Here is a 42,799-nt window from a genome sequence, read left to right on the forward strand (position 1 = left end):
CCCGAATTCGCCGCGCTGCTCCCCGACTTGGGGGACCACGAGCGGACGACGTTCCCCCGGCTGGCGCGGGAGCGGCGGCTGGCGGGCTTCACGCTGCCGCAGGGGGCCTACTGGCGGGCGATCGACACGGCGAAGGACTTGACCGAGGCGGCAAGGGAGTTGGCGGCGCAGGGCGCCGTCTGAGCCGTTTCCGTACTGCTACGTCTCCCCGTGCCCCGGCACGCGGAAGGGCCCGGCGCGCCGTACGCGCGCCGGGCCCTCCGGTCGGTGGGTCGGGGTCGCTCAGCCCAGGAGGCCGCCGACGAGGCCGGGCTTCTTGGTCTGGGTGTCGGAGCCGCTGCGGCTCCCCGAGGTGGTGGCCGGCGGCTGCTGCGGGCTGGACTGCTTCGGGGTGCTGCTGCGCGGGGTCTGACTGCCGGAGGTCTTGGTGGCGCTGGGCGCTCCGGAGCCGGTCGAGGAGCTGTCGCGGCTCGGGGCGCTGCTGCCGGTGCGGCCGGACCTGGCGGCGGGCTCGGAGGGAGTGGCCGAGGGCGAGGCCTGCTTCGAGGGCTGCCTGCCGGGGGCGGACTGCTTGGCGGGGGCCTGCGGGAGGGGGCTGCCGGGGAGGTAGTTGCTGGGGGCCTCACCGGGGCCGGGGACGGTGACGACGGTGGAGGAGCGGACGGCGCCGCCGAGGAGAGAGCCGATGAGCAGGGTCAGTCCGCAGACGACGGTGGCCATGACGGCACCGCGCCGCAGGACCCGGCGGCGGAGCCGCCAGATCTCGGAGCGGGGGCCGAGGGTGCGCCACGCCTCGCCGGTGAGGCGTGCGTCGAGGGAGTAGACGGGAGCGCCGGCGATGATCAGGGGGCTCCAGGCGGCGAGGTAGATGATGTCGGGGGCGTCGTAGGCGGGGACGGTCTTCCAGCTGACCGTCATGAGGAGTGCGGCGGAGAGCAGGGCGCCGATGCAGGCGGCGAAGCGCTGCCAGAGGCCGAAGACGGTCAGCACGCCGACGATCACCTGGAGGAAGGCGACGCTGAGTCCGGCTCCGACGGGGTGGGCGAGCGCGAAGTCGCGCAGGGGTTCGGCGAGGGCCCAGGGGTGCAGGGTCTGCAGCCAGGTGACCATGGATCCGCGTTCGCCGCCGTCGAAGTAGACGGGGTCGCAGAGTTTGCCCATGCCGGCGTAGATGGAGATGAAGCCGAGGAAGACGCGCAGGGGGAGCAGGACGACGCCGAGGTTCATGCGGCGGCCGGGGTAGTACGAGGCCTGGCCGCGGGCGTCGGTGGCGGAGCGCCGGCTGTCGGGACCGGCGTCGGGTCCCGGGTAGTCGCCGTCGTGGGCGTCGTGGCCCCCGTACGGCGGGTGGGGCCGGCGCGGCAGGTCGCGTACCGCGGCGAGCGGACGGGTCTCGTCCGGGTCGCCGTAGGTGCGCTGGCCGATGACGGTGGGGGTGGCGAGGGTGTCCTCGACCAGGTCGTGTGCCAGGTCGACCCGGGGGATGGTCTGGGTGGCGGCTCCGCCGTCGTAGTCGTCGTGGCCGCGGCCGGCTTCGCGCACCGCCTGGAGGAGCCCGCCCATGGCCGCGGCGTCGCCGGGCGCGGACTTGCCGCTCCAGACGACGGGGGCGCGGCGGCGGGTGACTCCGGCGGTCGCGACGGCGGCGGCACCGAGGAGGGGCGCGCGGCCGGGGGCATTCGCGGGCTTGGAACGCGCGCTCGGGCTCGGTGCGAGCCGCACGCGGAAGCTGGCGTGGTTGACGATGACCTGTGCGGGGTCGCACGGCACCTTGACCATGCTCAGCGCGGGCTGGTCGTCGAACCCTGACGTTCTGGTGTCCACACTCATCTAACCGAGTGATGGGTGTTTAGGACACTGCCTTGACACGAGGGATCTGTCCGAGACCCGTCAAGATCAAGTCGCCCCGCCCGTGAGGGGCGGGGCGACACGCTCACGGGTCATGTCCCGTGGGCCAGGTGGATCAAGCGCCGGCGGCCGTCCGGGTCAGATGCGGCCGCGCTGGGCGCGCTTGCGGGCGGCCTCGTAGAGGACGACGCCGGCGGCGACACCGGCGTTGAGGGACTCGGCGCCGCCGGGCATCGGGATGCGGACGAGGTAGTCGCAGTTCTCGCCGACGAGGCGGCCGAGGCCCTTGCCCTCGGAGCCGACGACGATGACGACCGGACCGGAGAGGGCGTCGAGCTCCTGCACCTCGTGGGTGCCCTCGGCGGCCAGACCGACGATGGCGATGCCGGCCTTCTTGTACTCCTGGAGGGCCCGGGTCAGGTTGGTGACGCGGGAGACCGGGGTGCGGGCGGCGGTGCCGGCGGAGGTCTTCCAGGCTCCGGCGGTCATACCGGCGGCGCGGCGCTCGGGGATGACCACGCCGTGGCCGCCGAAGGCGGAGACGGAGCGGACGATCGCACCGAGGTTGCGCGGGTCGGTCACCCCGTCGAGGGCGACGATCAGCGGGTCCTCGCCGTTGTCGTGGGCGGCGTCCGTGAGGTCCTCGGGGTGCGCGTACTCGTACGGCGGGACCTGGAGGACCAGGCCCTGGTGGTTGAGCCCGTTGGTCATCCGGTCGAGCTCGGGACGGGGGGCTTCCATCAGGTTGATGTTGCCGCGCTCGCCGGCGAGCTTGAGGGCGTCGCGGACGCGCTCGTCGTTGTCGATGAACTGCTGGACGTAGAGGGTGGTGGCGGGGACGCCGTCCCGCAGTGCCTCGAAGACCGGGTTGCGGCCGACGACCATCTCGCTGGTGCCCTTGGGACCGCCGCGGCGGGGGGCGGGGCGGCGCTTGGCGGCTTGGCGGGCCATGGCGTTGGCGATGCGGTTCGCCTTGTGCTTCTTGCGGTCCTCGGCCTTGGGCGTGGGGCCCTTGCCCTCCAGGCCCTTGCGCCGCTGGCCACCGCTGCCGATCGTCGCGCCCTTCTTGTTGGACGTGCGGCGGTTCCTGCGCTGGCTGTTACCGGCCATGACCTCTACCTGTTTCGTTCGTGCTGCGATATGTACGTATGAAGAGTGTGCCGCCCGGACGGCCGGGCGGCCACCAAGCCGGTGCGCCCGGCGTCAGACCGGGGCGCCCGGCATCAGCGCGGGCCGAGCGTCCAGCGCGGACCGGCCGGGCCGTCCTCGATGACCAGACCGGACTGCTGGAGCTGGTCGCGGATGGCGTCGGCGGTCGCCCAGTCCTTGCGGGCGCGGGCGGACTCGCGCTGCTCCAGGACGAGGCGTACGAGGGTGTCGACGGCCCCGTGCAGGTCTTCGCCGCGGTCGGACTCGCCCGCCCAGTGGGGGTCGAGCGGGTCCAGGCCGAGGACGCCCAGCATGGCGCGCACCTCGGACAGGCGGGCGATGGCCGCGTCCTTGTCGTCGGCGGCGAGCGCGCTGTTGCCCTGGCGGACCGTGGTGTGGACGATCGCGAGCGCCTGCGGGACGCCCAGGTCGTCGTCCATCGCCTCGGCGAAGGCCGGCGGCACCTCGGCGGCGGCCTCGACGGCCCCGCCGGCCTTCTCGGTGACGCGCTGGTAGAAGCCCTCGATGCGGGCGAACGCCGACTCCGCCTCGCGCAGCGCCTCCTCGCTGTACTCGATCATCGACCGGTAGTGCGGGGTGCCGAGGTAGTAGCGCAGGACGATCGGACGCCACTGCTTGACCATCTCGGAGACGAGGACGGAGTTGCCGAGGGACTTCGACATCTTCTCGCCGGACATGGTGACCCAGGCGTTGTGCACCCAGTACCGGGCGAACTCGTCGCCGAAGGCCTTGGCCTGGGCGATCTCGTTCTCGTGGTGCGGGAAGATCAGGTCCAGGCCGCCGCCGTGGATGTCGAAGGCCTCCCCCAGGTACTTGTGCGCCATGGCGGAGCACTCCAGGTGCCAGCCCGGACGGCCGCGGCCCCAGGGGGTCTCCCAGGACGGCTCGCCGGGCTTGGCGGACTTCCACATCGCGAAGTCGCGGGGGTCGCGCTTGCCGGTCTCGCCCGCGCCGGAGGGCTGCTGGAGGTTGTCGAGCTCCTGGTTGGAGAGCGCGAGGTAGCCCGGGAAGGACCGCACGTCGAAGTAGACGTTGCCCTCCGACTCGTACGCGTGGCCGCGCTCGATGAGGCCGCGCATCATCTCGATCATCTCGGGGACGTGGCCCGTGGCGCGCGGCTCGTACGTCGGCCGCAGGCAGCCGAGGGCGTCGTAGCCGGTGTTGAAGGCCAGCTCGTTGTCGTAGCCGATGGACCACCAGGGGCGGCCCTGCTCGGCCGACTTCGCGATGATCTTGTCGTCGATGTCGGTGACGTTGCGGATGAACGTGACGTCGTAGCCGCGGTACGCGAACCAGCGGCGCATGACGTCGAAGTTCAGGTAGGACCGGATGTGCCCGATGTGCGGTGCCGCCTGCACGGTGGCACCGCAGAGGTAGATCGAGACGCAGCCCGGGACGAGCGGGGTGAAGTCGCGGATCTGCCGGGCGCTGGTGTCGTACAGGCGAATAGTCACGGCATCCAGGGTAGTGCGCCTGCGGCAGTGCCCCGCGACCGTTTGAGGGCGCCCGGACGGTTTGTTGCCGAAGAGGTGACGTCGCCGACGGCCCGCGGGGCGGCCGTACGTCGGCCGTACGTCGTACTCAGCCCCGGTCCGTCCGGTAGACGAGGGCGGTGGCGATGGCGGCCAGCCCTTCGGCGCGGCCGGTGAGGCCGAGTCCGTCGGTGGTGGTGCCGGAGACGGAGACGGGGGCGCCCGCCGCCGCCGCGAGCGCCTTCTGCGCTTCTTCGCGCCGCTTGCCGATCTTCGGGCGTACGCCGATCACCTGGATCGCGATGTTGCCGATCTCGAAGCCCTCGGCCCGGACGATCCGGGCGGCCTCCGCCAGGAGGGTGACCCCGGCGGCGCCGGACCACTCGGGGCGGGAGGTGCCGAAGTGCGCCCCGAGGTCGCCGGCACCGGCGGCGGAGAAGAGGGCGTCGCAGGCGGCGTGGGCGGCGACGTCGCCGTCGGAGTGGCCGGCGAGGCCGTCCTCGCCCTCCCACAGCAGCCCGGCGCACCACAGCTCACGGCCGGCCTCGAAGGCGTGCACGTCGGTGCCGATGCCGACGAGGGGGATCAGGGGCAGGTCAGTAGACATCGGTGGCCCTCCTGCGGGCGAGTACGGCCTCGGCGAGGACCATGTCGAGCGGGCGGGTGACCTTGAAGGCCTCTTCGTGGCCGGGGACGGTCACGACGGTGACCCCGGTGCGCTCCACCATGCCGGCGTCGTCGGTGGCGCCCTCGCCGCTGACGGCGATGGCCTCGTGCGCGCGCAGCAGCGTGGCGAGGTCGAAGCCCTGCGGGGTCTGCACGGCGCGCAGCCGGGCCCGCTCGGGCGTGGCGACGACCGGCTCGGGCTCGCCGGGCCCCCGGGGGTCGACCTCCTTGACGGTGTCGGCCAGGGGCAGCGCGGGGACCACGGCGGGGGCTCCGGCGCGGACGGCCTCGACGACGGAGTCCACGGTGTCGACGGGGACCAGGGGGCGGGCCGCGTCGTGGATCAGTACGGAGGTGATGTCGGCCGGGAGGGCGGCCAGGCCGGCCCGCACGGACTCCTGGCGGGTGTCGCCGCCGGGCACGACCAGGACCTCGGTGCGGTCGGGCAGGGCGTGCTCGTCCAGGAGGTGGCGCACCTCGGCGGCCCCGTCGGGCGGGGCGACGACCACGACCAGGGCGACCGCGCGGGAGCGGGCCATGGCGCGGACGGCGTGGATCAGCATCGGGGTCCCGCCGAGGACCCGCAGGGCCTTGGGGGCGCCCGGGCCGAGGCGTACCCCGCGGCCTGCGGCCGGGATCACCGCGGCGGTGCGGTGGGGGCGGGATTCGTCAGACATCAGTAGCTCCGAGCCAGGTTTGTGACTTCGGCCGACATGGGTATGGCCTTGGGCGTGCCCCCGGCGCTGGTCCGCGGGAGTGCCGGGTGCGACGCCCTCGCCCCTTCCGTGACGACCGGTCGAGCCGGCTGCCCGGACCCGGCACGCCGGTGCAGGACCGTGCGGGTGTGCACACGCAGGGTACGGCGGAGTGACCCACGGGTGTGGGTGGATGCGCGGGGGTGCACCGCCGCGCGTGGTGGCGCTGATTCGTGGACGGCGCCGGTGAACAGTGTTGGGGTGCAGACATGCCGCAGCGCCCGGCAACAGCCCTCTCGCGAAGAGAGGGCGGGTCATCGGGCACCGCGGCACACTGTGGCCGGTTCGAGCGTCAGGACGCAAGAACCTCGTCGAGGAGGGCCTCGGCCTTGTCCTCGTTGGTGTTCTCGGCGAGCGCGAGCTCGCTCACCAAAATCTGCCGCGCCTTGGCGAGCATGCGCTTCTCACCAGCGGAGAGACCGCGCTCACGCTCACGACGCCACAGGTCGCGCACTACTTCGGCGACCTTGATGACATCGCCAGAGGCGAGCTTCTCCAGATTCGCCTTGTAACGACGGGACCAGTTCGTGGGCTCTTCTGCGTACGGTGCGCGGAGCACCTCGAAGACCCGGTCCAGCCCGTCCTGGCCGACTACGTCGCGAACGCCGACGAACTCTGCATTGTCCGCAGGCACACGAACCGTCAGGTCGCCCTGGGCGACCTTGAGCACCAAGTAGGTCTTGTCCACGCCTTTGATCTGGCGAGTTTCGATGGCCTCGATCAGCGCGGCCCCGTGATGGGGATAGACCACGGTGTCGCCAACCTTGAACGTCATGTGACAGGTACCCCTTCCGTGGCTATCCAGGGTAACACGAGAACTGACTGTTATGAATGGCGTTTTCGCAGGTCAGGGCACATCTCGGGGCTTGACAACAGCGACACGAACGTGCTGCGAAAGGCTTCCGGAAGGGGGTATTCGCAGGTCGGAGGCGCTGTGCGGACCGGGCGAAACGACCACGTTACACCTGGCGGACGCGGCCACGAGTGTGACGTACGTCCCGTTTTGCCGGATTCTTGGACCGGAAACCGAAGTACTCCGTTCGACTGGCGGCCACTCGTACGCAGTGGGTTCCGGCCCAATCTGGAATTGATCACGGAGCCGCGTTCGAGGGAATCCCGGAATTGATCACACGGGCACCCGCGGCCGGATAGCGGAATGCAAGATCGCGGGACGGGTACGGCGCGGTGCGCGCGCTGCGGAGGGTCGGGTGCGGGGGCGGGGCGGCGGCTCGGTAACCTAAGCGCGCTGACACACCCTTAGGGCGGCTTTACCTCGGCCGCTCCGAGACTCCACCCGTCCCGTCCGTACGTCCAAGGAGTTGCCGCCGCCGTGAGCCGCAGCCTTCGACGCGGCGCTCTCGCCGCTACCGCCGTCGTGTTCTCCCTTGCCTCGCTCGCCGCGTGCGGCGCGGGCAACGACGCGCAGTCTCTCCAGATCAAGCCGGACAACGCCGCCGTCACCAAGGGCGACATCAAGATCCAGAACGCCCTGGTGATCACCAAGGGCGAGAAGGACAAGAAGGGTCCGGCCGCCGTCTCGGCGACCCTCTTCAACTCCGGCACCAAGGCCCAGACCCTGGACGGCATCACCCTCAAGGGTGGCAAGTCCAAGGTGGTCCTGAAGGCGGCCGAGGGCTCCGGCAAGATCACCGTGCCCGCCGGCGGCTCCGTGGTGCTGGGCGGCAAGGGCAACGCCTCCGCCGTCATCGAGGGCGGCCGCGAGGCCGTCCAGAACGGCAACGTGCAGGACGTCGTCTTCCAGCTGAGCACCGCGGGCGACGTGGAACTGGGCGCGTTCGTCGTCCCGGCCACCGGCATGTACGCCGGCTACGGCCCGACCGAGGCCCCCGCCGCCGCGCCCGGCCCCGTCCCGTCGGGCAGCGCCTCGGGCTCGGCCTCCCCGGGCGTGTCGGGCTCCCCCGCCGCGTCGGGCTCCCCGGCCGCCGGTTCCACGCCGTCGGGCGCCGCGGGCTCCGCGTCCGCCTCGCCGTCGCGCAGCGCCGGCCACTGAGCGCCTGAGCGGGCGCCGCACCCGTACATGGGGAAGGGCCCCGGCCGCGATGCGGCCGGGGCCCTTCCCCATGTACTCCCCGGGTGTACGTCCCGGTGTCACGGGCCTCCCGGCCCGTCGGGCGGCCTACGGCTCGAACTTGTAGCCCAGGCCGCGGACCGTGACCAGGTAGCGCGGCGCCCCCGGGTCCGGCTCGATCTTGGCGCGGAGCCGCTTGACGTGGACGTCCAGGGTCTTGGTGTCGCCGACGTAGTCCGCACCCCAGACCCGGTCGATCAGCTGCATGCGCGTCAGGACGCGTCCCGCGTTGCGCAGGAGCATCTCCAGCAGGTCGAACTCCTTCAGCGGCAGGTCGACCTTGGCCCCGGCGACGGTGACCACGTGCCGGTCCACGTCCATCCGCACGGGACCCGCCTCCAGGGCCGCCGGCGTCACCTCCTCCGGCTCGCCCCGGCGGCGCAGGACCGCGCGGATGCGGGCGACCAGCTCCCGGGAGGAGAAGGGCTTGGTGACGTAGTCGTCGGCTCCTATCTCCAGACCCACGACCTTGTCGATCTCGCTGTCCTTGGCGGTCACCATGATCACGGGGACGTTGGAACGACCGCGCAGCTGCCGGCACACCTCGGTCCCCGGCAGGCCGGGCAGCATCAGGTCGAGGAGGACGAGGTCGGCGCCGTTGCGCTCGAACTCGTCGAGCCCGTCGGGCCCCGTCGCGGCGATGGCGACCTCGAAACCCTCCTTGCGCAGCATGTAGGACAGGGCGTCGCTGAAGGATTCCTCATCCTCGACGACGAGCACTCGGGTCACGGAAGGACCTCCGGGGCAGGGATGACTGGTTCTGGGTCAAGCTGGGGTCTGGCGGGCTCGGGGGCGGCCGCCGGGGCCGGCGCGGCCGCCTCGGGGAGCCGCAGGGTGAACGTGGAGCCCTGGCCCTCGGAGCTCCATACCGACACCTCCCCGCCGTGCGAGGCCGCCACGTGCTTCACGATCGCGAGGCCCAGCCCGGTGCCTCCCGTGGCGCGGGAGCGGGCCGGGTCGACGCGGTAGAAGCGCTCGAAGATGCGCTCGCGGTCCTTCTCCGGGATGCCTATGCCCTGGTCGGTCACGGCTATCTCGATCAAGTCTCCGCCCGGCGCGGTCACCCGGCGCGCCGCGATGCCGACGCGGGTGCGGGCGGGGCTGTAGTTGACGGCGTTCTCCACCAGGTTCCCGAGGGCGGCGGCCAGCTGGCCGCGGTTCCCCCAGACGCGCAGGTCTGCGGTGCCGCCGGCGGCCATGGTGATCTGCTTGGAGGTGGCCGTGTGGCGGCACCGGTCGATGGCCTCCGCCACCAGCGTGTCCACCCGTACGGGCTCGGCGTCCTCCAGCGGGTCGTCGTTCTGCACCCGGGAGAGGTCGATGAGCTCCTGGACGAGGTTGATCAGGCGGGTGGCCTCGATCTGCATGCGGCCCGCGAAGCGGCTGACCGCCTCGGGGTCGTCGGCGGCGTCCATGACCGCCTCGGAGAGCAGGGAGATCGCGCCGACCGGGGTCTTCAGCTCGTGCGAGACGTTCGCGACGAAGTCGCGGCGCACCGCTTCGATGCGGCGGGCCTCGGTGAGGTCCTCGACCAGCAGCAGCACCAGGCGGGAGCCCAGCGGGGCGACCCGGGCCGAGACCGCGAGGGCCTCGCCGCGGCCGGTGCCGCGCCGGGGCAGGTCGAGCTCGATCTGGCGTATCTCGCCGTCCCGGCGGGTGTCGCGGGCCATGTGGAGCATGGGCTCCACGGCCAGCTTGCCGCCGCGGACCAGGCCGAGCGCGTACGCGGCCGAGCTGGCCTTGACCACCGCGTCGCCCTCGTCGAGGACGACCGCGGAAGAGCGGAGCACGGAGAGCACCGTGTCCACTCCGGGCGGGAGCACCGCGTTGATGTCGGGGCGCATGGAGCTCCGGGTGGGGCGGGCCTGGTCGCGCTCGCTCCAGCGGAACGCCAGCATGGCGATCACACCGGTGCAGAGACCGGCGATCGCCGCAGCTGCGGCGACCGCCGCGTTCACGTCCATGGATCCAGGTTAAGCAGGCCCGGGGACACTTCCACAGCCGTCCGGGTGGCACCTCGAACAGTCGTCGCCCAGAGTTCACCCTGACGACGGGGCTGATTCACTTGCGGTGCCGGAGTCGGACGCGTTCGCGTCCGAACGTGTCAACGTGGGGCCGAACGGTCCTCACGAGAGTGGCGAGCAGGCAAGCAGGCAAGAGAGGGACACCATGCGCGACGCGTACCACGAGGAACTGGACTCGATCGGAGAAAGCCTGGTCGAGATGGCCCGGCTCGTCGGTTCCGCGATCGGGCGGGCCACGACCTCCATGCTGGACGCCGACCTGAAGCTCGCGGAGAGCGTGATCGCCGCCGACCAGAAGGTGGACGACCTCCAGCACGACCTGGAGGCGCGCGCCATCGCGCTGCTGGCCCGGCAGCAGCCGGTCGCGACCGACCTGCGGATCGTCGTCACCTCGCTGCGGATGAGCGCCGACCTGGAGCGCTCCGGCGACCTGGCGCAGCACGTGGCGAAGCTGGCACGGCTGCGGTTCCCGGAGACGGCGGTACCCCGCGACCTGCACGCGACGATCCTGGAGATGGGCCAGCTGGCGCAGCGCCTGATGGCGAAGGCGGCCGAGGTCATCATCACGAAGGACGTGGACCTCGCGCTCCAGCTGGAGCAGGACGACGACGAGATGGACCAGCTCCACCGCACGCTCTTCCAGCACCTGATGGACGACCGCTGGAAGCACGGCATCGAGACGGCCGTCGACGTGACCCTGCTGGGCCGCTACTACGAGCGGTTCGCGGACCACGCCGTGTCGGTGGCGAAGCGCGTGGTGTACCTGGTGACGGGCGAGCACGCGGACGAGCTCCAGCACCCGACGCCGGCCGAGGGCGCCTGAGCCCTCCGCGCGGCACGCCCCAATGCGCCGTTGACGCGCCCGTACGGCTGGGCATGAATGAGGCGAAGGCACCACGACTTCCCGTACGCCGCCTGCGAGGAGGCACCATGCCCGAAAGCCCTGTCCCCATCACCCCGGAACAGGAGCAGCCGCCCCGTCCGGAGCCGCTGCGCCTCCCGCTGCTCGCGGCCTGCGGCTGCGGCTCGGGCTGCGGCTGCGGCTGCCAGTCCGGCGCCCCGTGCCAGTGCGGCGGCTGACCCGGCCACCCAGCCATGAGGGCCCCGTCCGACCCGGACGGGGCCCTCACCGTTGTGCGCGTGGGTACTACTTCTTGCCCTGGTTCTTGACGGCCTCGATGGCGGCCGCCGCGGCCGCCGGGTCGAGGTAGGTGCCGCCCGGGTTGAGGGGCTTGAAGTCGGCGTCGAGCTCGTAGGAGAGCGGGATGCCGGTGGGGATGTTCAGGCCCGCGATGTCGGCGTCGGAGATGCCGTCCAAGTGCTTGACCAGGGCGCGGAGGCTGTTGCCGTGGGCGGCGACCAGGACGGTGTGGCCGTCGAGGAGGTCCGGGACGATCGAGTCGTACCAGTACGGCAGCATGCGGACGACGACGTCCTTGAGGCACTCGGTGCGCGGGCGGAGCTCCGGCGGGATCGAGGCGTAGCGCGGGTCGTCGGACTGGGAGAACTCCGTGCCGTCCTCGAGGGCCGGCGGCGGGGTGTCGTAGGAGCGGCGCCACAGCATGAACTGCTCCTCGCCGAACTCGGCGAGCGTCTGGGCCTTGTCCTTGCCCTGGAGGGCGCCGTAGTGGCGCTCGTTCAGGCGCCAGGAGCGGTGGACGGGGATCCAGTGGCGGTCGGCGGCCTCCAGGGCCAGCTGCGCGGTGCGGATCGCGCGCTTCTGGAGGGAGGTGTGCACGACATCGGGGAGCAGGCCGGCGTCCTTGAGCAGCTCACCGCCGCGGACCGCCTCCTTCTCGCCCTTTTCGTTGAGGTTGACGTCCACCCAGCCGGTGAACAGGTTCTTCGCGTTCCATTCGCTCTCGCCGTGGCGGAGGAGGATCAGCTTGTACGGTGCGTCGGCCATGCGTACGAGCCTAGTGGACGCCGCGGGACGCCCGCGCGCGGTCCCGGGGGCTCCGGAGGCGGCCTCCGATTGACTGGCGGCGTCAATTCAGTGGACTCCGGCGGACCCCGTTCGTAATGTGCCAGGGGTTCAAGTGGTACTTACATCATCGGGGGAATCCATATGTCAGCTGCCCGTTGGGGACGGGCCGCCAGGGAGAGCGTCTCGGGCCTGCCGCCCGCGTTCTGGTGGCTGTGGGCCAGCACGCTGGTGAACCGGCTCGGGGCCTTCGTCGCGACGTTCATGACTTTGTACCTGACCCTGGACCGGGGCTACTCGGCCTCCTTCGCGGGGCTCGTGGTCGCCCTGCACGGGCTGGGCGGGGTGATCTCCTCGCTGGTGGCGGGCGTCATGACCGACCGGCTGGGGCGGAGGCCCACGATGCTGGTGGCGAACGTGTCGACGGGGCTGTCGGTGGCGCTGCTCGGGTTCATGGAGCATCCGGCGGCGATCGCGGCGGTGGCGGGGCTGGTCGGGATGGCCTCGAACGCCTCGCGGCCGGCGGTCTCCGCGATGATGGCGGACATCGTCCCGGAGCGGGACCGGGTACGCGCCTTCGCGCTGAACTACTGGGCGATCAACCTGGGCTTCGGGATCAGCTCGGTGGTGGCGGGCGTGGTGGCGGAGTACAGCTACCTGGCCGGGTTCCTCGGCGAGGCGGCACTGACGCTGCTGTGCGCGGTGCTGGTGTTCGTGAAGCTGCCGGAGTCGCGCCCGGTCAAGGACGCGGGCATCGGCGCGGCGGCGGACGCGGGGCCGGAGATCGGGCTGGGGACGGTGCTGCGGGACGGCCGGTTCATGGCGGTGGTCGGGCTGTCGTTCGTGATCTCGCTGATCTTCACCCAGGGTTCGGTGGGCCTGCCGGTGGCAATGGGCCGGGCGGGCTTCTCGCCCGGGGACTACGGGCTGGTCGTCGCGGCGAACGGGCTGCTGATCGTGCTCCTCCAGATCCCGGTGACGCGGTGGATCGAGCACCGCGACCCGCGCCGGCTGCTGGTGGTCTCGGCGCTGCTGGCGGGGTACGGGTTCGCGATGACGGCCTTCGCGGGCCCGCTGTGGGCGTACGCGCTGACGGTGTGCGTGTGGACGCTGGCGGAGATCGTGAACTCGCCGACGCAGATGGAGCTGGTGGTGCGGCTGTCTCCGAAGCACGGGCGGGGCCGCTACCAGGGGATGTACACCATGTCGTGGGCGGTGGCGGCGCTGGTGGCTCCGCTGATGGCCGGTTTCGTGATCGACCGGTACGGGGCGGGGTGGCTCTGGGCGGCCACGGGCGTACTGGGGACGGTGGCCGCGGCCGGGTACTGGCTGCTGATGCGGGGGCTTTCCAAGGGGGACGGGGGCTCCGTCGGGCTCGCGGCTGCGGGCGGGGGCGCCGCCGGGGCCGCGGGCGCGGCCTCTGCCGCCGCCGCGCCGACGGCACCTGCGGTGGCTCAGCCCGCCGGCCCGCTGGTGGCCGCCTCCGAGGCGTAGCCGCCGGAAGGCGGGGGTGCCCGAAGGCGGGGGCGCCCGAAGGCGGGGCGCCCGAAGGCGGGGGCGCCGGAACGGAACGCCGGGGAACGGGGCCGGGCCGGTGGTGCAGGACTGGTCCCTACCCGCACTTTCGGCGTTTGCCGGGCTACGCCCGGACCCCCCGGCGGGTTCTGGCACCGCCGCGCCGGTGGCACCGGCCGTGGCGAAGCCCGCCGGCACGGTGCCGTCTCCGAGGGCCGGGCCGCCGGGACGGGGGCCGCCGCCCGCGGTGACGAAGCCCGCGGGCAGGACGTAGCCGGCGGGAGGCGGGGGCGCCGGGCCGCTGGTGGCGGGCTCGGGCCGTGCGCGCGGCCGGGTCCTGCCCGCCCTTCGGGCGTCCCGCTTGCGGTCGGGCTCCTCCCGGTACCCGCAGGGAGGCGGCCCCGGGGCTCGATCGCCCGCCCGGCGGGTTCGGCGAGTCGGCCCGGGCCGGGGTGCGCTCCCGCCCCGTCGGCGGTCCAGGCGCGGGGGCGCAATGCCGTGTCGTAGCCGCGTCGGCGTCTGAGGCGGGAACGGTGGAAGGACGGGTAGGGGACGGCCCCGCGCAGCGGCACATGACCCACCGGCCCGCGCCATGGGCACCGGGCCCGCGGCCGGAGGCCCGGGCCGCCGCACCGCACCGCACGCGCGGGGAGGCGTCAGGACGGGGACGGCTGGGTCAGGTGTTTGAAGGCGTCCAGGTTGCGGGTCGACTCGCCGCGCGAGACGCGCCATTCGTACTCGCGCCGGATCGCGCTCGCGAAGCCCAGCTCCAGCAGGGTGTTGAAGGCGCCGTCCGCCGCCTCCAGGACGGTGCCCAGGAGGCGGTCGAGGTCGTCCGGGGTGATGACCGTCAGCGGGAGCCGGGCCGTGAGGTAGACGTCGCCGAGCGGGTCGACCGCGTACGCCATCCCGTACAGCTTGAGGTTGCGCTCCAGCAGCCAGCGGTGGACCCCGGCCTCGTTCTCGTCGGGGTGGCGGATGACGAAGGCGTTGACCGACAGGGAGTGCCGGCCGATCCGCAGGGAGCAGGTGGTGCTCAGCTTGCGGGTGCCGGGCAGCTGGACGACGTACGAGCCCGGCTCGGGGCTCTCCCAGCTCAGCCCGGCGCCGGCCAGCGTGGACTCGATGATCGCGGCGGTGTCAGCCATGGTGGGAGCGTACGCGACGGCGGTGATCGTGCATGGCCGCGGTGTACACGTCGGCGGTGCCGCCGGCGGCGGTGTCCCAGCCGAAGAACTGCGCGTGCCGCGCCGCCTCGGCGCCCATGCGGTCGGCGAGCCCGGGGTCGTCGACGAAGCGCCGCAGCTCGCGGGCGTAGTCCACCGGGTCGTGTCCCGGTACGAGGATCCCCGTCACCCCGTCGTTGACGGCGACGGGCAGTCCGCCGACCTCGGCGGCGAGGACCGGCGTACCGGCGGCCTGCGCTTCGATGGCGACGAGGCCGAAGGACTCGTTGTAGGACGGCATGACCAGCACGGACGCGGCGCGGAACCAGTCGGCGAGCCGGTCCTGGGCCACGGGCGGATGGAAGTGGACGAGGTCGGCGATGCCGAGCTTCGCGGCGAGCTTCTGCAGCCCCTCGGGCTTGGCGAGGCCGCTGCCGCTCGGGCCGCCGACGACGGGGACGAAGAGGCGCCCGCGCAGTGACGGGTCGCGGTCGACCAGCTCGGCGACGGCCCGCAGCAGGACGTCGGGGGCCTTCAGGGGCTGGATGCGGCCCGCGAACAGCGGGATCACGGCGTCCTGCGGCAGGCCGAGGCGGGCACGGGCGGCGGCGCGGCCGTCGCCGGGGGTGAAACGGTCGAGGTTGACGCCGGGGTGGACGACGGCGACCTTGCCCGGGTCGGCGTCGTAGTGCCGTACGAGCTCCTCGGCCTCTTCGGCGGTGTTCGCGATGAGCCGGTCGGCGGCGGCGACGATCTGCGTCTCGCCGATGACGCGGGCCGCGGGCTCGGGGGTGTCGCCCTCGGCGAGGGCGGCGTTCTTGACCTTGGCCATGGTGTGCATGGCGTGCACCAGCGGTACGCCCCAGCGTTCGGCGGCGAGCCAGCCGACGTGGCCGGACAGCCAGTAGTGGGAGTGCACCAGGTCGTAGTAGCCGGGCCGGTGGCCGGCCCAGGCCTGCATGACGCCGTGGGTGAAGGCGCACAGCTGCGCGGGCAGCTCCTCCTTGGCGAGGCCTTCGTAGGGGCCCGCGTCCACGTGCCGTACGAGGACCCCGGGCGCGAGCTCGACCACGGGCGGCAGGCCGCCGGTGGTGGCGCGGGTGAACACCTCGACCTCTATGTTGATCGCGGCGAGGCGCTTGGCGAGCTCGACGATGTAGACGTTCATCCCGCCGGCGTCGCCCGTGCCGGGCTGGTGCAGCGGTGAGGTGTGCACGCTGAGCATGGCCACGCGGCGGGGCTTGCGGTGGTGGCCGACGGCGGGCAGGCGCAGGCGCGGGGCGTCGGGACGGCCGCCGCGGGCGGCGGCGATGCGGCCGCTGATGCTGCCGCCGAGACGGGACACGTACTGGCTCAAGGGAGCAGTTCCTCTCGCTCGGACGGCGGCGGACGGTCCTCTGCGCCCCGCTCTGGCGGGCGGGTCGACAGCGCCGGTGGGGCGGCATGGCTGCGGGAGCGCGGTCGGCGCCCTGCAAGGAGTGCAACCCGGACGGCGGTCCGCCGCATTCCGGGAGCCCGGAAGTTCCTGTCCGTTTGCCGGATTTTTATCTTGGCCGTGCCCTCCGCATACGCTCGGCGCATGGTCTCCCGCAGCACTCCGCCGCCCCCGAAGCGCCCCGAGGGCACCGTGACGCGCGGGACGACGAACCCGAACCGGCTGCGCCGCATGGACCGCTGGATCGCCGCCGCGCACGGGGCCGCGCTGCGGCGGGCGGACGCGCCGGTGGCGGTGGACCTGGGGTACGGGGCCGCGCCGTGGACGGCGGTGGAGCTGCTGGCGCGGCTGCGGGAGGCGGCTCCCGGGGTGCGGGTGGTCGGCATCGAGATCGAACCGGCGCGGGTGGCGGGGGCGAAGCCGTACGAACGGGAGGGGCTGAGCTTCCGGCACGGGGGCTTCGAGGTGCCGCTGGAGGGCGGGGAGCGTCCGGCGCTGATCCGCGCGGCGAACGTACTGCGCCAGTACGACGAAGAGCGGGTCGCGGAGGTGTGGCAGCGGCTCTGCGGCCGGCTGGCCCCGGGCGGGCTGCTGGTGGAGGGGACCTGTGACGAGATCGGCCGGCGGCACGTGTGGGTGGCTCTGGGGCCGGAGGGGCCGCGCACGGTGACCTTCGCGACGCGGCTGGGCTCGCTGGAGCGGCCGTCGGACCTGGCGGAACGGCTGCCGAAGGCGCTGATCCACCGGAACGTGCCGGGTGAGCCGGTGTACGCGTTCCTGCGCGACTTCGACCGGGCGTGGGCGGCGGCCGCGCCGTACGCCTCCTACGGGGCACGGCAGCGGTGGATCCGGACGGCGCGGGCGCTGGCCGCCGACTGGCCGCTGGCGGACGATCCGGGGCGCTGGCGGCAGGGGGAACTGACGGTGCGCTGGGAGGCGTTGCGCCCGGCGGGGTGAACCTGGCGCGGTGGGGAACCGGCGTCGGAGGCGGTCCGTTGAGTCGGCTGGGACGGTCGGGGGGTGGCCGGTCATGATCGGAGTGGCATCCGGAGGGTGTTGGAATTCACCGAGTCGTGGCACCATCCCGGAGACAGTGCCAAGTTACTGATGGATAGTCAGATCTGATGTCCGGTCCGGTCCGGCCTGATTCGTACCGTTCTCCGGCCGTCGGCAGTCGGAGTCGGCGGGCGGCAGTCCGCCTTCGGCCGTCGGCCACGGCCGCCGGCCGTCCGGTGACATCGGTCTGACCCGGGGCGCCTGGGGGAGCCATGGGGACCGTGAAGCGAGCGTCGTCGCGTCGGCAGGGAGTGTCCGCTCTCACGCTGCTGTGCGCCATGGCGATACTGGCGGCCCCGGGCCTCGCCACCACCGCGTACGCGGCTCCGGGCGCGCCCTCGGCCCCGTCGGCCCCCGCCGCGCCGGCGGCCCCGGCACCCGAGCCGGGCGCCAAGTCCCTGGAGCAGGTCCGCAAGGAGATCGAGGACCTGTACCGCCAGGCCGGCAGCGCGACCGACGCGTACAACCTCGCGGAGAGCGAGACCAAGGCGCAGTCCGAGCGGATCGTCCAGATCGCCAACCTGGTGGTGGCGGGCCAGGACCGGATCTCCTCCCTGAAGGACCGCGCCGGCGCCGCCGCCCGCGCCCAGTACCGCTCGGGCGGACTGCCGCCGGGCGCGCGGCTGGCGTTGAGCGACACCCCGGCCGACTTCCTCGACGGCACGGGCCGGTTGCGGCAGGGCGAGAAGGCCACGACGGACCTGCTGTCCGAACTGAACCGCACCCAGACCGACTTGGAGCGGTACGCCAAGGAGGCGGGTGCGCTCTGGCAGAAGATGGAGGACAACAGGGCCAAGAAGGAAGCCGCCAAGAAGCAGATCGAGGAGAAGATCAAGACGGCGGAGGCCCTGGAGAACAGGCTGGAGGCCGAGGAGAAGGCCCGGCTGATCCAGCTGGAACAGGAAGCGCAGTACAAGGCGCAGACGGCATGGCTGTCCTCGGGCGCGATGAAGGACGTCAACGGCGCCGCGACGGACGCGGGCAAGCGGGCCGTGCAGTGGGCCACCGCGCAGATGGGCAAGCCGTACGTCTGGGGCGCGACGGGGCCGGACTCCTTCGACTGCTCCGGCCTGACCTCGCAGGCCTGGCTGGCGGCGGGGCGGGGGATCCCGCGCACCTCGCAGGAGCAGCTGCGACTGCTGCCGAAGGTCGCGCTGAAGGACATGCGCCCCGGGGACCTGATCATCTACTTCGACGACGCGAGCCACGTCGGCATGTACGTCGGCGACGGCGCGATGGTCCACGCCCCGCGCCCGGGGCGCACGGTGACGATGGCGGGCGCGGGCTCGATGCCGATCAAGGCCGTGGTCCGCCCCGACGCGTAGGCCCTGGCCGGGCGGTGAACGCCCCCGGGGGCGTGCGCCGAGTCGGGCGCGAGCGCTGATGCGGTACGACACCTCCCCTGAGCCCGGGGCTCGGCCCTGACCTCCCCCCAGGTGCGGGGGGCGACGCGGGAACGGGCCGACGGCGGGCGAACCCTGGCACACACGCCGGCGCGGCCCCGGCCGAGTCTCGCGTCCGAGGCACGGGCGCCGTGGAATCTCCCGCCGGGCCCGGCGGGCCCCTCCCACGCGCGAGCGGGCGCCGGCCCTGACGGTGGACGAGCGCAGTCGCGGGCCGTGGGCCGGGGCCCGGCCGCCCGGGACGAACGCCGACGCGTACGCGGGCCCCGATGCGGGGACGGGGGCCGGCACGGGGACGGGCGCCGACGCGGGGACGAGCGCCGACACGGGGCGGCGCCGGCACGGGGACGGGCGCCGACGCGGGAGGGGCACAGTCGCCGGCGCGGGCCGATGGCGGGCGGGCCCCGCACACGCCGACGCGGCCCCGGCAGGGCTCGCGGCGGGGAACTCCTCCGGGACTCGGCCCGGACCGGCCCCTGCCACGCGCGCGGACCGTCGGGGGCGGGCCCGGCCGCCCACGCGCGGGGACCGTCCGACGCCGGGCCGGGCCTCGGGCGGGGCCATGCGTACAGCGGTGGCTGCGGAACGTGAGGGGCGGGGTTCCGGGGGGTGGGACGGGGGGCGGCGGGTTCGTGACGTTGGTCATCCCCGCCGCGCGGTTTTCCCCCGCGATAGGGGCATATGACGGCGGCCCTCCCCCCGCTCCCATTCCGCTCGCCCGTACCCGCCCGCTAGGGTCAGCCGCATGAGCGCACCCTCGGGGGGAGGCAAGGAACCGGAGACCATGCCCGTACCCGTACCGCGGCAGAGGGACATCCCCGCCACGGACAGCGGCCCCGCCGCCCAGTCGTCACTGACGCTGCTGGTGGTGGAGGACGACCCCGCAGGCGGTCTCACCGTCCCCGAGATCCTCGACGCCGACGGCCACCGGATCCGGATCCGCAGCGCCCGCAACCTCACCGAGGCCGCGCGGCTGCTCACCCCCGACGTGCACTGCGTACTGCTCGACCTGGCCCTGCCCGGCCCCGGCGAGGACGGCCTCGGCGCCCTGCGCGAGGTGCTCCGTATCGCCCCCGGCCACGCCGTCCTCGTCCTCACCGGCGAGGCCGACGCCGACCGCGCCGCAGAGGCCGTGCGCGTCGGCGCGCAGGACTTCCTCTACCGCGACGAGCTCGACGGACGGCTGCTGAGCCGCGCCATCCGCTACGCCGTGGAGAGAAAGCGGGCCGACATCGCCCAGTACAAGCTCGCAGAATCGAAACTGCGCGCCCAGGAGAACGCCCGCCTCGAACGCGGCCTGCTCCCCACGCCCCTCCTGGAGGGCTCCGACCTCCGCTTCGCCTCCCGCTACCGCCCCGGCCGCAGCCGGGCCCTGCTGGGCGGCGACTTCTACGACACCGTCCGCACCCCCGACGGCACCGTCCACGCCATGATCGGCGACGTCTGCGGCCACGGCCCCGACGAGGCGGCCCTCGGCGTCGAGCTGCGCATCGCCTGGCGCGCGCTGACCCTGGCCGGGCTGTGCGGGGACGACCTGCTCGCCACGCTCCAGGAGGTCCTGGAGGTGGAGCGGCCCTGCGAGGAGATCTTCGCGACGCTGTGCACGGTGGACATCTCCCCGGACGGCCGGCGGGCGGGCCTGTGCCTGGCCGGGCATCCGGCGCCGCTGATATCGAGGCCGGGCGCGCCCGCGCGGCTGCTCCCGTACGAGAACAGCGGCCCGGCGCTCGGTCTGCTCCCCCGGGCCCGCTGGCCGCGCCGCCAGGTCGACCTGGGCGGCAGCTGGAGCCTGATGCTCTACACCGACGGCCTCATCGAGGGCCGCGTCGGCGACGGCCGCGAGCGCCTCGGGCAGGACGGCATGGTCGACATGATCAACCGGCACATCGAGCGCGGGCTGAGCGGCGAGGCGCTGCTGGAGGCGTCCGTCACCGAGGCCCGCCGCCTCAACGGCGGCGAGCTCACCGACGACGTCGCCGTGGTCCTGCTCTCCCGCGCGGCGACCTAGTACTGCTACGTACTGCGACGTACTACGACCGGTGCGACGCGCCGGTACGGGGTCAGCGGCCGCCGTTGTACGGCCCGTACGGGCCGTCGCTGCTGCTGCCTCCGCGGCGCGGGCCGCCGCCCGAGACCTGCTTCAGGGCGGGGCGCACGTCGACGAGGAACACGATGCTCGCCACCAGGCCCGCGATCTGCAGGAACAGCATCCCGAGGAAGAAGTCCACCAGGACGGTCACCCCGAGGATGACCAGCCAGAAGGTCTTCGTCTGCTTGTCGGCGGCCCGGTACGCGTCCTCGCGCGCCAGCAGCGCCATCACGAAGGCCACGACGGCCAGCGCCAGCATGGCGTAGCCGAGCAACGGGAGCACCCCGTTATCGAACCCCTGCATCAGCATGTCGCGACCGCCTTCTCACATCCGGCACCAGTGACTCCACGCTACCGCCGGAGCCGTCTTCCCGAACGGCAACGAACCGGGCACCCGCCGGGTGCCCGGCCCGCGTACCGCTCGTTCAGGCCTCTTCGCCGGTCCCGGCGGCGGCCTTCTTGGCCGTGCCGCGGCGCGCGGCGGGCTTCTTCGCCGCGGGCTTCTCCTCCGCGTCGGCCTCCGCGGCGGCTTCCGCCGGGGCCTCCGCCGGGGCGGGTTCGCGCACGGGCTCCGGCTCCACGGCCCCGGCGATGTCCACGATCTCGTCGGCGACCTCGCCGCGCCAGGCCCGTACGGTCTGCTCGCCGTGCTCGGCGACCTTGTCGTAGGTCTCCTTCGCCCGGACGGCGTACTCGGCGGCCACGCCGACGCCGCGCAGGGCGAGGTCCTGGGCGGTCTCGCCGAGCTTCTTCGGGTCGATCGAGCCGAACACCTCGGTGACCTTGGCGGTGACGGCCTCCTGCACGGCCTTCGGGTCGGTGTTCTTCACGGCCTCGATGCGCGCCGGGGCCTCGGTGCGCAGCTGCTCGATGAGCGCGGGAACCTTCTTGGCCTGCTGGACGGCGAGGTCGGCCGTGCCGGCGGCGAAGTAGAGGGGGGTGGGGTCGGTGAGGGTCTTCTTCAGGTCATCGGCGATGGCCATGTGCGGGTCCTCCCGGATCACAGTCAATTCGTAGGGGGCATCGCGGCGTCGTCGCCGGCGCTCTCGCCGGGAGCCTCTTCGGCCTCCAGCGCGTTCTCCTTGCGGAACGCGTCGTAGATCTGGAGCAGCACCTGCTTCTGCCGCTCGTTGATCGACGGGTCGGAGAGGATGACGGCGCGCGTCTCCACCTCGTCCCGGTCCCGCTCGTCGAGCATCCCGGCCTGCACGTACAGCGTCTCGGCGGAGATCCTCAGCGCCTTGGCCAGTTGCTGGAGGATGTCCGCGCTCGGCTTGCGCAGCCCGCGCTCGATCTGGCTCAGATACGGATTCGACACCCCCGCCGCGTCGGCGAGCTGCCGCAGCGAGAGCTGGGCCTGCCGCCGCTGCTCGCGGAGGTATTCGCCGAGGTTTCCGACGTTGAGCGATGCCATGTTCCGATCCTGCCGCACTCTGCTAACTATTGCAAGCGCTTGCTAGCAATAGCTCCCACTCCTACCCCCGGGTTGCCCGGCCGGTGCTAGCTTGCGGGCGTGGACCTCTTCTCACCGTCGTGGGCCGCGCTGCGCGCCGCCGTCGCCGGGCTCTCCGACGAGGACTTCTCGCGGCCCTCCGGCTGCCGGGGGTGGCTCGTGCGGGATCTCGTGTGCCACCTCGTCATCGACGCCCAGGACGTCCTGATCACCCTCGCCACCCCCGCCGACGCCGAGCCCACCCGGGACGCGGCGGGCTACTGGGAGGTCGGCGCGGTCCCGGACGGGGAGGACCCGCTGGACGCGCTGACCGTGCGGCTGGCCGCCGCGTACGGGGAACCGTGGCTGCTCGCGTTCCACCTGGACGACGTCGGTTCCGCCGCCGGCCGCGCCGCCGCCCTCGCCGACCCCTCCGCACGGGTCTCCACCCGCGACCAGGTGCTCACCGCCGGGGACTACCTGTCCGCGTACGTCCTGGAGTGGACGCTGCACCACCTCGACCTGGTCGCGCACCTCCCGCACGCGCCGCGCCCGCCCGCCGAGGGCCTCGCCGGGTCGCGGGCGCTGCTGGAGCGGATCGCCGGGGCGCCCTTCCCGGCATCGTTCTCCGACGAGAACGCCCTGCTCGTCGGCACCGGCCGGCGCTCCCCCACCGCCGCCGAGGCGGCCGCCCTGGGGGAGCTGGGCGCGGGGCTACCGCTCGTCCTCGGCTGAGCACCCGCCAGGTACCCACTTTTTTGTGGGTACTTGGCCGAGCGCGACCGCCGCGCGAAGCTGGTGGGGCGGCCGGGAAGGAAGGGGTTCAGGAAGCCGCACGGGCAGCGGCGAGCCTCTCCAGGCGCCGATGCCCCCAGTCGGACAGGGTCGCCACCGCCTCGGCGAGTTCCCGGCCGAAGCCGGTCAGGGAGTACTCGGTCTTCAACGGCAGTACGTCGTGCACCTCGCGGTGCACGATCCCGTCGGTCTCCATCTCGCGCAGCGCCTGGGTCAGCACCTTCTCGCTGAGCCCCGGCAGCCGGCGCCGCAGTTCACCCGGACGCTGGGGGCCCTCCTCCAGCAGCCAGAGCAGGGCCGTCTTCCACTTGCCGTCGATCACGGCGATCGCGGCGGTCACTCCACAGACGTCCGGATCCTGGGCGCGGCTGCGCGTCATTCCCCTGCCCTCCCCTGCTCCGCGTGCTCTGTCCCGCGCTGTCCCGCACGTCTTCAGCACGCCCTTTTTCACGCGTACCACTCATGTTTTCACGGGAGTTCAACCATGTCTTCGTCCACCCACCAGCCCACCGTCACCGTACTGGGCCTCGGCCCGATGGGCCGGGCCCTCGCGGGCGCCTTCCTGGATGCCGGTCTGCGCACCACCGTCTGGAACCGCACCCCCGGCCGTGACCGGGACCTCGCCGCGCGGGGTGCGACCACCGCCCGGTCCGCCGCGGAAGCGGTCGCGGCGAGCGACCTCACCGTGGTCTGCGTGGTCAACTACGAGGCCGCCGACGCCGTCCTGCGGCCCGACGACGTCACCGCCGCGCTCAAGGGGCGCACCGTCGTCAACCTCACCGCCGACACCCCGGACCGCGCCCGCGAGACCGGCGCCTGGGCGGCCGCGCACGGCATCCGCTACCTCGACGGCGCCATCATGACCCCGGCCACCACCATCGGCTCCCCGGACGCGGTGTTCATCCACAGCGGCCCCGAGGACCTCTACCGCGAGCACCGGCCCGTGCTGGAGGCCCTCGGCGGGACCCACACCCACCTCGGGGAGGACATCGGCCGGGCGGCGGCGTACGACATCGCCCTGCTCGACATCTTCTGGACGGCTATGGCCGGCTACGCCCACGCCCTGGCGGTGGCGAAGGCCGAGGGCGTGAGCGCCGGGGAACTGGCCCCGTTCGCCCAGGGCATCGGCGCGATCCTGCCGCCGCTCTTCGCGGAGTTCGCCGCGGACGTGGACAGCGGCGGCTACTCCGGCGAGCTCAACCCGCTGACCTCGGCGGCCTCGTCCATGGCCCACATCATCCACACCTCCGAGGCGCACGGCATCGACGCGGGCCTGATGCGCGCCACCGAGGGCCTGGCCCGCCGGGCCATCGGCCACGGCCACGGCGGCGACGGGTTCATCCGCGTCGCCGAGCTCCTCGGCCGGACGGCCGTACCGGCCCGTGCCGGGGACACCACCGGAAAATAGTTCCGGCGGGCTGTCACATTCGTGCGCGGCGGCGGGTCAGAGGGATGCAGAAGCAGACAGGACCGCCCCGAAGGAGCTCCCGATGTCCACCACCGCCACCGTCGTCACCCTGGTCGCCGCCCTCATGGCCGGCCACTCCGGCGCCTCGCTCCTCGCCCGCGCCAAGTACACCGTCGAGCCCCTCGTCCAGTACGGAGTCCCGCGCGGCTGGTGGAACTGGCTCGGCGCCGCCAAGGTCGTCGGTGCCGTCGGCCTCCTCGCCGGGTTCGCCGTCCCGGCTGTCGGGATCGCCGCCGGCATCGGCTTGGTGCTCTACTTCGCCGGCGCCGTCATCACCACCCTGCGCGCCCGCGACTACGCCCACGTCGTCTTCCCGGTGGTCTACACCGCTCCGATGGCCGCCGCCCTCGCCCTGGCCGTATGAGACCGGGGCGGGGGGCGGCGGCCCCGTCTCAGCCCTCCAGGGCCATCAGGTCCAGCCGCTCCAGCCGCTCCGGGTCGGACAGTACGTCGATCGCGACGATCCGGCCGCCGACCACGGTGAAGGCCATCACCGACAGGGCCCGGTCCTCGCGCACGACCACGACACCCGCGGCGCCGTTGATCAGCGCGGGGCGTACGAACGGGCTGAGCACGCCGTACGCAACCGCTTGGCCCGCCACCGTCCGCGCCCCCCTGAGCACGACGCTGAGCGCCCCGCCCGCACCCGCGTCGGAGCGCAGCACCACGTCCGGATCGAGCACCGCGACCAGCGCCTCGAACTCCCCGTCGCGGGCGGCGGCGAAGAACGCGTCCACCGCCTCCCGCTGCCGTGCGAGGTCCGCGTCGGGCGCCGGAGCCTGCCCCCGCACCTTGCGGCGCGCGCGACCGGCGAGCTGCCTCGTCGCCGCGGCGGACTTCTCGATCAGCGGGGCGATCTCGTCGAACGGCACCGCGAACATGTCGTGCAGGACGAACGCCAGACGCTCCGCGGGGGCCAGCGACTCCATCACCACCATCAGCGCCAGCCCGACCGAGTCGGCCAGCAGCACCTCCTGCTCGGGGTCGATCCGCCGCTCGGGACTGACGAGGGGGTCCGGAACCCGGGCCTCCAGCCGCTCCACGGGGTCCTCGCGCCGCTGCTCGCGCGAGCGCAGCAGGTTGAGACAGATGCGGGAGACCACCGTCGTCAGCCAGCCGCCGAGGTTCTCGATCTCGCTCGCGTCGGTGCGGTCCAGCCGCAGCCAGGCTTCCTGGACGGCGTCGTCGGCCTCGCCGAGCGAGCCGAGCATCCGGTAGGAGACCGCCCGCAGATGGCCGCGGTGCTCCTCGAACCGCTCCGCCAGCGCCGATCCACCGCGCCCGTCCGCATCCCCGTCCACGTTCACGTTCACGTCCCCGTCCACGTCCCCGTCCCCGTCCATGTCAGCCCCCTTCCTCAGACAGCCGGCGCCGGCGCGCGGCCGATGACGACCGTCGCGTACAGCTCCTCCGAGGTGACCGCCCGCACCTCCAGGCCGCCCCCGGTCAGCGCGGACGCCGTCAGCGGGGCCTGCCGGACGCTCGTCTCGATCAGGAGGTGTCCGCCCGGCGCCAGCCACCGCGCGGCCTCCGCCGCGACCCGGCGGTGGACGTCCAGACCGTCCGAACCCCCGTCGAGGGAGACGAGCGGCTCGTGGTCGCGGGCCTCGGGCGGCATCAGCCCGATCTCCCCCGTCGGCACGTACGGGGCGTTGACCACCAGCACGTCCACCCGCCCCCGCAGCTCCGCCGGGAGCGCCCCGTACAGGTCGCCCTCCCACACCGAGCCCCCGTACGGGGCCACGTTGCGCCGCGCGTACGCCAGCGCCGCCGGATCGATGTCGGCCACGTGCAGCTCGACACCGCCCGGGACCTGGGCCGCCACCGCCGCGCCGAGGGCACCGACCCCGCAGCACAGGTCCAGCACGACCGCGCCGGGCCGGGCCAGCTCCACCGCCTCCTGCACCAGGAACTCCGTACGCCTGCGCGGTACGAAGGCGCCCGCGCCCACTTCCACGCGCAGCCCGCAGAACTCCGCCCAGCCGACGACGTGCTCCAGGGGTTCGCCGTCCACCCGGCGGGCCACCATGCCCGCCAGGTGGACGTCGTCGGTGGCGGCGGCGGCCAGCAGGCCGGCCTCCTCCTCCGCGAAGACGCAGCCCGCGGCGCGCAGCCGTTCCACGATCGATGTCACGTAGCTCATTCCTCTTGTTCTGCACGGCACCGGCATCCGGGGCCGGTGGTGACGATAGGTCTCAGAAGACGTCCGGGCACCACGGCCGGCGGGCGGTCCGGAAGACCGCGTCGGCGAGCGCGACCGCGCCCGGCCGCTGCTCCACGACCCGGCCCAGCGCGGCCAGCCGCACCGCCGAGGCGTCGCCCAGGTAGAGGGAGCCCAGCGCGGACACGTCGAGCCGCAGGCCGGCCGGCTCCCCGGTACGGGTGCACGTGCCGGCGCCCGCGTCCAGCCGGTAGCGGCCGCCCGCCGGACCGGTGGGGTCCTCGACGTCCAGGACGAGCACCCCGGGCACGGCGTACGTCCGCGCGCCCAGCGCCCGTACGACGTCCAGCACCCGCACCCACAGGAAGTCGGCGGCCGACACCGGCCGGGCCGCACGCGCGTCGGGCAGCAGCTCCGGCAGCAGGTCGTCGGGGGCGCGGTTGCCGCTGCGGACCTTCAGCACCCAGTCGATGGAGCACAGGAAGTGCCACAGCGCCCGCTCGGCCTGCGGGGTGAGCGCGAGGAAGTCCCGCACGTGGACGGTGTTCAGCGGGGTCTTGGCATCGGTCCAGTGGTCGTCGGCCTGGTAGGCGGCGAGCCCCGCCACCTCCCCGTCCGCGTCCCGGTACACCGCGAACATCTTCTCCCGGTACGGACGGTGGGACATCTGCTCCAGGCCGGTCGTCAGGCTCCACCAGCGCTCGTCGCGGTCGACGAGGCCGTGGCGGAAGGCCCGCAGCCGCTCGTGCAGGGCGGGGCCCACGCGGCGCACCTCGGCGGCGTCGACCAGGTCGATCCGGCCGCCGTCGACCGGCGCCGGACGGCCGCGGTCCAGGCCGGTGCGCGCCACGTCGACCTCCCATTCGGCATGGACGGTCGCGGCGCCGTACCCGTAGCGCCCGTAGATCGGGTACTCGGCGGCGATCAGGGTGGACAGTACGTCGCCCCGCGCCTGGGAGGCGGCCAGTTCGGCCTCCATCATGCGGGTCAGCAGGCCCTGGCGGCGGTGGGTGGGGAGCACGGCCACGTTCGAGACCGCGCTGCACCCGACGGCGGCACCGCCGGGCACGGTCAGTTGCTGGGCGAAGGAGCGGAAGGTGGCGACGCACCGCCCGGTCTCCTTGTCGAAGGCCCCTTGTACGCGCGTCAGGTCGCTGTTCGCGGCGCGCTGGGCCACATCGGATTCCGTGGGGGTGCCCGGCGCCAGGAAGCCCGTGTTCAGCGTGGTGAGCCAGGCGGGGAGTTCGGAGGCGGCGATCGGCCGCACATCAGCGCTCATGACCGGCCACGCTAACCGCCGGGTACCGGCCGGGTCGCCCGAATTTCGCCGCACCCCCAGCCGCGCCCCGCGCCGCGGCCCGAGCCGTGCCCCGCGCCGTGCCGCTCCGGGCCCGCGCTCCCCCGGCTACGCCAGCAGGTCGTCCACCTGCGCCTCGCCCTCGCGGTAGCGGCGGGTGATCTCCGCGCTGGAGTCGTCCGCCATCCGCTGGAGCTGCTGCCGGCGCCGCGAGACCTGCTGCTCGTAGCGGACCAGCCGGCCCATCGCGTCGTGCAGCTCGCCGTCGGTGCGCGCCTCCAGGTCGGAGAGCTCCACGTCGGACAGCATCTCCGCCGCCAGCAGCCGGTACTCCTCGCTCTGCGGGGTGCCGAGGGTGACGTGCCGGGCGGAGGCGCTGCGGCTGGAAGGGGCGTCGGCGAGGATCTCCGAGAGCCGGTCCACCACCGGCGCCTCGGGGTCCGTACGGCGGGCGAGCTCGGCGCGCAGGATGTCGATGCGGCCCTGCAGGAGTCTGCGTACGTAGCTCAGGTCGGCCTCGTCTCGCTGCGCGTCGCGCCGCAGCGCGCGCAGCTCGGGCAGCCCGAGGGCGGTGGCGGGGGTGGTCGGCCCCAGCGGCTCGCCGGTGCGCTGCGCGGGAGGCCACCCCGCGGGGCCCGCGGCGGGCGCCGGAGCGTGTGACACGGATGACGCGAGTGGCGCGAGTGACGCGGGTGACTCGGGTGCAGGTGCGGAGGTACCAGAAGTGTTCATGACGTTCGTATCCGTCCCCTCGACCGGTGCTGGTGGCACCGCCTGCGTGCATGGTGCCACTCTCCGTGGTGCGGACGCAGTCCCCGTCCACCCGATCGGCCCCGGACGGGTGCACAGCTGGTACACAGGTGGTATGCGAGCTGTGGTGCAGAGGGTGGACGGCGCGAGCGTCGTCGTGGCCGGCGAGACGGTCGGCGAGATCGTCGGCGAGGGCGTGTGCGTACTGGTGGGGGTGACCCACGACGACACTCCGGAGAAGGCGGAGCTGCTGGCGCGCAAGCTCTGGTCCGTACGGATCCTGGAGGGGGAGAAGTCCTGCAGCGACGTGGACGCGCCGCTGCTGGTGATCTCCCAGTTCACGCTGTACGGGGACGCGCGCAAGGGCCGTCGCCCCACGTGGAACGCGGCCGCGCCCGGACCGGTGGCGGAGCCGCTGGTCGACGAGGTCGTGGCGCGGCTGCGGGCGCTGGGCGCGACGGTGGCGACGGGCCGGTTCGGCGCGGACATGCGGGTCTCGCTGACGAACCACGGCCCGTTCACCCTCGTCATCGACATCTGAGCGGCACCTGACCGGCAGGCCCCGGACCCCTTACGGGGCTACGACGACCTCCTGCGCGGCAGCCGTGTTCCCGGCCAGCAGCGGGGCGTCGACCGGAACGTTCCGCTTGACCAGCGCGAGCGCGATCGGGCCGAGCTCGTGGTGGCGCACGGCGGTGGTGACGAAGCCGAGCTGGCGCCCGTCCTCCCCGTCCGAGGCGAGCCGTACGGGCGTCCCGTGCGCCGGGAGCAGCACCTCGGAGCCGTCCAGGTGCAGGAAGACCAGGCGGCGCGGGGGCTTGCCCAGGTTGTGGACGCGGGCGACGGTCTCCTGGCCCCGGTAGCAGCCCTTCTGCAGGTGCACGGCGGTGCCGATCCAGCCCAGCTCGTGCGGGATGGTGCGGTGGTCGGTCTCCAGGCCGACGCGCGGCCGGTGGGCCTCGACGCGCAGGGCCTCGTAGGCGAGGAGCCCGGCGGCGGGGCCGTGGGCGGCGGCGAAGGCCTCCAGCTCGGCGCGGGGCAGGAAGACGTCACGGCCGTGCGCGGTCTCGCGTACGACGTGCTCCTTGGCGACCTCGGCGATCGAGCCGGCCGGGAGGTGGACCACGGCGAAGTCGTCGGTGCGGTCGGCGACCTCGACGCGGTAGAAGAACTTCATCGACTCCAGGTAGCCGAGGAGCGCCTCCCGGGTGCCGGGCTCCACGTGCGCCCAGACCGTCTCGCCGTCGTCGACGAGGTAGAGGGCGTGCTCGATGTGCCCGTGGGCGGAGAGGATCAGTGCCTCGGTGGCCCGTCCGGCGGGCAGGTCGCTCATGTGCTGGGTGAGCAGCAGGTGCAGCCAGCTCAGCCGGTCCGCTCCGGTGACGGTGACGACCCCGCGGTGGGAGAGGTCGACGAAGCCGCGGCCGTCTGCGAGGGAGCGCTGTTCGCCGTAGAGCTCTCCGTAGTGGGCGGCGACGCCCTCGTCGATGCCTTCGGCCGCTACGGCGCCGGGGAGATGGAGCAAGGGGCTGCTGGTCATGCCACCAGCCTACGACCCGCTACGCGGTGCCCGTCTGGCGCCCGGCCGCCGCGCACTTCTTGCACAGCCCGAAGATCGCGAAGTGCTTCATGTCGGTCTCGAACCCGAAGGTGGTGCGCAGCTTCGCGGTGAACTCGTCGGCGATGTCCACGTCGGCCTCGATGACGCCGGTGCATTCGCGGCAGACGAGGTGGATGTGGTGGTGCCGGTCGGCGAGGTGGTAGGTGGGGGCCCCGTGGCCGAGGTGGGCGTGGGAGACCAGTCCGAGCTCCTCCAGGAGCTCCAGGGTCCGGTAGACGGTGGAGATGTTCACCCCGGAGGCGGTCTTGCGGACCTCCACGAGGATCTCGTCGGGGCTGGCGTGCTCCAGGGCGTCGACCGCCTCGAGCACGAGCTGGCGCTGCGGCGTCAGCCGGTAGCCGCGCTGCCGCAGGTCACTCTTCCAGTCGGTGGTCACCACCCGGCCAGTGTAAGCGCGGAAAGGGGACCGCGGTCAGCCCGCGGTCCCCTTTCCCCCTGCCCGTGCCGGGTGCGTCGCTCAGCGGAAGAAGGCGATGCCGTCCTCGGGGAGCTCCGGGAGGTTGCGCGCCATGTCGGCGATCTCCTCCGGGGTGACGACCTTCTTGAGCTGGGCCGACATGTAGGGGCGCAGCTCGACGTCGGGGGTGGCCTTCTCGCCGACCCACATGAGGTCGCTCTTCACGTAGCCGTAGAGGCGCTTGCCGCCGCTGTACGGGCCGGACGCGGCCGTACGCGCCACCGCGTCGGTGACCAGGTCGATCTGGGGCTTCTGGTCGGCGAGCTCGCCGTACCAGACCTCGACGACACCCTGGTCGCGCACCATGACGATCTCGACCTTGCGGTCCTTGTCGATGCGCCAGTAGCCCGACTCGGACTCCAGCGGGCGCACCTTGTTGCCCTCGCCGTCGAGCACCCAGGTGTGGGAGGTGTACTCCAGGAAGTCCCGGCCGTCGTGGCTGAAGACGACTTCCTGGCCGAAGTTGCACTTCTCCTCACCGGGGAAGTCGAAGACGCCCGCGCCTTCCCAGTTGCCGAGGAGGAAGGCGAGGGGGACGAGGCCCGGGTTCAGGTCGGACGGGATCTGGATCATGTTTGGCTGCTCAGGCGATCTGTGGGAGGGGTTCCGGTGCGGTCGGCTGCGCGGACGCTCAGCGCTGACCCTGGTACAGCTTCTTGACGGCCAGGACGGTGAAGGCGAGTACGCCGACGCAGACCAGGACCAGCAGGGAGGTGAAGACTGCCTCAAGCACGGGGTGCTCCTCGGAGGTTTCGGTGCGGGTGGACGGGCCGGTCCCCAAGCCTACTGGCCCGGGGACCGGCGCACGCTGTGAGGTGGGCCGTACCGCTCAGTGGAGGAGCTGGTCCTGGAGCATCACCGTCTGGTGGAAGGGGACGGCGGCCACCTTGCCCTTGCGGGTCTGGAGGACGACGGCCTGGACGTCGCCGCCCTTGACGCAGCCGGCCTTCAGGTCCTCGTCGCCGACCGGCGCGGCTTCGGCGAAGAGGGAGACGTCCGCGAGGTCGGGCGGGTTCTGGTCGTTCTTGACCTTGCTCCAGTCGCTGTCGCCCTCGATGCGGTTGACGCCATTGAGGTTCATCTTGATGCCGCAGCCCTCGAAGGCGTCGACGAAGCCGGAGGAGTGAAAGCGCAGCAGGTAGATGCGGGTGCGGGTGCCGTCGGGCATGGTCCAGCCGCGGGCCGCGATCTGGCGCAGGCCGTCGTCCGTGAAGCCCTGCTTCATCTTGGGGCGGGTGGTGGGCTCGTACTCCTCCAGGAAGGTGTCGACGGACACCGCCTGGTCCTTCTCGAGCTTCAGCCCGGTGTCGGGAGTGGAGCCCCCGGGCGCGGGGAGCAGGAGCTGGGGCAGGGCGGCGTAGTGGATGCCGTCCTTGTTGTCCATGGCGAAGGGCTGGGCGGCGCCGGGGGGCAGGGTGGGCTTGGCGAGTGCCGGGTAGGCCCATCGGCCGTCGTTCCGGGTGGACAGGCCCGGCAGGTCGGTGCGCTCCGCCTGGGTGATCCCGTACGCCGCTCCGGTGCCGGCGGCGGCGAAGGTGAGGACGGCGGCGTTCCAGCGCAGTGCGGCGAAGAGCTTGCGCCGCTCCTGCGGGGCGGGCGGCGCGGGGGTCTCGACGGCCGGTGCACCGGGAGTTTCCGGGGCGTCGGCGGTGGTCTGCTCGGTCACACGGACTCCCCGGGGGACTTCAGGTGCTTCAGCTGGTTCTGGAAGAACTTGACGGCGTCGCCGGACGCGAAGGGCTGGGGGCCGTAGGCGCGGAAGCCGACCAGGATGTCGCCCTCGATCGCCACGCACTCCATCGAGTCGATCCTGTCCTTCTGTTCGGCGTTGCCGAGGGTGACCACGGCGCACTTCGCATCGGGGAACCCGTCCACCTTCGGGGTCTCGCGCCCCTCCGAGACGGCGTCCATGAGCTTCTTGGAGATCTCGGACGTCTTGGTCAAGGACTGGGGGGCGGCCTGCATCAGGCGCACCTCCATGACCGACCGGCCCATGACCTCGGCGTAGCTGCGGCCGGCCAGTCCCTTGAGCTCGAGGTCGGCGAGGGCGTCGTCGCGCTTCTTGCGCTGGGTGTCGGAGAGGCCCTTGCGGGCGTCCTTGAAGCCCTGGACCGCCTCGTCGCCGGAGACGAAGAAGTCGTTGCCGTACCCCGCGAGGTCCGGGCCGGAGGTGTGGCTGCCCGGTACGGGCAGCAGCTTGCCCTTCAGCGTGTTGGGCGGAACGGACTCCGGCGTCCGGGGTCCGCGCGGGCTGACGCCCTCGGCGCTCCAGTAGCGGGTGGGCGCGGCCCGGTCGGCTCCGCCGAGCGCCAGGGCGCCGGCGATTCCGCCGGCCGCCAGGAGGGCGACGGTGATGCCTGCGGCGACGTAGGCACCGGTCCGGCGGCGTCGGGGGACGGCGGTCGCCGCGGGGGCAGTGCCGGGAGCGGGGGCTGTGCCGGTGTCCGTGCCGGGAGCGGTGTCGTTCAGCGGCTCGGTCACAGTCGCTCCAGCTGGCGCTTGGCCAGGTCGATGAGGTCGCTCTCCGCGATCCTGCGGCGGTCGTCGTGGTAGCTGATGTCGAGGACGATGTCGCCCTTGCGGGCGAGGGCCCGGGCGATCCGCACGTTCCCCTGGGGCTCGGAGTGCACCCAGACGTGGCCGAGGCCCGGAGCCGTCCCCGGAATGGCCACCCCCTGGTTGCCCGCGTACTCCGCGTTCGCCATGTACGACGCGTGGTCGGCCTGGTACTCGTCCGCTCCGGCGCGATCGTGGAACTGCAACAGCCTGACCTCGGCCACCACATGGCCGTCGGACCACACGGCGGAGGCGACGCGCCGGATCTTCCTCTCGGCCAGGTCGGCCAGTGCGCCGCCGGGCTCCTGGAAAAAACCCGCCACGAAGACGTCCAGGCCCTCGTAGCCGCTGCGCAGGAGCTTCGTCCCGTCCGGCGCGGGCAGCAGCATCGCCGCCAGGTCGTCGTCGGTCTTGTGCCAGCGGTTGGCGTTGATCGTCTTCGCCGTCGTCGCGTCGTCCGGCGCCAGCGGCTTCGGAGAGTCCAGCTTCTGCTGCGCCAGGGGCGGCAGGGGCGTGGGCGGGCGGTGGTACTGGACCGCGTAGCCCGTGACGGTGCCGACGGCTGCGCCCAGTGCCAGGGCCGCGGCGAGCAGGGGCCAGGTACGCCCGCGGCGGCGCGGGGTGGAATCAGGCGGAACGGGCACGGGCGGAATTACCGCGTCAACCGGCTTTATTTCCGGCACGCCCGGGTCCCGGTTTTCGATTTCCAAAATGGGGTCCCCCACAGGACTGGAGCCGCGGGATCGTTCGCCCGCGCACATCCAAGACACCCTGGTGCGGGGACCCGTTGTACGCATCTTTATTACGTTCTTATATAGGCGCGTTCTAGTCCCCCGGGCGCCGTTTTCCGTCCAGTTCGTCCCACCACTCGTCGGACTTCGGATCGCCCGAGGGGTCGTCCCACCAGCGCTCGTCCGGCCCCCGCCGGTTCGCCACCACCGCCGCGACCGGCGGAATGACCATGGCGACCACGCACAGCGCCACCGCCGCCTCGACCGAGATCAGGCGCACGAAGGACCAGGCGGAGACGAAGAGGAAAAGGCATCCGCCCATCAGCAGGAAATAGGCCCGCCGGCGCCGCGCGTACATGTCTCCAGCGTAGGCCCGGACGCGGACGGCGCGAAGGGCCGCACCCCGTTCCAGTGGCGTCCAACCCCCTGGGGTGCGGCCCTTCGGCCGGTTCGGCTGTCGGTCCGGGTATCAGACCGCGATGGCGACGTCCGTCACGCCGCCGGCCTCGGCGACCACGACGGCGCGGTCGGCCTGGGCACCCGGGACGAGCGCCCGCAGCGTCCAGGAGCCCGTGGCCGCGTAGAAGCGGAACTGACCGGTCGCGGAGGTGGGGACCTCGGCGGTGAACTCGCCGGTCGAGTCCAGCAGGCGGACGTAGCCGCTGATGGGCTCACCGTCCTTGGTCACCTGGCCCTGGATCGCGGTCTCACCGGGCTTCAGCGTCGCGAGGTCGGGCCCGCCGATCTGTGCTCCACACATGTTCTCTGTCCTGTCCTGGAGAAGTTCTGCTGCTACGGGGACGGGCGTCGCGTGCCCGGCCGGATTACTTGTTGGGGCCGAGCTCGATCGGCACGCCGACGAGCGAGCCGTACTCGGTCCAGGAGCCGTCGTAGTTCTTGACGTTCTCCTGGCCCAGGAGCTCGTGCAGCACGAACCACGTGAGCGCGGAGCGCTCGCCGATGCGGCAGTAGGCGATGGTGTCCTTCGCGAGGTCGACCTGCTCGGCCTGGTAGAGGGCGGTCAGCTCCTCGTCGGACTTGAAGGTGCCGTCGTCGTTGGCGTTCTTCGACCACGGGATGTTGCGGGCGCTCGGCACGTGGCCGGGGCGCTGCGACTGCTCCTGCGGGAGGTGCGCCGGGGCGAGCAGCTTGCCGGAGAACTCGTCGGGCGAGCGGACGTCGACCAGGTTCAGGGAGCCGATCGCGGCGACGACGTCGTCGCGGAAGGCGCGGATCGAGGTGTCCTGCGGCTTGGCCTTGTACTGGGTGGCCGGGCGGTTCGGGACGTCCTTGCCGTCGACCAGGTCGCGGGAGTCGAGCTCCCACTTCTTGCGGCCGCCGTCGAGGAGGCGGACGTCCTGGTGGCCGTAGAGCTTGAAGTACCAGTAGGCGTAGGACGCGAACCAGTTGTTGTTGCCGCCGTAGAGGACGACGGTGTCGTCGTTGGAGATGCCCTTGGCGGAGAGGAGCTTCTCGAAGCCCTCCTGGTCCACGAAGTCACGGCGGACCGGGTCCTGGAGGTCCTGCTTCCAGTCGATCCGGACGGCGTTGGTGATGTGGTTCTTGTCGTACGCGGACGTGTCCTCGTCCACCTCGACGATCACGACGTTGGCGTCGTTCAGGTGGGCCTCGACCCAGTCGGCGTCTACGAGGACGTCGCTGCGGCTCATGGTGTTCTCCTCCGGGGCAGTTGCGGCGGGGCCGTGCTGGGGCTGCTGCGAGCGGGCTGTGCTGGTGCGTGGCTTTCCGGGTGCGGCTCTCCGGCCCTGCGCGGGGAGGCGTCAGGGGGCGGGAGGCTGGTGCGCGGCGGTGCGGTCACGCGGGATGAAGGGCCGTCGGTCCGGCCGGCGGAGCGGAAGGCTCACACCTCACATGGAGCGACAGAGCATGGCGGCGACGCGACACAGGTCTACTGCCCGCCGCTTCGTGAGGTCCGCCTGCTGATGCTTCATAGCCATGGATCGTAGGGACGAACGGGCCACCCTGTCACCGGCGTGTCATATACCGAGACAGGATCGTCCGCATAACGGGATGAGAAAGCCCCGGACGGCCGTCGTACGGCCTTCCGGGGCTGTCCTTGCGGCCCGTCCTCCTGCGGATCGGACCGCGCCGTCTCACGATCCGGCCAGGGACACGTCCGATCCGCTCAGCGTGAGGTGGACGCCGGACTCGTCCGAGGTCAGCGACGCGAGCTTGAGCCCGGCCGGCAGGCCGTCGTCGATGCGGCGGTCGAAGTCGGTCCGCTTGCGCACGACGCCCTCGATCCCCGGGATCCCCTCGCCCGGCACGGAGTCCGCGCGCACCCGGACGACCTTGGAGTTGCCGGAGTCCACCAGGGCGACGGTCGACACCACGCTGCGGGTGACCGTCCTGCCGAGGAAGTCCACGGTCGCGGTGACCTTCACCTTGTTCGGCGCCCCGCCGTAGGTGAGGACCACACCGTTCTGGGAGGCCTTGGTGAGGTCCTCGTACGTGATCAGGGCCGTGCCCTCGGCCCGCGCGGCGGTGCCGCCGCTGTAGCTGCCGTTGAGCTTCACCTCGCGGAACGAGGCCTTCAGCTCCGAGAGCCGCGTCTTGCGGCCGTCGGCGGTGACGTCGACGCCCGCCACCTTCAGATCGACCTGGTCCAGGTCGTGGCTGAGCGCCTGGGTCAGGAAGGGGAAGCCGTGGATCTCCACCTCGGCGCTCCCCGCGAGGCCCTGCTGGGCCTGGACGCGATCGGCCAGCCGGTCCTCGGCATAGCCGACCGCCCAGCGGTCGACGCCCACGAACAGCCCTCCCAGCACCACGCCGATGATCACCACGACACGTAGGAAACGCACGTGCCCCTCCCCCTGCTAGTCAGTACGTGCGTTCTAGTGGACCATGACCGGCCGTGAGGGCGGGATCAGCGGCGGGGCTCCCCGGGCCCCGGTGTCAGCCGACGACCCGGCCCATGAGGTACACGGCCGGAGCCGCCGCGGCCAGCGGCAGCGCGACACCGGCCGTCATGTGGACGAACTTGGACGGGTAGTCGTACGCGGCCACGCGCAGCCCGATCAGGGCGCACACCCCGGCCGCGAGGCCCACCAGCGCCCCGCCGGCGCCGAGCCCGGTCAGCCCGCCGACCGCGATGCCCGCACCGGCCGCCGCGGCCAGCGACACGCCGACGGACGGCGCGGTGGGCAGCGGCAGGGCCCGCGCGAACACCGCGACCGCGACGGCGACGGCACCGGTGGTCACCGGCTCCCGGTCCGCCGCGAGGAAGCCCGCGCACACGATGGCCAGCGCGGCGGAGGCCACCGACGCCATCAGCCCGTACATCCGCTCGTCCGGGTCCGCCTGGCTGCGCAGCTGGAGCACCAGCGTCAGCAGCACCCAGGCCCCGAGGGTGCCGATGATCGCGCCGGGGCCGTACGTACGGTCCACCGCGAGCACCGCGCCGTCGGCGACGAGGGCTCCCGCGAAGGCCAGGACGATGCCCTGACGGGCCGGCCACATGCCGTTGAGGCGGAACCAGCCGGCCGCGGTGAGCCCCTGGAGGGCGATCAGCGGAACGAGCAGCGCCCACTGGCCGAGCGCCGCGGCACCGGCCATCAGGAGCCCCAGGGCGGCGGTCAGTATGGCCGACTGCGGCCCGGGGTCGATGATCGGCGACCGGCCCTCGGCGCGGGCCTGGGCGGGGTCGACGGCGCGCAGGGTGTTGCCGCCGAGGGTCGGCGGCGAGTACTCGGCGGACGGACCGGGCTGCGGCCGGCGCTCCGGCTCGGGCTCGGGCTCCGCCGGCACGGGCGGCAGGTACGCCGTCTGCGCGGCGGCGTCGTCGGAGAAGGCCCCGGCGGGCCAGGCACCGGACGCGGCACCCCGCTCCCGGACCGGCGGGAGGTACGCGGTCTGCTCGGCGGCGGAGCCGGGGGCGGGAGCGGCCTGGGGCTCGTCCCGGAACCAGCCGTCGGGCACGGCACCCTGCGCCGGCACCGGCGGGAGGTACGCCGTCTGCTCGGCGGCGGATTCGCGGACCGGCGGCAGGTACGCCGTCTGCTCGGCGGCGGATTCGCGGACCGGCGGCAGGTACGCCGTCTGCTCGGCGGCGGATTCACGGACCGGCGGCAGGTACGCCGTCTGCTCGGCGGCGGCGGAGCCCGAGCCGTCGGACCAGGGCGCGACCGGCGCCTGCGGCTGCTGCGGCTGCTCGCCGCGGAACCAGCCGTCGGGGACGGCGGGCTGCTGTTGGTGCTGCTGCGGCTGGTGCTGCGGCTGGTGCTGCGCCGGCACGGGCGGCAGGTACGCCGTCTGCGCGGCGGCGTCGGCCCAGCCGCCCTGCGCGGGAGCCTGCTGCTGCTGGTCGCGGAACCAGCCCTCGGGCACGGAGGGCTGCTGCTGGGGCTGGTGCTGCGGCTGCTGGTGCTGCTGCTGCGCCGGCACCGGCGGCAGGTACGCCGTCTCCGCGGCGGCGGCCGCACCGGCCCCCGTGGCGTCCGGCCACGGCACGGCGCCGCCGGCGCTCTGCCCCCACTGCCCCTGCGGGCCCGGGTCCGGGGCCTGGGCCTGCGCGGCCGGCTGGCCGGGCACCGAGCCCAGCGGCGGGTGCACCGGCTGGTAGCCGGTCTCCCAGGTGTCGGACTGCCAGGTCTGCGTCGCGTACGGATCCTGCTCGGCGGCCTGCTGCTGCCGCTGCCGCTGCTGCTGTTCTTCGGGAGTGCTCATCGGTTTCCGCTCACCCGCCCGCGAACGGCGGGAGCACCTCGACGGTGCCCCCCTCGGTCAGCAGAACGGCATCGTGCGGGCGCTTGCCCACGGGCTCGTCGTTCACGAGGAAGGAGCAGCGCTGCAGGACCCGGGTGAGTTCCCCCGGATGGCGTTCCCGCACGGCGTCGAGCGCCTCGGCCAGTGTGTGCGCCGAGTACGGCTCCTCCGCCGTCTCGGCGGCGGCTTTCGCCGCCGCCCAGTAGCGGATGGTTCCGGTTGCCACTGCAGCTCCTATCGGTCGGCTCCGTCGGCTCTCTACCGTCGGCCTCCATGATGACCCCTCTGGCCCGTCACCACGGCGTGCCTCCACGCGCCGTCCGTGCGCCCGGAGGGGCCGCGAGACGGGTCGGCGGACCTCTCGATCCGGCGAAACCAGGGCATACGCAGGAGGAAGGCGTGGCGCGAACCACAGAATGCGGTGCACGGCAGCCCTCGGCCCCGAAAGGGCCGGTGGGCTATTCTGGCGGGGTAGAGGATCCGGGCAACGTAGCCCCCGGGTCCTTTTGTGCTTTCAGCACGTTGAACGGACCGAGAACAGAGGTATCCATCCGGACCCCAGGGCGCGGGGGACGCGGCGGCTGCCAGGCACGACGTACGAAGCAGTACCACGCACTCCCCCAGCTACCGCTGGGAGGTACCCCCGGGACGGGCCGAGGAGGAACCGACGTGATGGACGAGCGAAGCAAACAGGAGCAAGGCCGCCGGACCAGGGCAGGTGGTCGGGCATGAGCTCTCTCCTCCTGCTGACCAATGCCCTCCAGCCGTCGACCGAGGTGCTGCCCGCACTCGGTCTGCTGCTGCACAACGTCAGGGTGGCCCCCGCCGAGGGCCCGGCCCTGGTGGACACCCCCGGCGCGGACGTGATCCTCGTCGACGGCCGCCGCGACCTGCCGCAGGTGCGGTCGCTGTGCCAGCTGCTGCGGTCCACCGGACCGGGCTGCCCGCTGATCCTCGTCGTCACGGAAGGCGGCCTCGCCGCCGTCACCGCCGACTGGGGCATCGACGACGTACTCCTCGACACCGCCGGCCCCGCCGAGGTGGAGGCACGGCTGCGGCTGGCCACCGGCCGCCAGCAGCTCGGCTCGGACGACTCCCCGATGGAGATCCGCAACGGCGACCTCTCGGTCGACGAGGCGACGTACAGCGCGAAGCTGAAGGGGCGGGTCCTGGACCTCACCTTCAAGGAGTTCGAGCTGTTGAAGTACCTCGCCCAGCACCCGGGCCGGGTCTTCACCCGTGCGCAGCTCCTCCAGGAGGTATGGGGCTACGACTACTTCGGCGGCACCCGCACGGTGGACGTCCACGTACGGCGGCTGCGCGCCAAGCTCGGCCCCGAGCACGAGTCCCTGATCGGTACCGTCCGCAACGTCGGCTACCGCTTCGTCACCCCGGAGAAGGTGGAGCGGGCGGCCGCCGAGGCCGCGGCCCAGGCGGCCGCCAAGCAGGCCCCGGCGCAGGCCGCGGACCGTACGGAGGAAGCCGTCCCCCGTTCGGAGGAAGCTCCTGTGACCATCCCGTCGGCCAAACACCCTGCCCAGAGGTAGGTCACCCCGCGTAGACTTCCGCCCGTGGCCAAGGTGACGCGGGATGACGTAGCGCGACTTGCGGGTACTTCTACCGCCGTCGTGAGCTACGTCATCAACAACGGACCCCGGCCGGTCGCCCCGGCCACGCGCGAGCGTGTACTCGCCGCTATCAAGGACCTGGGCTACCGCCCGGACCGGGTCGCGCAGGCGATGGCGTCCCGCCGCACCGACCTCATAGGCATGATCGTCCCCGATGCCCGCCAACCGTTCTTCGCGGAGATGGCGCACGCGGTCGAGCAGGCCGCGGCCGAGCGCGGAAAGATGGTCCTGGTCGGGAACTCCGACTACCGGGACGAGCGCGAGGTCCACTACCTGCGTGCCTTCCTCGGCATGCGGGTGTCGGGACTGATCCTGGTCAGCCAGGGCATGAGCGAGCGCGCCGCCTCGGAGATCGACGCGTGGGACGCACGGGTGGTGCTGCTGCACGAGCGGCCCGAGGCGATCGACGACGTCGCGGTCGTCACCGACGACATCGGCGGCGCGCAGCTCGCCACCCGGCACCTCCTGGAACACGGGCACGAGTACGTCGCCTGCATCGGCGGCATCGAGAACACCCCCTCCGTCGGCGACCCGGTGGCCGACCACGTCGAGGGCTGGCGCCGGGCCATGCTGGAGGCCGGGCGGTCGGTCGAGGGCCGGCTCATCGAGGCCCCGTACAACCGCTACGACGCGTACCGGGTAGCCCTGGAGGTCCTGGCCCGGCCCGACCGGCCGACGGCGATCTTCTGCGCGACGGACGACCAGGCCATCGGGGTGCTGCGCGCCGCCCGTGAGCTGCGCATCGACGTCCCCGAGCAGCTGGCGGTGGCCGGCTTCGACGACGTCAAGGAGGCGGCCCTCACGGACCCGCCGCTGACGACGATCGCCTCGGACCGCCCGGCGATGGCCCGCGCGGCGGTGGACCTCGTCCTGGACGACGCCCTCCGCGTGGCCGGCTCGCGGCGTGAACGGCTGAAGCAGTTCCCGTCGGCCCTGGTGATCCGCCGCAGCTGCGGCTGCCGGTAGGCCTCTCGGGGCCGGGGGGGCGGTAGCCCCTGGGGCGGTGTCAGGGACGGTTGGGGGGTCTCCCGTCAGTCCCATCGTCCTTCCGTGTCGTGCCGGTCCCTCAAGGGCGCTCACTTCGTTCGCGTCGCTACGCGATGGCCTTCGGCCACCCTTGACCGACCGACCCGCCCCGGAAAGCCGAAAGACTGCCGGGAACCCCCCAAAAGAACGGTCACGGGGCAGGAGAAGGGGAGCAGCTCCCTCAGCGACGAGACGCGGTACGGGGCGTCGGCCCCCTCCCGGATCCGGGCCCCATGCCGACCAGATCCCCCGGCCGAGGACCCGAGCGCGCCAGATCGCTACGCGCTCCTCTGGTCTCGGCGTCCGACGGCCGTCCGGGGCTGATATCCGCACCACATGTTGACCAGAGCAGCATTCCGGGACCGGTGGGCGCGTCAGATCGCTACGCGCTTCTCGCATCTCGGCGTCCGACGGCCGTCTGGGGCTGGTCAAAGGCGGGCTCGACGTTGCCCACGGCCGTGGTGAACTCACGACCGGAGGCGTTGCGGATGTAGGCGAGCTCCATCCAGCGCTCGATACCGGTGTCCGAGACGTTCTCGTTGATCACCGCCATGAGGACGCCCTCGACGCCCGATGCGATGTCGCGGACGCGACGGCGGAGGAGGCGGTGGGGCACGTACTCGTAGCACTCACTCATCGGACGCTCCCTCGAAGCTGCTGACGAAACGCTCCCAGCCGGCCAGCGCCCGGTCGAGCAGTTCCGAGCTCGGCTCGATCGCCGCGACAGCCCTCACCGAGGGGGTGTTGTTGTCGATGCCTGGGAGGCAGGAGTTGCCTGCCGGGCGGACGGGGATCTGACACATGGTGGCCACTCCTCTAAAGAGGCTGAACTCCTGCACTCATGTACATGAGTGACATGAAGAAGAGTGACCCCACTCCTCTACATGAGTCAACCCACCGTGAAGGTGAGCTCACAGCGGGTTGCGTGCGGCAGTGGCTGTCAGCCGGCCGGGATACGGAACTCGAAGACGAACTGGTCAGCTGCCATGAGGGTGTCGCAGACTTCCACGACGCGGCCCGTGTCGGTGACCGCGTTCCTCAGCAGGTGCACCACAGTGGCTCCGGGGCTCAAAGCCAGCTCGGAAGCCTCGGCCTTCGCAGCGGGCCGCGCCTGCAGGGTCTCCACGAACTCGGCGAAGGTGTGGCCGCGCTCTTCGAGGCGGGCATAGATGCCGCCGGCTCCGGGGTTCTCGGCGAAGAGTTCCGGAATGTCGCGCACCACGTCCCAAGGCAGGTAGGACGTCGCGGTTTCCACAGGAGTGCCGTTGCGGAAGTACAAGCGACGGCGCGCGAGCACCTGAGTCCCCGCGTCCACGCCAAGCCGCTGCGCGATTGTCTCCGGCGCCCTGACCGGCCCGATGTAGACGACACTGACCTTCGCGGCGGCCCCGGACTGCTCCGACTCGGCCAGGTAGGCGGCTTTGCCGCCCTGTCGGAGCGAGCGACGGCTCTGGTCCACTTCTTGTGGCCGCGTACGCAGCGTGACTGTTGCTCGTCGTTGGATGGCTGACGAGGTCGCCCGAAAATCGTCCTAACGGGG

The 42,799-nt window shown here is 72.7% G+C and carries 48 protein-coding genes and 1 pseudogene (1 of these 49 cut by a window edge); 14 read left to right on the forward strand and 35 right to left on the reverse strand.

From position 1 onward, the window contains the following. On the forward strand, positions 1–183 hold the final stretch of the coding sequence (locus ACFY7H_RS26280) for an NDP-sugar synthase (protein ID WP_388942432.1). It extends 588 nt beyond the left edge of the window; 183 of the gene's 771 nt are visible here — the last part of the coding sequence; the start codon falls outside the window, past its left edge; its stop codon occupies positions 181–183. A 99-nt stretch (positions 184–282) separates the two neighbouring features. Here ACFY7H_RS26280 and ACFY7H_RS26285 read toward each other — a convergent pair whose 3' ends face one another. From ACFY7H_RS26285 to ACFY7H_RS26310, 6 genes are all read right to left on the reverse strand, one after another. Continuing rightward, positions 283–1,830 carry a DoxX family membrane protein gene (locus tag ACFY7H_RS26285; protein ID WP_388942435.1) on the reverse strand — a complete coding sequence of 516 codons (1,548 nt, stop codon included), beginning with the start codon at positions 1,828–1,830 and terminating at the stop codon, positions 283–285. Positions 1,831–1,986: 156 nt separating this feature from the next. After that, positions 1,987–2,958 (reverse strand): 23S rRNA (guanosine(2251)-2'-O)-methyltransferase RlmB, encoded by a 972-nt coding sequence (rlmB, locus tag ACFY7H_RS26290; protein ID WP_388942439.1) that lies wholly within the window; start codon positions 2,956–2,958, stop codon positions 1,987–1,989. A 113-nt stretch (positions 2,959–3,071) separates the two neighbouring features. After that, positions 3,072–4,472, reverse strand: coding sequence for a cysteine--tRNA ligase (gene cysS, locus ACFY7H_RS26295; RefSeq protein WP_388942442.1), 1,401 nt, complete (start codon positions 4,470–4,472; stop codon positions 3,072–3,074). 127 nt (positions 4,473–4,599) lie between these two features. Further along, complete coding sequence (ispF, locus tag ACFY7H_RS26300) at positions 4,600–5,097, reverse strand: 2-C-methyl-D-erythritol 2,4-cyclodiphosphate synthase (protein WP_388942445.1); 498 nt, start codon at positions 5,095–5,097, stop codon at positions 4,600–4,602. Beyond that, positions 5,087–5,833 (reverse strand): 2-C-methyl-D-erythritol 4-phosphate cytidylyltransferase, encoded by a 747-nt coding sequence (gene ispD, locus ACFY7H_RS26305; RefSeq protein ID WP_388942448.1) that lies wholly within the window; start codon positions 5,831–5,833, stop codon positions 5,087–5,089. The genes ispF and ispD overlap by 11 nt, the downstream gene beginning before the upstream one ends. Positions 5,834–6,203: 370 nt before the next feature. Further along, on the reverse strand, positions 6,204–6,686 hold the full coding sequence (locus ACFY7H_RS26310) for a CarD family transcriptional regulator (RefSeq protein WP_003953493.1): 483 nt from the start codon (positions 6,684–6,686) through the stop codon (positions 6,204–6,206). A gap of 555 nt (positions 6,687–7,241) precedes the next feature. Here ACFY7H_RS26310 and ACFY7H_RS26315 point away from each other — a divergent pair. Next, positions 7,242–7,922 (forward strand): DUF461 domain-containing protein, encoded by a 681-nt coding sequence (locus ACFY7H_RS26315; RefSeq protein ID WP_388942451.1) that lies wholly within the window; start codon positions 7,242–7,244, stop codon positions 7,920–7,922. A 126-nt stretch (positions 7,923–8,048) separates the two neighbouring features. Here ACFY7H_RS26315 and ACFY7H_RS26320 read toward each other — a convergent pair whose 3' ends face one another. Next, a complete protein-coding gene (locus ACFY7H_RS26320; protein WP_007265514.1) occupies positions 8,049–8,729 on the reverse strand; it encodes a response regulator transcription factor in 681 nt (226 codons plus the stop codon). Then, the gene (locus ACFY7H_RS26325) at positions 8,726–9,964 is read right to left on the reverse strand and encodes a sensor histidine kinase (RefSeq protein WP_388942454.1); all 1,239 of its coding nucleotides are present in this window, start codon (positions 9,962–9,964) and stop codon (positions 8,726–8,728) included. Before ACFY7H_RS26325 ends, ACFY7H_RS26320 begins: the two co-directional genes overlap by 4 nt. 205 nt (positions 9,965–10,169) lie before the next feature. Here ACFY7H_RS26325 and phoU point away from each other — a divergent pair, with 205 nt between their 5' ends. Both phoU and ACFY7H_RS26335 read left to right on the forward strand, forming a co-directional pair. Continuing rightward, on the forward strand, positions 10,170–10,847 hold the full coding sequence (gene phoU / locus ACFY7H_RS26330) for a phosphate signaling complex protein PhoU (protein ID WP_388942457.1): 678 nt from the start codon (positions 10,170–10,172) through the stop codon (positions 10,845–10,847). 107 nt (positions 10,848–10,954) lie between these two features. Continuing rightward, complete coding sequence (locus ACFY7H_RS26335; protein WP_351889844.1) at positions 10,955–11,104, forward strand: hypothetical protein; 150 nt, start codon at positions 10,955–10,957, stop codon at positions 11,102–11,104. A 67-nt stretch (positions 11,105–11,171) separates the two neighbouring features. Here the strand turns inward: ACFY7H_RS26335 and ACFY7H_RS26340 are convergent, their stop codons facing one another. Then, positions 11,172–11,930 (reverse strand): phosphoglyceromutase, encoded by a 759-nt coding sequence (locus ACFY7H_RS26340; protein ID WP_388942461.1) that lies wholly within the window; start codon positions 11,928–11,930, stop codon positions 11,172–11,174. A 162-nt stretch (positions 11,931–12,092) separates the two neighbouring features. On the opposite strand from ACFY7H_RS26340, the gene ACFY7H_RS26345 reads away from it, so the two are divergent. Further along, entirely contained in the window at positions 12,093–13,442 is a 1,350-nt protein-coding gene (locus tag ACFY7H_RS26345) for an MDR family MFS transporter (RefSeq protein ID WP_388942464.1), read from the forward strand. A 677-nt stretch (positions 13,443–14,119) separates the two neighbouring features. Here the strand turns inward: ACFY7H_RS26345 and ACFY7H_RS26350 are convergent. Continuing rightward, on the reverse strand, positions 14,120–14,611 hold the full coding sequence (locus ACFY7H_RS26350; protein ID WP_388942466.1) for a YbjN domain-containing protein: 492 nt from the start codon (positions 14,609–14,611) through the stop codon (positions 14,120–14,122). Further along, positions 14,604–15,986, reverse strand: coding sequence for a D-inositol-3-phosphate glycosyltransferase (gene mshA, locus ACFY7H_RS26355; RefSeq protein WP_388942469.1), 1,383 nt, complete (start codon positions 15,984–15,986; stop codon positions 14,604–14,606). The genes ACFY7H_RS26350 and mshA overlap by 8 nt, the downstream gene beginning before the upstream one ends. Before the next feature lie 222 nt (positions 15,987–16,208). Here mshA and ACFY7H_RS26360 point away from each other — a divergent pair, with 222 nt between their 5' ends. The 3 genes from ACFY7H_RS26360 (at position 16,209) to ACFY7H_RS26370 (ending at position 20,531) form a co-directional block, all read left to right on the forward strand. Further along, positions 16,209–17,021: a class I SAM-dependent methyltransferase gene (locus tag ACFY7H_RS26360; RefSeq protein ID WP_388942471.1), complete on the forward strand. Its 813-nt coding sequence runs from the start codon at positions 16,209–16,211 to the stop codon at positions 17,019–17,021. 311 nt (positions 17,022–17,332) lie between these two features. Then, complete coding sequence (locus tag ACFY7H_RS26365; protein ID WP_388942474.1) at positions 17,333–18,445, forward strand: NlpC/P60 family protein; 1,113 nt, start codon at positions 17,333–17,335, stop codon at positions 18,443–18,445. 823 nt (positions 18,446–19,268) lie between these two features. Continuing rightward, complete coding sequence (locus tag ACFY7H_RS26370) at positions 19,269–20,531, forward strand: PP2C family protein-serine/threonine phosphatase (protein ID WP_388942477.1); 1,263 nt, start codon at positions 19,269–19,271, stop codon at positions 20,529–20,531. Between the two features lie 52 nt (positions 20,532–20,583). On the opposite strand, the gene ACFY7H_RS26375 is transcribed toward ACFY7H_RS26370, so the two are convergent. From ACFY7H_RS26375 to ACFY7H_RS26385, 3 genes are all read right to left on the reverse strand, one after another. Beyond that, positions 20,584–20,922 carry a DUF2516 family protein gene (locus ACFY7H_RS26375; RefSeq protein ID WP_388942480.1) on the reverse strand — a complete coding sequence of 113 codons (339 nt, stop codon included), beginning with the start codon at positions 20,920–20,922 and terminating at the stop codon, positions 20,584–20,586. Positions 20,923–21,037: 115 nt separating this feature from the next. Further along, positions 21,038–21,595 (reverse strand): hypothetical protein, encoded by a 558-nt coding sequence (locus tag ACFY7H_RS26380; protein WP_388942483.1) that lies wholly within the window; start codon positions 21,593–21,595, stop codon positions 21,038–21,040. Positions 21,596–21,618: 23 nt separating this feature from the next. Further along, positions 21,619–22,026 carry a helix-turn-helix domain-containing protein gene (locus ACFY7H_RS26385; protein WP_388942486.1) on the reverse strand — a complete coding sequence of 136 codons (408 nt, stop codon included), beginning with the start codon at positions 22,024–22,026 and terminating at the stop codon, positions 21,619–21,621. 99 nt (positions 22,027–22,125) lie between these two features. Between ACFY7H_RS26385 and ACFY7H_RS26390 the strand changes: the two genes are divergently transcribed. After that, positions 22,126–22,779, forward strand: a complete 654-nt coding sequence (locus ACFY7H_RS26390) for a maleylpyruvate isomerase N-terminal domain-containing protein (protein WP_388942489.1) — start codon at positions 22,126–22,128, stop codon at positions 22,777–22,779. 88 nt (positions 22,780–22,867) lie between these two features. Here the strand turns inward: ACFY7H_RS26390 and ACFY7H_RS26395 are convergent, their stop codons facing one another. Beyond that, on the reverse strand, positions 22,868–23,218 hold the full coding sequence (locus ACFY7H_RS26395) for a winged helix-turn-helix transcriptional regulator (protein ID WP_388942491.1): 351 nt from the start codon (positions 23,216–23,218) through the stop codon (positions 22,868–22,870). Positions 23,219–23,323: 105 nt separating this feature from the next. On the opposite strand from ACFY7H_RS26395, the gene ACFY7H_RS26400 reads away from it, so the two are divergent. Both ACFY7H_RS26400 and ACFY7H_RS26405 read left to right on the forward strand, forming a co-directional pair. Beyond that, positions 23,324–24,247 carry an NAD(P)-dependent oxidoreductase gene (locus ACFY7H_RS26400; RefSeq protein WP_388942494.1) on the forward strand — a complete coding sequence of 308 codons (924 nt, stop codon included), beginning with the start codon at positions 23,324–23,326 and terminating at the stop codon, positions 24,245–24,247. A gap of 82 nt (positions 24,248–24,329) precedes the next feature. Next, complete coding sequence (locus ACFY7H_RS26405; protein WP_388942497.1) at positions 24,330–24,671, forward strand: DoxX family protein; 342 nt, start codon at positions 24,330–24,332, stop codon at positions 24,669–24,671. Positions 24,672–24,699: 28 nt separating this feature from the next. Here ACFY7H_RS26405 and ACFY7H_RS26410 read toward each other — a convergent pair whose 3' ends face one another. From ACFY7H_RS26410 to ACFY7H_RS26425, 4 genes are all read right to left on the reverse strand, one after another. Continuing rightward, the gene (locus ACFY7H_RS26410) at positions 24,700–25,650 is read right to left on the reverse strand and encodes a sigma-70 family RNA polymerase sigma factor (protein ID WP_388942501.1); all 951 of its coding nucleotides are present in this window, start codon (positions 25,648–25,650) and stop codon (positions 24,700–24,702) included. Between the two features lie 14 nt (positions 25,651–25,664). Beyond that, a complete protein-coding gene (locus ACFY7H_RS26415) occupies positions 25,665–26,450 on the reverse strand; it encodes a putative protein N(5)-glutamine methyltransferase (RefSeq protein ID WP_388942504.1) in 786 nt (261 codons plus the stop codon). A 52-nt stretch (positions 26,451–26,502) separates the two neighbouring features. After that, entirely contained in the window at positions 26,503–27,747 is a 1,245-nt protein-coding gene (locus ACFY7H_RS26420) for a GNAT family N-acetyltransferase (protein WP_388942507.1), read from the reverse strand. A gap of 126 nt (positions 27,748–27,873) precedes the next feature. Then, positions 27,874–28,497, reverse strand: a complete 624-nt coding sequence (locus tag ACFY7H_RS26425; RefSeq protein WP_388942510.1) for an AmfC protein — start codon at positions 28,495–28,497, stop codon at positions 27,874–27,876. Positions 28,498–28,630: 133 nt separating this feature from the next. Between ACFY7H_RS26425 and dtd the strand changes: the two genes are divergently transcribed. Continuing rightward, positions 28,631–29,056, forward strand: a complete 426-nt coding sequence (gene dtd / locus ACFY7H_RS26430; protein ID WP_388942513.1) for a D-aminoacyl-tRNA deacylase — start codon at positions 28,631–28,633, stop codon at positions 29,054–29,056. Between the two features lie 30 nt (positions 29,057–29,086). Here the strand turns inward: dtd and ACFY7H_RS26435 are convergent, their stop codons facing one another. From ACFY7H_RS26435 to ACFY7H_RS26495, 13 genes are all read right to left on the reverse strand, one after another. Continuing rightward, positions 29,087–30,055 carry a YgfZ/GcvT domain-containing protein gene (locus ACFY7H_RS26435; protein WP_388942516.1) on the reverse strand — a complete coding sequence of 323 codons (969 nt, stop codon included), beginning with the start codon at positions 30,053–30,055 and terminating at the stop codon, positions 29,087–29,089. A 19-nt stretch (positions 30,056–30,074) separates the two neighbouring features. Then, the gene (locus tag ACFY7H_RS26440; RefSeq protein ID WP_388942519.1) at positions 30,075–30,515 is read right to left on the reverse strand and encodes a Fur family transcriptional regulator; all 441 of its coding nucleotides are present in this window, start codon (positions 30,513–30,515) and stop codon (positions 30,075–30,077) included. Between the two features lie 78 nt (positions 30,516–30,593). Continuing rightward, on the reverse strand, positions 30,594–31,166 hold the full coding sequence (locus ACFY7H_RS26445; RefSeq protein WP_388942522.1) for an FABP family protein: 573 nt from the start codon (positions 31,164–31,166) through the stop codon (positions 30,594–30,596). 256 nt (positions 31,167–31,422) lie between these two features. Further along, a complete protein-coding gene (locus ACFY7H_RS26450; RefSeq protein ID WP_388942525.1) occupies positions 31,423–32,259 on the reverse strand; it encodes a hypothetical protein in 837 nt (278 codons plus the stop codon). Further along, positions 32,256–33,074 (reverse strand): hypothetical protein, encoded by an 819-nt coding sequence (locus ACFY7H_RS26455; protein WP_388942528.1) that lies wholly within the window; start codon positions 33,072–33,074, stop codon positions 32,256–32,258. The genes ACFY7H_RS26450 and ACFY7H_RS26455 overlap by 4 nt, the downstream gene beginning before the upstream one ends. After that, positions 33,071–33,793, reverse strand: coding sequence for a hypothetical protein (locus ACFY7H_RS26460; RefSeq protein ID WP_388942531.1), 723 nt, complete (start codon positions 33,791–33,793; stop codon positions 33,071–33,073). Before ACFY7H_RS26460 ends, ACFY7H_RS26455 begins: the two co-directional genes overlap by 4 nt. A 181-nt stretch (positions 33,794–33,974) precedes the next feature. Further along, positions 33,975–34,238: a DUF3099 domain-containing protein gene (locus tag ACFY7H_RS26465; RefSeq protein ID WP_388942534.1), complete on the reverse strand. Its 264-nt coding sequence runs from the start codon at positions 34,236–34,238 to the stop codon at positions 33,975–33,977. A 111-nt stretch (positions 34,239–34,349) separates the two neighbouring features. Further along, positions 34,350–34,640 (reverse strand): DUF1416 domain-containing protein, encoded by a 291-nt coding sequence (locus ACFY7H_RS26470; RefSeq protein WP_007265476.1) that lies wholly within the window; start codon positions 34,638–34,640, stop codon positions 34,350–34,352. A gap of 64 nt (positions 34,641–34,704) precedes the next feature. After that, complete coding sequence (locus ACFY7H_RS26475) at positions 34,705–35,550, reverse strand: sulfurtransferase (protein WP_388942538.1); 846 nt, start codon at positions 35,548–35,550, stop codon at positions 34,705–34,707. 198 nt (positions 35,551–35,748) lie between these two features. Then, complete coding sequence (locus ACFY7H_RS26480; RefSeq protein ID WP_350875872.1) at positions 35,749–35,838, reverse strand: Ms5788A family Cys-rich leader peptide; 90 nt, start codon at positions 35,836–35,838, stop codon at positions 35,749–35,751. A gap of 156 nt (positions 35,839–35,994) precedes the next feature. Continuing rightward, complete coding sequence (locus ACFY7H_RS26485) at positions 35,995–36,702, reverse strand: DUF2993 domain-containing protein (RefSeq protein ID WP_388942541.1); 708 nt, start codon at positions 36,700–36,702, stop codon at positions 35,995–35,997. A gap of 94 nt (positions 36,703–36,796) precedes the next feature. Beyond that, positions 36,797–38,566, reverse strand: a complete 1,770-nt coding sequence (locus tag ACFY7H_RS26490) for a hypothetical protein (RefSeq protein ID WP_388942543.1) — start codon at positions 38,564–38,566, stop codon at positions 36,797–36,799. Positions 38,567–38,576: 10 nt separating this feature from the next. Then, the gene (locus tag ACFY7H_RS26495; protein ID WP_388942545.1) at positions 38,577–38,831 is read right to left on the reverse strand and encodes a MoaD/ThiS family protein; all 255 of its coding nucleotides are present in this window, start codon (positions 38,829–38,831) and stop codon (positions 38,577–38,579) included. Between the two features lie 502 nt (positions 38,832–39,333). On the opposite strand from ACFY7H_RS26495, the gene ACFY7H_RS26500 reads away from it, so the two are divergent. Both ACFY7H_RS26500 and ACFY7H_RS26505 read left to right on the forward strand, forming a co-directional pair. Further along, positions 39,334–40,152 carry a winged helix-turn-helix domain-containing protein gene (locus ACFY7H_RS26500; RefSeq protein WP_388942548.1) on the forward strand — a complete coding sequence of 273 codons (819 nt, stop codon included), beginning with the start codon at positions 39,334–39,336 and terminating at the stop codon, positions 40,150–40,152. Between the two features lie 24 nt (positions 40,153–40,176). Beyond that, on the forward strand, positions 40,177–41,199 hold the full coding sequence (locus ACFY7H_RS26505) for a LacI family DNA-binding transcriptional regulator (RefSeq protein WP_388942551.1): 1,023 nt from the start codon (positions 40,177–40,179) through the stop codon (positions 41,197–41,199). Between the two features lie 442 nt (positions 41,200–41,641). On the opposite strand, the gene ACFY7H_RS26510 is transcribed toward ACFY7H_RS26505, so the two are convergent. The 3 genes and pseudogenes from ACFY7H_RS26510 to ACFY7H_RS26520 form a co-directional block, all read right to left on the reverse strand. After that, positions 41,642–41,896, reverse strand: a complete 255-nt coding sequence (locus ACFY7H_RS26510; protein ID WP_388942554.1) for a hypothetical protein — start codon at positions 41,894–41,896, stop codon at positions 41,642–41,644. Beyond that, the gene (locus ACFY7H_RS26515; RefSeq protein WP_388942557.1) at positions 41,889–42,062 is read right to left on the reverse strand and encodes a hypothetical protein; all 174 of its coding nucleotides are present in this window, start codon (positions 42,060–42,062) and stop codon (positions 41,889–41,891) included. The genes ACFY7H_RS26510 and ACFY7H_RS26515 overlap by 8 nt, the downstream gene beginning before the upstream one ends. A 137-nt stretch (positions 42,063–42,199) precedes the next feature. After that, positions 42,200–42,715: pseudogene (locus ACFY7H_RS26520) on the reverse strand (GntR family transcriptional regulator); the annotation flags it as partial. Positions 42,716–42,799 lie beyond the last annotated feature (84 nt).

The sequence above is a fragment of the Streptomyces sp. NPDC012794 genome (assembly GCF_042901085.1).
Taxonomy (GTDB): domain Bacteria; phylum Actinomycetota; class Actinomycetes; order Streptomycetales; family Streptomycetaceae; genus Streptomyces.

Coding starts and splice junctions, on each gene's coding strand:
- ACFY7H_RS26480 (WP_350875872.1), bottom strand. CDS start 35,838: ATGGCTATGAAGCATCAGCAGGCGGACCTCACGAAGCGGCGGGCAGTA.
- ACFY7H_RS26285 (WP_388942435.1), bottom strand. CDS start 1,830: ATGAGTGTGGACACCAGAACGTCAGGGTTCGACGACCAGCCCGCGCTG.
- ACFY7H_RS26370 (WP_388942477.1), top strand. CDS start 19,269: ATGAGCGCACCCTCGGGGGGAGGCAAGGAACCGGAGACCATGCCCGTA.
- ACFY7H_RS26425 (WP_388942510.1), bottom strand. CDS start 28,497: ATGAACACTTCTGGTACCTCCGCACCTGCACCCGAGTCACCCGCGTCA.
- ACFY7H_RS26445 (WP_388942522.1), bottom strand. CDS start 31,166: ATGATCCAGATCCCGTCCGACCTGAACCCGGGCCTCGTCCCCCTCGCC.
- ACFY7H_RS26515 (WP_388942557.1), bottom strand. CDS start 42,062: ATGTGTCAGATCCCCGTCCGCCCGGCAGGCAACTCCTGCCTCCCAGGC.
- ACFY7H_RS26340 (WP_388942461.1), bottom strand. CDS start 11,930: ATGGCCGACGCACCGTACAAGCTGATCCTCCTCCGCCACGGCGAGAGC.
- dtd (WP_388942513.1), top strand. CDS start 28,631: ATGCGAGCTGTGGTGCAGAGGGTGGACGGCGCGAGCGTCGTCGTGGCC.
- ACFY7H_RS26475 (WP_388942538.1), bottom strand. CDS start 35,550: ATGAGCCGCAGCGACGTCCTCGTAGACGCCGACTGGGTCGAGGCCCAC.
- ACFY7H_RS26420 (WP_388942507.1), bottom strand. CDS start 27,747: ATGAGCGCTGATGTGCGGCCGATCGCCGCCTCCGAACTCCCCGCCTGG.
- ACFY7H_RS26415 (WP_388942504.1), bottom strand. CDS start 26,450: ATGAGCTACGTGACATCGATCGTGGAACGGCTGCGCGCCGCGGGCTGC.
- ACFY7H_RS26385 (WP_388942486.1), bottom strand. CDS start 22,026: ATGGCATCGCTCAACGTCGGAAACCTCGGCGAATACCTCCGCGAGCAG.
- ACFY7H_RS26490 (WP_388942543.1), bottom strand. CDS start 38,566: ATGAGCACTCCCGAAGAACAGCAGCAGCGGCAGCGGCAGCAGCAGGCC.
- ACFY7H_RS26400 (WP_388942494.1), top strand. CDS start 23,324: ATGTCTTCGTCCACCCACCAGCCCACCGTCACCGTACTGGGCCTCGGC.
- ispF (WP_388942445.1), bottom strand. CDS start 5,097: ATGTCTACTGACCTGCCCCTGATCCCCCTCGTCGGCATCGGCACCGAC.
- ACFY7H_RS26350 (WP_388942466.1), bottom strand. CDS start 14,611: ATGGCTGACACCGCCGCGATCATCGAGTCCACGCTGGCCGGCGCCGGG.
- ACFY7H_RS26345 (WP_388942464.1), top strand. CDS start 12,093: ATGTCAGCTGCCCGTTGGGGACGGGCCGCCAGGGAGAGCGTCTCGGGC.
- ACFY7H_RS26405 (WP_388942497.1), top strand. CDS start 24,330: ATGTCCACCACCGCCACCGTCGTCACCCTGGTCGCCGCCCTCATGGCC.
- phoU (WP_388942457.1), top strand. CDS start 10,170: ATGCGCGACGCGTACCACGAGGAACTGGACTCGATCGGAGAAAGCCTG.
- ACFY7H_RS26365 (WP_388942474.1), top strand. CDS start 17,333: ATGGGGACCGTGAAGCGAGCGTCGTCGCGTCGGCAGGGAGTGTCCGCT.
- ACFY7H_RS26410 (WP_388942501.1), bottom strand. CDS start 25,650: ATGGACGGGGACGGGGACGTGGACGGGGACGTGAACGTGAACGTGGAC.
- ACFY7H_RS26380 (WP_388942483.1), bottom strand. CDS start 21,595: ATGGCCATCGCCGATGACCTGAAGAAGACCCTCACCGACCCCACCCCC.
- ACFY7H_RS26310 (WP_003953493.1), bottom strand. CDS start 6,686: ATGACGTTCAAGGTTGGCGACACCGTGGTCTATCCCCATCACGGGGCC.
- ACFY7H_RS26435 (WP_388942516.1), bottom strand. CDS start 30,055: ATGACCAGCAGCCCCTTGCTCCATCTCCCCGGCGCCGTAGCGGCCGAA.
- ACFY7H_RS26470 (WP_007265476.1), bottom strand. CDS start 34,640: ATGTGTGGAGCACAGATCGGCGGGCCCGACCTCGCGACGCTGAAGCCC.
- ACFY7H_RS26335 (WP_351889844.1), top strand. CDS start 10,955: ATGCCCGAAAGCCCTGTCCCCATCACCCCGGAACAGGAGCAGCCGCCC.
- rlmB (WP_388942439.1), bottom strand. CDS start 2,958: ATGGCCGGTAACAGCCAGCGCAGGAACCGCCGCACGTCCAACAAGAAG.
- ACFY7H_RS26395 (WP_388942491.1), bottom strand. CDS start 23,218: ATGACGCGCAGCCGCGCCCAGGATCCGGACGTCTGTGGAGTGACCGCC.
- ACFY7H_RS26500 (WP_388942548.1), top strand. CDS start 39,334: ATGAGCTCTCTCCTCCTGCTGACCAATGCCCTCCAGCCGTCGACCGAG.
- ACFY7H_RS26325 (WP_388942454.1), bottom strand. CDS start 9,964: ATGGACGTGAACGCGGCGGTCGCCGCAGCTGCGGCGATCGCCGGTCTC.
- ispD (WP_388942448.1), bottom strand. CDS start 5,833: ATGTCTGACGAATCCCGCCCCCACCGCACCGCCGCGGTGATCCCGGCC.
- ACFY7H_RS26510 (WP_388942554.1), bottom strand. CDS start 41,896: ATGAGTGAGTGCTACGAGTACGTGCCCCACCGCCTCCTCCGCCGTCGC.
- ACFY7H_RS26375 (WP_388942480.1), bottom strand. CDS start 20,922: ATGCTGATGCAGGGGTTCGATAACGGGGTGCTCCCGTTGCTCGGCTAC.
- ACFY7H_RS26465 (WP_388942534.1), bottom strand. CDS start 34,238: ATGTACGCGCGGCGCCGGCGGGCCTATTTCCTGCTGATGGGCGGATGC.
- ACFY7H_RS26360 (WP_388942471.1), top strand. CDS start 16,209: ATGGTCTCCCGCAGCACTCCGCCGCCCCCGAAGCGCCCCGAGGGCACC.